Below are 57,671 nucleotides of genomic sequence, written 5' to 3' on the forward strand. Positions count from 1 at the left end.
CGTGTGCGCCGGCGCCGCGAACGGGCCCCCGGACCGCGGCGCGGGCGCACACGCCGGCGACGACCGCGACGAGATGACCAGCTCAGTAGACTAGCTGGCATGACGGTGTCGGTCGGCGTGCACGAGGCGAAGACGCACCTGTCCCGGCTGCTCGAGCGGGTCGCGGCCGGTGAGGAGGTCGAGATCACCAACCGCGGGCGCGTGGTCGCCCGCCTGGTGGCTCCGGCGCGCCGGACTCCCAACTTCGGCTTCGACCGGGGCAACGTGTGGATCGCCGACGACTTCGACGAGCTGCCGGAGGACCTGCAGCGGGCCTTCGAGGGGAACGAGTGAGGGTCCTGCTCGACACCCACGTCCTCGTCTGGGCCGCCACGACCCCTGAGCGTCTCGGTGCCGCCACGGATCTGGTCGCCGGGGCCGAGCGCCGGCTGATCTCGGCAGTCTGCGTCTGGGAGCTGGCGATCAAGCAGGGCCTCGGCAAGCTGACCCTCGGGTCCGACGTCCGCACCTGGACGCGCCGGGTGGCCGCGGAGCTGGCGCTGGACCACCTGCCGGTCACCGCCGAGCACGCCGCCGCCGTCGAGCACCTCCCCGACCTGCACCGCGACCCCTTCGACCGGCTGCTGGTCGCCCAGGCCGTCGCCGAGGGTGCGGTGCTGCTGACCGCGGACACCCGCCTGGCCGGGTACGGGGGCGCCGTCCGCCTGGTCGGCTGAGCGGGCCGGCTACCGGTCGAGCGCGTAGCGGGTGAACAGGACGCCGTCCTCCTCGAGCACCTGCACCAGCCGGGGGCGGACGACGTCGCGCAGCGCCCGGTCGAGCAGCCGGGCCGGCCCGCCGACGAGGGCGGGGGAGACGGTGAGGTCGAGCTCGTCGACGACGCCCGCGTCCAGCGCCGCCGACAGCAGCGACGGTCCGCCCTCGCACACCAGCTGCTCGAGCCCGCGGTCGGCGAGCCGGTCCAGCGCCAGGGGCAGGTCGACGTCGTCGTCGCCGCAGACGAGCACGTCCACGCCGGTGCCGGCCAGGGCGGCGCGGCGGCCGGGGTCGGCGGCCGCGCAGGTCACCAGCACCGTGGAGGGGACGGCCAGCCGGTCGCCCGGCGCGAGCGACGCCCGCCGGGAGACGACGACGACCGGTGCGGTCTCCGGCCGGCCGAGCCCGGCGCGCAGCCGCCCCACCGCGGAGTCGGCGGCCACCGGCCGGTAGCCCTCGGCCGCGGCGGTGCCGTGCCCGACCAGCACGGCGTCGGCGAGCGCCCGCAGCACCCGGAACACCCGCCGGTCACCCGGGGACCCCAGCCCCGCGCTGCGCCCGTCGACGGAGATCGCGCCGTCGAGGGAGACGACGAAGTCCACCCGCACCGACCGCCCCGGCGGCAGCCGGTAGGCCTCGGCGAGCGCGGCGTCGTCGTCGACCGGGGCGGCCCCGGGGAAGAGCCGGCGCATCAGGTCGTGAGCACGGCCGCGCTCTCGGCCGGCAGCCGCACCGTGTCGCCGTCCAGCGACGGCTCCTCGGCGGTGGCGAACAGCACGCCGGTGGCGGGCCGGTCGAGGTCGACCTCCCGCGGCTCGCCCGACAGGTTGGCCACCACCCGCAGCCGGCCGCGGTGCACCACCAGCAGCCGGTCCTCGTCGTCCCAGCCGACCTCCACCGCCGTGAGGTCGGGGTTGACCAGCTCCGGCTGCGCCCGCCGCAGTGCCAGCAGCGCCCGGGTGGTCGCCAGCAGCGTGGCGTGCGGCTCGCGCTCGACCTCCGACCAGTCCAGCTTCGAGCGGGTGAAGGTCTCGGGGTCCTGCGGGTCGGGCACCTCGTCGGCGTCCCAGCCGTGCTCGGCGAACTCGCCCTTGCGCCCCTCGGCGGTCGCCCGCCCGATGTCCGGGTCGGTGTGGCTGGTGAAGAACTGCCACGGCGTCGCGGCGCCCCACTCCTCGCCCATGAACAGCATCGGGGTGAACGGGCTGGTGAGGACCAGGGTCGCGCCGACGGCGAGCAGGCCGGGGGACAGCGACGCTGACACCCGGTCGCCGATGGCGCGGTTGCCGATCTGGTCGTGGTCCTGCAGGTAGCCGAGGAACTTCCAGCCGGGCAGCCGGGCGGCGTCGACCGGCCGGCCGTGGGACCGGCGGCGGAAGCTCGACCACGTGCCGTCGTGGAAGTACGCGCCGGTCAGCGTCTTGGCCAGCCCGGCGAGGCCGGCCTCGGCGAAGTCGGCGTAGTAGCCCTGGCCCTCGCCGGTGAGCACCGCGTGCAGCGCGTGGTGGAAGTCGTCGCTCCACTGCGCGTGGATGCCGGTGCCGTTGGCCGCGCGCGGGGTGACCAGGCGGGGGTCGTTGAGGTCGCTCTCGGCGATCAGCGTGAGCGGCCGGCCGAGTGCCACCGACAGCCGGTCGACCTCCTGGGCCATCTCCTCGAGCACGTGCGTGGCGCGCTCGTCGACCAGCGCGTGGACGGCGTCGAGCCGCAGCCCGTCGACGTGCATGTCGCGCAGCCACATCAGCGCGTTGTCCAGGACGTAGCGGCGCACCTCGTCGGAGTCCGGCCCGGACAGGTTGATCGAGGAGCCCCAGGGGTTGGGGCCGCCCTCGCTGAAGACCGGCATGAACAGCGGCAGGTAGTTGCCCGACGGGCCGAGGTGGTTGTAGACGACGTCCTGGATCACGCCGAGGCCGCGCCGGTGGCAGGCGTCGACGAAGCGCTGGTAGGCCGCCGGCCCGCCGTAGCTCTCCTGCACCGTGTACCAGAGGACGCCGTCGTAGCCCCAGTTGTGGGTGCCGTCGAAGCCGTTGACCGGCAGCAGCTCGACGAAGTCGACGCCGAGGTCGACCAGGTGGTCCAGGCGCTCGACCGCCGCGTCGAGGGTGCCCTCCGGCGTGAACGTGCCGACGTGCATCTCGTAGACGACGCCGCCGGCCAGCGGGCGCCCGGTCCAGGCGCCGTCGCCCCACGGGTACGCCGCGGGGTCGAAGCGGCGGGACGGGCCGTGGACGCCGTCGGGCTGCCGGCGCGAGCGCGGGTCCGGGTACACCTTCTCGTCGTCGCCGAGCAGGTAGCCGTAGTCGGCCTCCGGCGCGGCCTCGACCTCGGCGCGCCACCAGCCGCCGGCGTCGCGCCGCATGTCGTGCACGGCGCCGTCGACCTGCAGGCGCACCCGCTCCGGTACGGGCGCCCAGACGGCGAACTCGGCGGCGGGCATGCAGGGACCTCCTGGGGTGCTGGGGTGGGACCGGTGCTCAGTGCCCGGGCGGGCGCGGGCCAACCGTGGCCCCGGCGCGCCGCGCCGGGACCACGGCCGGCTCAGGCGCGGACGAGCAGCGCGACGGGCAGCCGGTCGAGCAGGCCGGCCAGCGGGACGCCGTCGGCGTCGGACACCACCCGGGCGCCGCTGAGGACGTCGCGCCAGGCCCCGGTGGGCAGGGTCAGCGTGGTGTCCCCCCACCCGGTCGCGGCCAGCGCCACGGGCAGCCGGGTCGCGACCGTCACGGCGCCGCCCCGGTCGAACGCGACGACGTGCGGCGCGGCGCTGCCGCGGGCGGGCACCGGCGTGTAGCCGCCGAACAGCTCCGGGGAGTCCCGCCGCAGCCGCAGCGCCCGCGAGGTGACCAGCAGCTTGGCCGCGCCCGCGTCGTCGACCCCGGGCACCCAGCCGTCGTCGAGGCGGGCCAGCAGCCGCCGCCGCTCGTCGTAGTCGACCGGGCGGCGGTTGTCCGGGTCGACCAGCGAGCGGTCCTCCAGCTCGGTGCCCTGGTAGACGTCGGGGACGCCGGGCATCGTCAGCTGCACGAGCTTCTGCGCCAGCGCGTTGGACCGCCCGGCCGGCCCGATCCGGGCCACGAACGCCTCGATCTCGGCGGTGGTCGCCGGGTCGTCGTAGGCGGCGTCGACCATCGCGTGCAGCTGCGCCTCGAAGGCCTCGTCGACGTCGGTCCACGTCGTCGACAGCCCGGCCTCGCGGGCGGCCTTCTCGGCGTAGGCGTGCGCCCGCTCGCGCGACAGCGGCCACGCGCCGACCAGGTTCTGCCACACCAGGTGCGCCAGCGGCCGGTCGGGCAGCGGGTGCCGCGACAGCCAGCCGCGCACCAGGTCGGCCCACTCGGTGGGCACCTCGGCGAGGACGGCCAGCCGGGCGCGGGTGTCCTCGCTGCGCTTGGTGTCGTGGGTGGTCAGCGTGGTCATCGACCGCGGCTTGACCGCCAGCCGCCGCGCCTGCGCCTCGTGGAACTCCTCGACGGTGACGCCGAAGCGGGCGGGGTCGCCGCCGACCTCGTTGAGCACCACGAAGCGGGCCCACCGGTAGTAGGCGCTGTCCTCCACGCCCTTGGCCATGACCGGGCCGCTGGTCTGCTCGAAGCGGGTGGCCGCCTCGGTGCCGGCCCGCGCCAGCACCGGGTGCAGCGCGTCGACCGCCGCCACCAGGTCGGGACGGCGGTCCCGGACGGCGGCCACCGCGGCGTCGAGGTGCTCGCGGCCGTCGGGCAGGTAGGTGCGGTAGACGGAGAAGGTGGCCAGCAGCTCGGCCAGCGCCTCCCGCTCGGTCGCCTCGTCGACGCCGGGCAGCTCGCCGATCACCCGCACCAGGCGGGCCACCTCCGAGCCGAGGCTGCCGTCGGTCACCTCGCGCTTGCAGTCGTGCACCAGCCGCGCGTAGTCGACCGGCCGGCCCGACAGCTCGGTGTCCAGCGCGGTCAGCGCCGCCTCGCCGGCCGTGTCGACCAGGACGTCGTCGACCTCGGCCAGCGCGTCGTAGCCGGTGGTGCCGTCGGTCCGCCAGCTCTCCGGCAGGTCCTCGCCGGGCTCGAGGATCTTCTCCACGACCGTCCACCGCCCGCCGGAGGCCTCGGCCAGCCGGTCGAGGTACCCCTTCGGGTCGGCGAGGCCGTCGGGGTGGTCGATCCGCAGCCCGTCGACGGCGCCCTGCTCGACCAGCCGCAGCACCAGCTCGTGGGTGGCGCGGAAGACCTCCGGGTCCTCCACCCGCAGCCCGGCGAGGGTGTTGATCGCGAAGAACCGCCGGTAGTTGAGGTCGGTGTCCGCCCGCCGCCAGTCGACCAGCTCGTAGTGCTGCCGGTCGTGCACCTCCTGCGGGCTGCCGCCCTCCGTCCCCGGCGCGATCGGGAAGCGGTTGTCGTAGTAGCGGAGCTCGCCGCCGACGACCTCGAGCTTCTCGACGTCGTCGGCCGACCCCAGCACCGGGATCCGGATGCGCCCGCCGCCGAAGTCCCAGTCGACGTCGAACGCCGACGCGTGGGCGCTCTCGCGGCCGTGCCGCAGCACGTCCCACCACCACGGGGCCTCGGCCGGGTCGGCCACGCCCATGTGGTTGGGCACCAGGTCGAGGACCAGGCCCAGCCCGTGCTCGTGCAGCGCGGCGACGAACCGGTCGAGGCCGGCCCGCCCGCCGCGCGCCTCGTCGACGTGCGCGTGGTCGACGGTGTCGTAGCCGTGCGTGCTGCCCGCCGCCGCGCGCAGCAGCGGCGAGGAGTAGGCGTGGCTGACCCCGAGGTCGGCGAGGTAGCCGGCCACCGCCGCGGCGTCGTCGAGGGTGGAGTCGGCGGTCACCTGCAGCCGGTAGGTCGCCGTCGGGACGTCCCGGCGCCGGTCGGCGCCGAGCGGCTCACCCGCGGTCACGACCGGCGGGGGGCGCTGAGCACGACCATCGAGCGGTCCTGCACGGTGATCGTCTCGCCCGGCTTGAGCTCGCGCGGCTCGACCTCGCCCATCTCGGCGGTGTCGAGGCGGACCGTCCACAGCCCGGCGTACTCCTCGGCCGGCACGGTGAACTCGATCGGCTCGTGCGAGCCGTTGAACGCCAGGTAGAAGTGGTCGTCGACGACGTCCTCACCGCGCTCGTCGGTGGACCGGATGCCGTGCCCGTTGAGGTACATCGCGATCGACTTCGCGAAGCCGGCGTCCCAGTCGTCCTCGGTCATGAGGTCACCGCCCGGCGTGAGCCAGGCGATGTCCTGCACCGGGGCGCCGGCCTGGCGGCGCACCGGCCGGCCGTGGAAGAAGCGACGACGGCGGAAGGTCGGGTGCTCGGCGCGCAGCCGGGTGACCAGCTTGGTGAACTCCAGCAGCCCCTCGTCGACCTCGTCCCAGTGGATCCAGGTCAGCGGGGAGTCCTGGCAGTAGCCGTTGTTGTTGCCGCGTTGGGTGCGGCCGAGCTCGTCGCCGTGCAGCAGCATCGGCACGCCCTGGCTGAGCATCAGCGTGGCCAGGAAGTTGCGCCGCTGCCGGGCGCGCAGGGTGAGCACCTTCTTGTCGACGGTGTCGCCCTCGACCCCGCAGTTCCAGCTGCGGTTGTGGCTCTCGCCGTCGTTGTTGCCCTCGCCGTTGGCCTCGTTGTGCTTCTCGTTGTAGGAGACCAGGTCGGTGAGGGTGAACCCGTCGTGCGCGGTGACGAAGTTGATGCTCGCCATCGGCCGGCGGCCGGAGTGCTGGTAGAGGTCGGAGGACCCGGTGATCCGGCTGGCGAACTCGCCGACCGTGGCGTCCTCGCCGCGCCAGAAGTCGCGGACGGTGTCGCGGTACTTGCCGTTCCACTCCGTCCAGAGCGCGGGGAAGTTGCCCACCTGGTAACCGCCCTCGCCGACGTCCCACGGCTCGGCGATCAGCTTCACCTGGCTGACCACCGGGTCCTGGTGCACCAGGTCGAAGAACGCCGAGAGCCGGTCGACGTCGTGCAGCTCGCGGGCCAGCGCCGAGGCCAGGTCGAAGCGGAACCCGTCGACGTGCATCTCGGTGACCCAGTACCGCAGCGAGTCCATGATCAGCTGCAGCGCCTGGGGGGTGCGGGCGTTGAGCGTGTTCCCGGTGCCGGTGTAGTCCATGTAGTACTGCGGGTCGTCCTCGACCAGCCGGTAGTACGCGCGGTTGTCGATGCCCTTGAACGACAGCGTGGGGCCCAGGTGGTTGCCCTCGGCGGTGTGGTTGTAGACCACGTCGAGGATCACCTCGATGCCCGCCTCGTGCAGGGTGCGGACCATCCCCTTGAACTCCTGCACCTGCATGCCGTTGTCGGTGTTGCTGGCGTACTCGTTGTGCGGCGCGAAGAAGCCGATCGTGTTGTAGCCCCAGTAGTTGCGCAGGCCCTTCTGCAGCAGCGTGTCGTCCTGGACGAACTGGTGCACCGGCATGAGCTCGATGGCGGTGACGCCGAGGCCCTGCAGGTGGGAGACGACGGCGGGGTGCGCGATGCCGGCGTAGGTGCCGCGCAGCTCCTCGGGCACGTCGGGGTGCGTCATCGTCAGGCCCTTGACGTGGGCCTCGTAGATGACGGTCTTGTGGTAGGGCGTCCTCGGGGGGCGGTCGACACCCCAGTCGAAGTAGGGGTTGACGACGACGGACTTCGGCATGTGCGCCGCGGAGTCCTCGTCGTTGCGCTCGCCGCTGTCGAAGTCGTAGCCGAACACCGACGGGTCCCACTCGATCTGGCCGTCGATGGCCTTGGCGTAGGGGTCCAGCAGCAGCTTGGTGGGGTTGCAGCGCTGTCCCTGCTGCGGGTCGTACGGGCCGTGGATGCGGTAGCCGTAGCGCTGCCCGGGCTGGATGCCGGGCAGGAAGGCGTGCCAGACGTAGCCGTCCATCTCGGGCAGCCGGATGCGGGTCTCGGTGCCGTCGTCGTCGAAGAGGCACAGCTCGACCTTCTCGGCGACCTCGCTGAAGATCGCGAAGTTGGTGCCCGTGCCGTCGAACGTGGCTCCGAGGGGATAGGCCGTGCCGGGCCACACCTGGTTCATGGACGTGTTTCCTCCTGCGTGGGCGCCCCTGCGGGGGTCACGGGGCGCGACGGCCCCCCGCCGCGGCCGTCGGCAGGGGGTCTGGGCACACGGTGCCCGCGGGTCCCTTGCCCGATCCGGACGGGTCCACACCTGACGCGGCGCACGTCACGCCCCGGCCGCTGCCGTCCGGGGACGACGACGCCCCCCGGGCCGGGGCCGCGGGGGGCGTCGTGCGCAGGTCCGGCGGTGCCGTCGGAGGCCCTGGCCGGGGGAGCGCTGCCCGGGTCCGACCTCGCCCGGTGTCCGGGTGGCACTGGTCCCTGGCGGGGCGCGCTCCTGCGGGGCGTCACGCTAGCGGGCCCGCCGCACCGGCACGAGCACCGAGGCCTCTCCCGGTCAACCCGGCACGTCCCGTCCGTCCCGCCCGTCGCAGCGGGCCGCCCGGACCACACCGGTTTCTGTCGCCGGTCGGTCGTACCGTCGTCCTCGTGCGCGCGACCACCGACATCCGGCCCACCCAGGGGCGCTTCCGCGTCGTCAGCGAGTTCCAGCCCTCGGGTGACCAGCCCGCCGCGATCGAGGCCCTCGCCCGGCGGGTGAAGGCCGGCGAGACGGACTCCGTGCTCCTCGGCGCCACCGGTACCGGCAAGTCGGCCACCACGGCCTGGCTCGTCGAGCAGGTGCAGCGCCCCACCCTGGTGATGGCGCCGAACAAGACCCTCGCCGCGCAGCTGGCCAACGAGTTCCGCGAGCTGCTGCCGGACAACGCCGTCGAGTACTTCGTCTCCTACTACGACTACTACCAGCCCGAGGCCTACGTCCCGCAGACCGACACCTACATCGAGAAGGACTCCTCGGTCAACGACGAGGTCGAGCGGCTGCGGCACTCGGCCACCCAGGCGCTGCTCACCCGGCGCGACGTCGTCGTGGTCGCCACGGTCTCCTGCATCTACGGCCTGGGCACCCCGCAGGAGTACGTCGACCGGGCGCTGCGGATCTCGGTGGGGGAGGAGCGCGAGCGCGACGAGCTGCTGCGCACGCTGGTCGAGGAGCAGTACACCCGCAACGACCTGTCCTTCACCCGCGGCACGTTCCGGGTGCGCGGCGACACGATCGAGGTCTTCCCGGTCTACGAGGAGCTCGCGGTCCGGATCGAGATGTTCGGCGACGAGGTGGAGCGGCTCTACTACCTCCACCCGCTCACCGGCGAGGTGGTCCGCGAGGTCGAGGAGCTGTTCGTCTTCCCGGCCACCCACTACGTCGCCGGTCCCCAGCGCATGGAGCGCGCCATCGCCTCCATCGAGGCCGAGCTCGAGCAGCGGCTGGCCGAGCTCGAGCGGCAGGGCAAGCTGCTGGAGGCCCAGCGGCTGCGCATGCGCACCACCTACGACATCGAGATGATGCGCCAGGTCGGCTTCTGCTCCGGCATCGAGAACTACTCGCGGCACATCGACGGCCGCGCGCCGGGCAGCGCCGGCGCGTGTCTCATCGACTACTTCCCCGACGACTTCCTGCTCGTCATCGACGAGTCGCACGTCACCGTCCCGCAGATCGGCGGCATGTACGAGGGCGACATGAGCCGCAAGCGGACGCTGGTCGAGCACGGCTTCCGGCTGCCCTCGGCGATGGACAACCGCCCGCTGAAGTGGGAGGAGTTCACCGACCGGATCGGGCAGACGGTGTACCTGTCGGCGACGCCGGGGCCCTACGAGCTCGGCCGGGTGCAGGGCGACGTCGTCGAGCAGGTCATCCGGCCGACCGGCCTGGTCGACCCGGAGGTCGTGGTCAAGCCCACCAAGGGCCAGATCGACGACCTGGTGCACGAGATCCGGGTGCGCACCGAGAAGGACGAGCGGGTCCTGGTCACCACGCTGACCAAGAAGATGGCCGAGGACCTCACCGACTACCTGCTCGAGCTCGGCATCAAGGTGCGCTACCTGCACTCCGAGGTCGACACCCTGCGCCGGGTGGAGCTGCTGCGCGAGCTGCGGCAGGGCGAGTACGACGTCCTGGTCGGCATCAACCTGCTGCGCGAGGGCCTCGACCTGCCCGAGGTGTCGCTGGTGGCGATCCTCGACGCCGACAAGGAGGGCTTCCTGCGCTCGGGCACCTCGCTGATCCAGACGATCGGCCGCGCGGCCCGCAACGTGTCGGGGCAGGTGCACATGTACGCCGACACCGTGACGCCGTCGATGGCCCTGGCGATCGAGGAGACCAACCGGCGCCGCGAGAAGCAGATCGCCTACAACCAGGAGCGCGGCATCGACCCGCAGCCCCTCCGGAAGAAGATCGTCGACATCCTCGACGGCATCTACCGCGAGGCCGAGGACGGCGGCGCGGAACTGGTCGGGGGCTCGGGCCGGCAGCAGTCCCGCGGCAAGGCGCCGGTGCCCGGCCTGTCGTCGAAGACCAAGGGGAAGGCCGGGGCGATCGACGTCGCGGGCCTGCCCCGGGCCGAGCTGGCCGACCTGATCACCCAGATGAACGAGCAGATGCTGGCCGCCGCCCGCGAGCTGCAGTTCGAGGTGGCCGCCCGGTTGCGCGACGAGCTGGCCGAGCTGAAGAAGGAGCTGCGCCAGCTCGACGCCGCCCACGCCTGAGCCGGCCCGAGCGGACGCGACCGTCCGCTCGGGCCGGGAACCCGGCACGGGGCACCGGCCGTTGGCAGTTGCGGACCCTCCCGTGCGGCGCTCCCGCGCGGGCCGGGGTCCCGCGTGGAGGGGAGTATCCCGACGCGGTGGTGTCGTCAGCACGGGCAGCAACGCCCCGGCGCCATCGGCCGGCCGGTAACGGTCGGCGGGAGAGACCTCCGGTGCTGACAGCTGCCAGTGGACCGGAGGTACCGCCTGATGGACGTCCCACTCTGGGTGTGGGGGATCACCGTCGCCGCGATCGTGGCGATGATCGCGTTCGACTTCGTCGGCCACGTGCGCACACCGCACGCCCCGACGCTGCGCGAGTCGGCGACCTGGTCGGCGATCTACGTCGCGCTGGCCGTCGTCTTCGGGATCCTGGTGTGGGTCTTCGCCGGCGGGACGTTCGGCGGTGAGTACTTCGCCGGCTACATCACCGAGAAGAGCCTCTCGGTGGACAACCTGTTCGTCTTCGTCCTGATCATGGCCAGCTTCGCGGTGCCGCGGGAGCTGCAGCAGAAGGTGCTGCTGTTCGGCATCGCCTTCGCCCTGGTGCTGCGGACGGTGTTCATCTTCCTCGGCGCGGCGGCCATCGAGAACTTCAGCTGGGTCTTCTACCTGTTCGGCGCGTTCCTGATCTACACCGCCGTCGCGCAGGCCCGGGCCAGCGGCCACGACGACGACGAGTTCAAGGAGAACGCGTTCCTGCGGCTCACCCGCAAGATCGTGCCGACGACGCAGGAGTACCACTCCGACCGGCTGACCACGAAGATCGACGGCCGGCGGTACATCACCCCGCTGGCCATCGCGCTGGTCGCCATCGGCAGCGCCGACATCCTCTTCGCCGTCGACTCGATCCCGGCCATCTTCGGCCTGACCACGGAGACCTACCTGGTCTTCGCCGCCAACGCCTTCAGCCTGCTGGGCCTGCGCCAGCTCTTCTTCCTCATCGACGGCCTGCTCGACCGGCTGGTCTTCCTGCACTACGGCCTGGCGGTCATCCTCGGCTTCATCGGGATCAAGCTGCTCATCCACGCGCTGCACGAGAACGAGCTGCCGTTCATCAACGGCGGCGAGCACGTCACCGCGATCCCCGAGGTGCCCACCTGGCTGTCGCTCACGGTCATCGTGGTGACCCTGTTCATCACCACGGTCGCGAGCCTCGCCCGCAGCCGCCGCGACGCCCGGGAGGCCGCCGCGCAGGGCACCGTCGGCCGGGGCGCGGCCGCGGTGGCCGGCGAGACCGGCGTCCCGACCGCCGAGCGCCAGGGCGAGGAGCAGCCGCGCCCCGCGCGGCCGGCGCCACCGGCCTGACCGGGCCGGGCAGGGGCCGCGCGGGCGGGAACCCGTCCGCGTCACGGCACCTGTTGCTCCCGGTGACCGTGCGGCAGTATCCGGAACACGTCCGCTCCGCTGGGTGCCCGACCGGCACCCGGCGCAGCGGGACCGGGGGACAGCGCCGGGCGCCCGCGCCTGCGCACCCGCCGGTGACGCCGGCTCGTCCGGCGTGCTCGCCAGCGGCGACCGCCGCTGCGCGACCCGACAGACATGGGAGTCCAACAGATGGGTGTCAGCCTCTCCAAGGGCGGGAACGTCTCGCTGACCAAGGAGGCGCCGGGCCTGACCGCGGTCAACGTGGGCCTCGGCTGGGACGTCAACACGTTCTCCGGGGGCGACTTCGACCTCGACGCGTCGGCGATCATGCTCGACGCCGGCGGCAGGGTCACCCCCGACGACTCGGGCTTCGTCTTCTTCAACAACCTCCGCAGCCCCGACGGCTCGGTCGTCCACGTCGGTGACAACCTCACCGGCCAGGGCGAGGGCGACGACGAGGTCATCCAGGTGAACCTCGCGGGCGTGCCGCCGACGGTCGACAAGATCGTCTTCCCGGTGTCGATCTACGACGCGGACAACCGCAAGCAGAACTTCGGCGCGGTGCGCAACGCGTTCATCCGCATCGTCAACCAGGCCAACAGCCAGGAGATCGCCCGCTACGACCTCACCGAGGACGCCTCGGTCGAGACCGCGATGGTCTTCGGTGAGCTCTACCGCAACGGCGCCGACTGGAAGTTCCGCGCCGTCGGCCAGGGCTACGCCTCGGGCCTGCGCGGCATCGCCCAGGACTTCGGCGTCAACGTCGGCTGACCCCCACCGGGCCCGGACGGCACCCGTCCGGGCCCGGTGCCGCCCCGCGCGCCGATCCCTCCCGTTCCGGGCCCACCCGACGTACTGTCCGCGCGCTCCCGCACCCGCCCGAGACCGGAGGTCCGATCCCGCCATGCCCGTCGACGTGCCCGCTGCCCACCCGCGCACCGCCCGCTCCTCCGGCTGAGCGGCAGCAGCGTGGTCCACGTCCTCACCCGCGGCGGCAACGTCGGCCTGGCCCAGGCCGGCCTGAGCGGTCCCGTCGTCGTCACCCTCACCTGGAACCCGGCGCCCGGCGTCGACGCCGACCTCTCGGCGTTCCTCACCACCGGTGCCGGCCGGGTCCGCAGCGACGACGACTTCGTCTTCTACAACCAGCCGTCCGGCGCCGGCGGCGCGGTGCGCCACCTCGGCAAGTCCACCCGCGGCGGCGGGACCGTCGACCAGGTCCGCATCGACCCCGCCGCGCTGCCCGCCGACGTGGAGAAGGTCGTCATCGGCGCCTCCCTCGACGGCGCGGGCACCTTCGGCGCGCTCACCGGCCTCGCCGTCGAGGTGGCCCCCGACGGCGGCGCCCCGGCCGCCGTGCGCTGCGAGCTGGGCGCCGGGCCGGAGACCGCCCTGGTCTTCGCCGAGGTCTACCGCCGCGGCGGCGAGTGGAAGGTGCGCGCCGTCGGGCAGGGCTACACCGGCGGTCTGGCGGCCATGGCCACCGACGTCGGCGTCAGCGTCGACGACGAGCCCGCCGCCGCGGCACCGCCGGCCTCCGCCGCCCCCGCCCCGTCCGCGGCGCCCCCGGTCAGCACGGAGAAGCGCCGGCTGGTCGACCTGGAGAAGAAGCTGTCGACGCAGGCGCCGCAGCTGCTCAGCCTGGTCAAGACCGCCGGCGTCAGCCTGGAGAAGCGCGGTCTGGGCGAGCACACCGCCCGCGTCGCGCTGGTCCTCGACATCTCCGGCTCGATGGCCGCGCTGTACCGCGCCGGCGCCGTGCAGCGGCTGGCCGAGCGGGTGCTCGCGCTGGGGCTGCGCTTCGACGACGACGGCGTCGTCGACGTGTTCCTCTTCGGCAAGGACGTGCACCGGCCCGAGCCGGGACTGCGGCTGGAGGGCCACCAGCAGTACATCGCCGAGCTCACCCACCGGTACCCGCTGGAGTACGACACCCGCTACGGCGCCGCGATGGCCGCCGTCCGGCAGGCCTACTTCGGCGACAGCCGCGAGCGCGCCGAGCCGCAGCCGGCGCAGGTGCCCGTCTACGTCATGTTCCTGACCGACGGGGCGCCGAGTGACAAGGCGGTGGCCACCCGGCAGATCCGCGCGGCGTCCTACGAGCCGGTGTTCTGGCAGTTCATGGGCATCGGCCCGGAGCGGCAGTTCTCCTACCTGCAGCGGCTCGACGACCTCGAGGGCCGGTTCACCGACAACGCCGACTTCTTCGCCGTCGACCAGGACGACCTGATGGGCCGCCGGCCGATCGGCGACGACGCGCTGTTCGACCGGCTGATGACCGAGTACCCCGGCTGGCTGCAGCGGGCGCGGGCCCAGGGCCTGCTGCGTCCCTGACCCCGCACCCGCCCGAGACCATCCCGGCCGCCCGGCCGCCGCCAGCCCACATCCAGCAGAGGGTGAGAGGGATCGACCCGTGCGCCACTTCGCCTACCTGACCGACGACGAGCGGGAGCGGCTCTTCGCCGTCCCGCCGGGGGAGATCGGCCCGGCCACGCCGCGCGCCATGCTCGCCCTCGCCCTCGGCGCGACGCTCTACAGCCCGGGCACCCGGCCGTCGCTGGACGCCGACGCCGCCCGGGCCGCCGCCGCCGGCGCCACCAGCACCGTGTGGTGCCTCGAGGACGCCATCCCGCACGCCGCGGTGGGGGAGGCCGAGGCCAACGTCGTCGCCGCGCTGCACCGGATCGACCGCCGGGTCACCGAGGGGGACCCGGCGCCGCTGCCGCTGGTGTTCGTGCGGGTGCGCACGCCCGAGCAGATCCGCTCGATCGCCGTCGGCGCGGGGCCGGCGCTGGCGCGGCTGGCCGGCTTCAGCCTGCCGAAGGCCACCGGCGCGACCCTCGGGCCGATGCTCGAGGCCATCGCCGAGGTGAGCGCGGCCACCGGGCACCCGCTGTACGGCATGCCCATCCTCGAGACGCCCGACCTCGCGTGGCGGGAGACCCGCGCGGAGGCGCTGGCCGCGCTCGCCGAGGTCCTCGACGCCCACCGCGAGCAGGTGCTGTGCCTGCGGGTGGGCGGCACCGACCTGTCCGGGCTGTTCGGCCTGCGCCGCGACCGCGACACCACGATCTGGGACGTCGCCGTCGTCCGGGACTGCCTGGCCGACGTGGTCAACCGGTTCACCCGCGGCGGCGAGCACGTGGTCACCGGGGCGGTGTGGGAGCACATCCCCGGCCCCCGGCTGTTCAAGCCGCAGCTGCGCCAGTCGCCGTTCACCGAGCAGCACGAGGGCCGGCTGCGGCAGCGGATGATCGCCGGCGACCTCGACGGCCTGGTGCGCGAGGTCGCCCTCGACAAGGCCAACGGGGTGCTCGGCAAGACCGTCATCCACCCGGCGCACGTCTCGGTGGTCAACGCGCTGCTCACCGTCTCGCGCACCGAGTACGACGACGCCCTGGAGATCCTCACCGCCCGCGGGCAGGGCGGCATCGCGGGATCCGGCAACGGCCGGATGAACGAGATCGGCCCGCACGCGCTGTGGGCGGAGCTGATCAGCCGCCGCGCCGCGGTCTACGGCGTGGTCGCCGACGAGGCGGCGCTGGTCGACCTGCTGTCGGCCGGCGAGCGCCGGGTCGCCGAGGTCTTCGCCGCGAACGAGGTCCGCCGCGGGTGACGGCCACGCTCACCCCGGCGGGTCTCGCCGGCACCGTCTCCGCGCTGCTCGACGTCGGGGTGTCCGACCCCGGCCGCTTCGCCGCGCTGTGCGGCCTGGCGCTGCGGGACAACCCGCGCCGGGCCCACCTCGTCGTCTCCCGCGTCCTCGGCAAGCACGTGCCGGTCGCCCCGGCCGAGGTCCTGGGTGCCGGGCACGCCGTCGGCGACGCCGTGGCCGCCGTCCTGGGCGGGGAGGTGCCCGGCCTGGTCGTCGGCTACTGCGAGACCGCCACCGGGCTCGGGCACGCCGCCGCCGCGCGGCTCGGTGCGGCCGCGCTGTCGACCACGCGGCGGGTGCACCCGGGCGTGCCGGTGGCGGCGGCGTTCGAGGAGGAGCACTCCCACGCCGTCGCCCACGCCCTGCAGCCGGCCGGCCCGGTGACCCTCGGCGCGCCGGGCCCGCTGGTGCTGGTCGACGACGAGCTGACCAGCGGGCGCACCGCGCTCAACACCGTCGCCGAGCTGCACGCCCGCTGGCCGCGCGAGCGCTACGTGATCGGCACGCTGCTCGACGCCCGCCCACCGGCCGCGCGGGCCGCGTTCGCCGAGCGGGCCGCCGCGCTCGGCGTGCGGGTCGACGTCGCCGCCGTCCTCACCACCGCGCTCACCCTCCCCGACGACGTCCTGGCGCGCGCCGCGGCCGCCCGCGCCGCGCTGCCCGGCCCGGCGCCGCTGCCGGCCGGCGCGCCCGGCGCGGTGCGGGTGCACGAGGGCCTGTGGCCGGCCGGCGCGCCGACCACCGCCCGCCACGGGCTGACCGCCGCCGGCACCGCCCGGCTGCACGCGGCCGCCGGCGCGGCGGCCGCCGCCCTCGCGCCGGCGCTGGCCGGCAGCCGCGGCGTCCTCGTGCTCGGCACCGAGGAGCTGATGTACGCGCCCACCGTGCTCGCCGCCGCCCTCGCCGGGCGACCGGCGGGCGTCCCCGTCACCACCCAGTCGACCACCCGGAGCCCCGTGCACGCCGCCGACGACCCCGGCTACGCCCTGCGCCGCAGCCTGTCCTTCCCCGCACCCGACGAGCCGTCCCGCACCTCGCGGGTGCACAACCTCGCCGACCCCGCCGCCGTCCCGGCGCACGGCCGCTGGTCGGACCTGCGCGCCGACGACGTCGTGGTCGTCGTCGACGCCCCGCCCGCCGACGCCGCGCCGCTGGCGCAGGCGCTGCGCCCCTTCGCCGCCCGCGCCGTGCACGTCGTCCCGGTCCCGCTGTCCTCGCCGCTGCCGGAGCCGGCCCCGTGACCGCGCTGCAGCCCCCGCCGGCCCCCGCCGTCCCGGGACGGTTCGGCTCCTACCCGGCCGAGGACGTCACCTGGCTGCTCACCGACCTGTCCGGCGTGGCGCTCGAGCGCGGCACCGAGGACCGCGAGGAGGCCATCCAGTCGGGCACCCACTACTCGGAGATGCTGCCGGTCGAGTACCAGCCCGACGACGCCTACCTCGCGCTGTTCACCACCGCGCTCGAGCAGTCCGCCGGCCGGCTCGCCGACGCCGTCGCCCGGGTCGGGGAACTGGTGTGGGACGCCGCGGCCGCGGCCGGGCACCGGCCGGTGCTGGTCTCGCTGGCCCGCGCCGGCACCCCGATCGGGGTGCTGCTGCGCCGCTGGTACCGCGTCTCGCGCGGCATCGACGTGCCGCACTACACCGTCTCGATCATCCGCGGCCGCGGCATCGACGAGGTGGCGATGGCGCACGTGCTCGCCCGCCACCCCGCCGGCGCGCTGCGCTTCGTCGACGGGTGGACCGGCAAGGGCGCCATCCAGCGGCAGCTGACCGAGGCGGTCGCCGGCTGGGTCGCGGCGCACCCGGAGGACGCCGCCCTCGACGACCGGCTCGCCGTGCTCGCCGACCCCGGCGTCTGCACCGAGCTGTACGGCACCCGCGACGACTTCCTCATCCCGAGCGCCTGCCTCAACAGCACGGTGTCCGGGCTGGTGTCCCGGACGGTGCTGCGCGCGGACCTCATCGGCCCCGGCATGTTCCACGGCGCGAAGTACTACGCCGAGCTCGCCGCCTCCGACGTCTCCGCGCTGTTCGTCGACACCGTCGCCGCCGCCTTCCCGTCCACCGCCCCGGCCGACGACGTCCCCGCCGCGCACCGCCGGCCGACCTGGGCCGGCTGGGCGGCGGTGGAGCGGATCGCCGCCGACCACGGCATCGCCGACGTCAACCTGGTCAAGCCCGGGGTGGGGGAGACCACCCGGGTGCTGCTGCGCCGCGTGCCCTGGCAGGTGCTGGTCCGGCCCGACCGCGCCGCCGACCTGCGGCACGTCGTCGCCCTCGCGCGGGCCCGCGGGGTGCCGCTGGTGGAGGTGCCCGACCTGCCCTACTCCTGCGTCGGGCTGATCCGGCCGGTGACCCGGTGACCGCCGTCCTCCCGGCCACCCTCGCCGCCGTCGACCTCGACCGCACGCTCATCTACTCCGCGTCCGCGGCAGGCGGCACCGACGGGCTGGCCGTGGTCGAGCACCTCGACGGCGCCCCGCTCAGCCACGCGACCCCGGCGTCGTGGGAGCTGCTGGCCGAGCTCGGCCGTCGCGCCCTCGTCGTGCCGGTGACCACCCGCACCGCCGCCCAGTACGAGCGGGTGCGGCTGCCGCTGGTGCCCCGCTACGCGCTGTGCGGCAACGGCGGCGTGCTCCTCGCCGACGGCGTCCGCGACCCCGACTGGGATGCCTGGGCGGCGGCCACCGCGGCGCAGGCGGCGCCGCTGGCGGAGCTGCTCGCCCCGCTGGAGGCGGTGGCCGGCCAGCCGTGGGTGCGCACCGTGCGCTCGGCCGAGGGCCTGTTCGGCTACCTCGTCGCGCACACCCGCGACGGCATCCCGGCGGACTGGCTGGCCGCCACCACCACCGCCGCCCGCGCCGCGGGCGCCACGCTGAGCATGCAGGGCCGCAAGGTCTACGTCGTCCCCGCCGGGCTGTCGAAGGCCGGCGGCCTGCTGCGGCTGCGCCGGCTGCTGGCGGGGGAGGGGCACGCGCCGCGCCTGCTGTGCGCCGGCGACAGCCTGCTCGACGCGCCGATGCTGCTCGCCGCCGACGCCGCCGTCCGGCCCGCGCACGGCGAGCTGCACGAGCAGGGCTGGACCGGCAGCCGGGTGGCGGTCACCGCGGCCACCGGCGCGGCGGCGGGGGAGGAGATCGTCCGCTGGCTGCTCGAGCGGGCCTGAGACCTCTGGCAGGGTGACCGGCGTGGGCCTCGACCGCGCGGTGCTCTTCCGGCTGGCGACGAGCGGGCGGTTCGAGCGCGCGGTGCGCGCCCTGCCGGGCGGGGAGGAGCTCAGCCGACGGGCGGCCGCCCGCTACGTGGCCGGCCGCGACAGCGGCGAGGCACTGGCCGTCGCCGGCCGGCTGCTCGCCGCGGGGCACGGGGTCAGCATCGACCTCTTCGGCGAGTGGGTGACCGACGTCGGCACGGCGGCCGACGTCGTCGAGCAGTACCGCTCCCTGGCCGCCGCGCTGCCGCCGCCCCCGGCCGACGCCTGGCTGTCGGTCGACCTGACCCACCTGGCGCTCGACGTCGACCCCGCCGGCACCGCCGACCGGCTCGCCGCCGTCGCGGCCGCCCTGCCGCCGGGCCGGCGGGTGCAGGTGGGCGCCGAGGACGCCGCCCGGACCGGCGCGGTGCGGGCCTGCGTCCTCGACGTCGCCGGCCGCGGGCTCGCCGACCGGCTGGGCGCCACCGTGCAGGCCAACCTGCTGCGCTCGCCCGGCGACGTCGACGCCCTCGTCGACGCCGGCGTCCACGTGCGGCTGGTCAAGGGCGCCTACGTCGAGCGGTCCGGGACGCACCCGTACGGCGAGCCCACCGACGTCGCCTACCTGCGGCTGGGCGCGCACCTCGCCGGCCGGCGGGCGGCGTGGTCGATGGCCACCCACGACGGGCGGCTGCGCGAGGCGCTGCTCCTGCTCGACGGGGCGGGGACCGTCGAGCAGCTGCTCGGCGTGCGGCCCGACGTCCTCGCCGACCTCCGGCGCCGCGGCGTCCCGACCCGGGTGTACGTGCCCTACGGCCGGGACTGGTTCCGCTACTGGATGCGGCGGGTGGCCGAGTCCCGCGGCGCGTGAGCCGCTACTCCGCCCGGGCGGTGCGCACCAGCCCGGCCAGGCCCTGCTCGATCGACTCCGCCTCGCGCAGCACCGCACCCCAGTCCGGCCGGTCGCCGCGGGCCGCCGCCTCCAGCGCGGGCAGCCGGCGGGCGAGGTCCTCGAAGGTCCGGCGGTAGCGGCGGGCCCGCTCCTCGGGCAGCCCGGCGAGGAACCGCCGCGCGTCGACGACGCCGCGCTGCACCCCGGCCAGCAGCGACCCCGGATCGGCCCGGACGGCGTCCAGCCGCGCCAGCCGCCCGGTCGCCGCGCGCACCTCGTCGTCGACCCGGCCGGCCGCCGCGCGGACCCGGGCCAGCTGCGCGGCCGCCTCCGGCACGTCGAGGACGGGCGCGGCCAGCGCCGCCTCCAGCGCGGCGAGCGCCGCGTCGGCCTCCGCGAGCGCCCCGGCCGCCCGCTGCGGGGCCCGCTCGACGTCGGCCCACGCCGACAGCGGGTAGCGCCGCCGCAGCTCGCTCATCACCGGCGCCAGCCGCTCGTGCCGCGTGCCCAGCGCCTCCCGGCGGGTGCGCACCGACGCGGCGCCCCGGCGCACCTCGGCGGCCCGCTCGGGCAGCCGGTGGAGCCGGTCGGCGGCGGCGTCGGCCCCCCGGCGGGCCCGCTCGGCCGCGGCGACGGCGTCGGCGGCCCGGCGCTGCGCCAGGGCGGTCTCGGCGCCGGCCAGCGCGGCGGCGGCGTCGTCGAGCAGGGCCGGCACCCCCGGGTCGGTGAGGTCGGCGGAGGAGGCGCCGGCCAGCGCCGCCCGGGCGGCGGCGATCGCGGCGGACGCGGCGGACACCGCCGTCCGGGCGCCGGCGCGCACGCGGGCGGCGGCGGCGAGCACCTCGCCGTACTGCTCCCGGAAGCGCCGCACCTGGTCGAGGACGCCGCGCAGCGCGGTCGCCGCGGCGCCCAGCTCCCGCGTCGCGGCGCGGGCGCGGCCGGGCTCGCCGACGTCGTCGTGCTCGGCGACGGCCTGCAGGTAGGAACCGATGACGGCGTCGGCGTGCGTCGACAGGTCGTGCCAGTCGCGGGCCAGCGACGCGGGGACGGCGGGGCCGCGCAGGCCCCGCCCGCCGGCACTCGCGCCGGCCTCCTCGGCCGCGGCGACCGCGTCGGGCAGGTCGGCCAGCGCCGCGTCCAGTTCGAGCATCGCCGCCGCGGCGGCCTCGCGCGCCGCCACCGCCTCGCGCTGCCCCGTCTCCCGGTCGCGCCGCCACCAGCGGGGAGCGGGGTTCCCACCGAGCCCGCCCACGACCGTCTCCCTCCGTGCCGCCGGCGCGCCCGCGCCCCGGCGTCGTGCCTACCACGTCGCGGCCCCGCCCTCCCGCGGGCGTGGCCGTGGTCACCCGCCCGGGAGGGCCGTGGCGGGAACGTCCGCCGGTGCGGGCACGTTGGACACCCTCGGACCCGTCTGCCGGTCGACCCGGCCCGGTGCTCTCCGTGCCGCACTCGTCGCCGCCCGCCGGTCAGGCGTCGGAAAGGAACCTGATGCTCCGCTACTTCGGCTTCTCCGTCTTCCTGACGGTGGCCGCGCTGGTGACCGCCGTGTTCTTCGGCGGACCGGCCGCACTCCTCGCCGTCGCCGTCCTCGGCGTGCTCGAGGTCTGCCTCTCCTTCGACAACGCCGTGGTCAACGCCAAGGTGCTGCGCCGGATGAGCCCGCTGTGGCGCAAGCTCTTCCTCTACGTCGGCATCTTCATCGCCGTGTTCGGGATGCGCCTGCTGCTGCCGATCGTGCTGGTGTCGGTCACCGCGGGCCTGTCGATCCCCGAGGTCTGGGACCTGGCGCTCACCGACCAGCAGGCCTACGGCGAGAACGTCGAGGCCGCGGCCGAGGCGATCTACACCTTCGGCGGGATCTTCCTGCTGATGATCTTCCTGAACTTCCTCTTCGACGAGGACCGGGAGATCCACTGGCTGTCGTGGCTGGAGCGACCGCTGGCCAAGGCCGGCAAGCTGCCCTACCTCGCTGTCGTCATCGCCCTGGCGGTCATCTACGTCGGGTCGCAGATCGCCGACGACGACAAGTACGCCACCGTGCTGGTCTCCGGCATCGCCGGCCTGTTCACCTACCTGCTCATCGGCGGCCTCAACGAGCTCATGGAGGCCCCGGAGGAGGACGACGACGACGACGTGACCGCGACCGGGGGGTCGACGGGCGGCGGCAGCGCGGCCGGCACGGCGACGAAGGCGGTGGCCGGCGCCGGTGCGGCGGCGTTCCTCTACCTCGAGGTGCTCGACGCGTCGTTCTCCTTCGACGGCGTGATCGGCGCGTTCGCCATCAGCAGCGACATCTTCATCATCGCGCTGGGCCTGGGCATCGGCGCCTTCTGGGTGCGGTCGCTGACCATCTACATGGTCGACAAGGGCACCCTCGACGAGTACCGCTACCTCGAGCACGGCGCCATGTGGGCCATCGGCTTCCTGGCCGCGATCATGATCCTCGAGCTGCGGTTCCACATCAGCGAGTACGTGACCGGGCTGACCGGTCTGCTGTTCATCGTCGCCGCGGTGATCAGCAGCGTCCTGGAGTCCCGGCGGGAGCGGGCCGCCGAGCCCGTCCCCGCCGCGGCGCAGCGGGACGAGGAGGTCACCGCCGGCCGGCGCTGACACCACCGGCACACCACCGGCACACCACCGGCACACCACCGGCACACCAGCGGCCCCGGGGCACCGCCCCGGGGCCGCCGGCGCGTCCGGGACGCGCCGGGGCGCAGCACCTACCGCGCGGGGAGGCCGACGGATACGGTCCCGCCGGTCCCGACCCCCGTCCCGAGAGGCATCCGTGGCACTGCTCACCGCCCACAAACGCGTCCTGCACGCCGACCTGCAGGGCGACCGCATCCGGGCCGCCAGCGGCTCGATGGTCGCCGTCGAGGGCAACGTCGACTTCAAGAGCTCCGGCATGGGCGGGGGCGGTGGCGTGCGGGCGGCGCTCAAGCGCGCCGTCGCCGGCGAGAGCCTCTCCCTCATGGACTGCGCCGGTCACGGCCGGGTGTACCTCGCGCTCGACGCGATGGACGTCCTCGTCGTCGACCTCGCCGGCGACACCCTCACCGTGGAGAGCCAGCACATCCTGGCCCACACCGAGCAGCTGCGCCTCGACGTCCAGTTCGCCGGGCTGCGGGGGATGACCAGCGGCCACGGCCTGGCGACGACGACGGTCACCGGGCACGGGCAGGTCGCGATCGTCTCCGAGGGCCCGGTCATGGCCCTGGAGGTCGCACCCGGCGCCGACCTCGTCGTCGACCCCGACGCCTACGTCGGCTCCCGCGGCCAGCTGTCGATGAACCTGGTCTCGGGCGTCTCGTGGAAGTCGCTCGTCGGCGAGGACGCCGGCGAGCCGTTCTCCCTCCGGTTCACCGGCTCCGGCCTGGTGCTCGTCCAGTCCGCGGAGCGCTGACCCATGCCCTTCGAGACCGTCAACAGCAAGGTCGTGCGCGCGCACGTCACGCCCGGCACCCCGGTGCTCGCCCGCCGCGGCTCGATGCTCGGCTACTCCGGGCAGGTCGCCTTCCGCCCCGTCCACGGGCAGGGCCGCGGCATCGGCGGCATGGTCGGCGCGGCGATGTCGGGTGAGTCCAACCCGATGATGGCCACCGAGGGCACCGGCCAGGTGCTCTACGGCCACAAGGGCCTGCACGTCACCGTCCTGGAGCTCGACGGCGGCGCGCCGCTGGTCTGCGAGGCCGACCGGCTGCTGGCGCACGACGCCACGCTGCAGACGAGCGTGCAGTTCCTCGGCTCGGGCGGCATCCGGCAGGCCATCAGCGGCGCGATGACCGGGCAGGGCCTGTTCACCACCAACGTCCACGGGCGCGGCGCGGTCGCGCTGCTCTCGCACGGCGGCGCCTTCCCGCTGCAGCTGCAGGGGCAGCAGATCGGCGTCGACCCGCAGGCCTACGTCGGCCACGTCGGGCAGCTCACCGTCGACCTCGCGGCCAAGGTCGGCTTCCGCGACGTCGTGGGCCGCGGGTCCGGCGAGGCGTTCCAGCTGCGGATCGGCGGTCACGGCACCGTGTACGTGCAGGCCAGCGAGAAGAAGTTCTGAGGGCGACGAGATGACCTACCCACCCGGCAACCCCTACGGCCAGCCCCAGGGCAACCCCTACGGCGGCCAGCCCCAGCCCTACGGCCAGCCGCCGCCCGGGTACGGCCAGCAGCCGCCGCCCGGCTACGGCCAGCCCCAGCCCGGCTACGGGCAGCCGCCGCCGCCCAGCTACGGCCAGCCCCCGCCGCCGTACCCCGGCCAGCCGGCGCCCGGCGGTCAGCCGAGCTGGCAGCCGAGCACGCTCAACCCGCACACGCTGCCCGACGACGACAACGTCAACCCCTACGTGTTCTGCGTCGCCCTCACCGGCGGCGAGTGGTTCATGAGCAAGGGCGCGATGCTGGCCTACTACGGCGACGTCCGGTTCGACGCCGTCACCGAGTACTCCTCGGTGCAGGCGTGGGTCGCCTCGCGGTTCTCCAGCCCCGTCTACATCTCCGACTGGGTGGTCGCGCAGGGCCACGGCAAGCTGCTCATCGGCGACCGCGGGTTCGACCTGAACTCCTACGACCTCGACGACGGCAACCTGACGATCAAGGCGAGCAACCTCTGCGCGTTCTCCAAGCAGCTGGAGCTCAAGCAGTCGATCGTCCCGGGGTTCGTCACGCTCCTCGGCACGGGCAAGTTCATCGCCTCGTCCAACGGGCCGGTGATCTTCGTCGAGCCGCCGTTCCGCGCCGACCCCGACGCGCTGCTCGGCTGGGCCGACTGCCCGTCGCCGTCGGTGCACCACGACGCGCAGTGGATGACCCAGAACCTGCGCGGGATGATCTCCGGCGCGCTCGGCCGGGCCTCCGGTGAGGAGCGGCAGTACGACTTCACCGGGCAGGGCACGATCCTGCTGCAGTCCTCCGAGGTCGGCCGCGAGGACCCGGCGGTGCTGCGGCTGGTCGAGTCGCAGACGCAGCTGCTCACCAACAGCCAGGCCGGCTCGCTCGGCCAGCGGCTGATCGCCCGGGCCCAGCAGCAGTAGGCCGGTCTCCCGGGGCCCGGGTCCCGCGTGGACCCGGGCCGCGGGTGACCGCTGCACTACGCTCGGTGCGCCATGCGGCCCGCCGACCTCGCCCTCGTGCGCACGCCGGGCACGCCCACCGTGTCCCCGGACGGGCGCATGGCGGTGGTCGCCGTGGACCGGCCCGACCCCCGCACCGGCGCCCTGCTCGGGCAGCTGTGGGCGGTGCCGACCGACGGCTCCGCACCGCCCCGCGCGCTGACCTCCGGCGCCGCCGACTCGGCGCCGGCCTTCTCACCCGACGGCCGCTGGCTGGCCTACCTGTCCGCCTCCCCGGGCGGCCCGCCGCAGGTGCACCTGCTGCCCACCGCCGGCGGCGCGCCCCGCCGGCTCACCGACGCACCGCTGGGCGCCGGCGCCCCGGTGTGGTCCCCGGACTCCCGGCGGCTGGCCTGGGTCGCCCCGGTACCGGCGGCCGACGACGGGCCGCGCCTGGTCACCCGGCTGGGGACCCGCGACGGCGCCCCGCGCACCTGCGTGGTCGTCCTCGACCTGCCCGAGGACCCGCTCGACGACGCCGCGCCGCCCGCGTCCCGGCAGCTCACCGACGGCACCGCCGCCGACGCCGACGTCGCCTGGTCACCCGACGGCGCCACCCTGGCCTTCGTCTCCGCCCGGCACCCCGGCGCCGACCGCGACCGCGTCCGCGACGTCTACCTCGTCCCGCTCACCGGCGGCCGCCCGCGGCGGGTCACCCGCAGCAGCGGCGAGTGCCGGCAGCCGGTGTTCGACGCCTCCGGCAGCACCCTCTGCGTCACCGCGCGTCCCGACCTGGGCCCCGACGGCCTCGACAGCGCCGCGTCGTCCCCGGCGCTGTGCCGGGTGCGGGTGTCCGGCGGCGAGCTCGAGCCGCTGCTCGACGGCGTCGTCCACGACGGCCCGCCGGCGCTCGCCCGCGACGGCGGGGCGGTGCTCGCCGGCGTCGCGCGGCGGGGCGCGGTGGAGCTCGTGCGGGTGCCGCTCGACGGCGGCCCGCCCGCCGCGCTGGTCGACGGCCCGTTCACCGTGCGTGGCTGCGTCGCCGCGGCCGGGGTGGTCGTGGCGACCGTCGCCCACGACCGCTCCGCGGGGGAGCTGGTGGCGATCACGCCCGGCCGGCGCCGGCTGCTGACCGGCTTCGGCTCCGCGCTGGGTGCCACGGGCCGGCTGCACCGCACCGGGCAGCGCGCCGTCGTCGCCCCGGACGGCACCGAGGCGCGGCTGTGGGTGACCGTGCCGCCGGGGCCGGGTCCCCACCCGGTGCTGGTGGCCGTGCCCGGTGGGCGGGCGCCCGGGTGGTCGCTCGCCGACGACGTGCAGGTGCTCGCCTCGGCCGGCTACGCGGTGCTGCGCTGCGACGGCGACGTGCTCGCCCTGCTCGACACCGCCCTCGCCGACCCGGCCCTCGACGCCGGCCGGGTCGGGCTCACCGGCGGGCCGGCCGCCGCGGCGCTGCTGACCCGCACCGACCGGTTCGCCGCCGCCGTCGTGGACTGGACGGACGCACCGCCCGGCGCGGACCCCGACGACGTCCTCCTCGACGCCGCCGCCGTGGTCACGCCGACGCTGGGGGTGCAGGACGAGCGCTGCCCGGCGGGGGAGGGCCGGCGGCTGTTCGCCGCGCTGCAGCGGCGCCGGGTGCCCAGCGCGCTGCTGCTCGTCCCCGGGAACGGCTCCCGGCACCGCCCGGCCCGGTTCGAGCACCTGCTCGACTGGTGGGACCGCTGGCTGCCCGTCGCGCCGCCGGGTGTCGGCGATCCCGAGGACGACGAGGCGGTCGACGGGGCGCAGCAGGTCGGCCTGGACCGCCGGGCGTGACCGCCCCCTAGGGTCAGGGGACGTACCCGCCGCTCAGCGAGCAGGCCCCGCGCACCGGGGACCTGCGGGAGGGCTCCCCTTGGTCGACTACACGAAGCGCCCGAAGTCCCCGCCGCCCCAGCAGCCGCCGGCCGAGCAGCCGCCGCCGGGGCAGCCGTACGGGGCACCCCCGGCCCAGCCACCGCACGGACAGCAGCAGTACGGGCAGCAGCAGTACGGGCAGCAGCCGCCGCCGGCCCCGCCGGGCGGCGTGAACATGAGCAAGGTGTCGCTGACCAAGTCGGCGCCGTCGGTCTCGCTCACCAAGACGGCCGGCACCACCGGGATCCTGAGGGTCAACCTCAACTGGAACTCCAGGCCTGGCGGCGGCGGTGGCGGTGGGGGGTTCCTCAAGCGGCTGGCCGGGGCGGCCGGCGGCGGCGCCATCGACCTCGACCTCGGGTGCCTGTACGAGTACGCCGACGGCTCCAGGGGCGTCATCCAGGCACTCGGCAACGCCTTCCGCGGGCAGCACAACCTCGGCGGCGGCCGGTCGATCGCGTGGCTGGACGGGGACGACCGCTCGGGGTCGGCCGCCGGCGGGGAGAACCTGCTCATCGACCTGCAGCACACGCAGCTGATCCGGCGGATCCTCGTGTTCGCGCTGATCTACGAGGGCGTGCCGAACTGGGGTCAGGCCGACGCCGTCGTCACGATGTACCCGGCGTCCGGGCCGCAGATCGAGGTGCGCCTGGACGAGCACGACCCGCGGGCCCGCATCTGCGCCATCGCGATGATCCAGAACCAGGGCGGGCAGCTCGTCGTCAACCGCGAGGTGCGCTACGTGCACGGCGGCCAGGACGTGCTCGACCGCACCTACGGCTGGGGCATGGACTGGACCCCGGGCCGCAAGTGAGCCGCTGACCGCCGGGCCGGCGGGGCACCTGCACGACGACGGAAGGGGATCCCCCGTGGTGGAGCGCAGGCTGCCCCGCTGGTCGGAGGTGGGCGAGCTGGTCCGGCCGCGCCGCCCGCCCGGCGACGCCACCGACCGCCGGCTCGCCCGCGCGGCGAGCATCGGCGACCTGCGCGAGCTCGCCCGCCGGCGGGCACCGCGCGCGGTCTTCGACTACACCGACGGCGCCGCCGGGGCGGAGATCGCCCTGCGGCGCGCCCGCGAGGCGTTCCGGCGGGTCGAGTTCCGGCCCAGCGTGCTGCGCGACGTCTCCGTCGTCGACCCCTCGACGGTGCTGCTCGGCCGGCCGTCGGCGCTGCCGCTGGCGTTCGCGCCGACCGGCTTCACCCGGCTCATGCACACCGAGGGCGAGACGGCGGTGGGCCGGGTGGCCGAGCGGGTCGGCATCCCGCACGCCCTGTCGACCATGGGGACCACGACGATCGAGGAGCTGGCGGCCGCCGCGCCCGCCGTGCGCCGCTGGTTCCAGCTCTACCTGTGGCGGGACCGCGCGGCCAGCGCCGCGCTGGTCGAGCGGGCCGCCGCGGCCGGGTACGAGGCGCTGGTCCTGACCGTCGACACCCCGGTGGCCGGGCCGCGGCTGCGCGACGTGCGCAACGGCCTGACCATCCCGCCCGCGCTGACCCTGCGGACCGTCGCCGACGCCGCCGTCCACCCCCGCTGGTGGATCGACCTGCTCACCACCGAGCCGCTCGAGTTCGCCTCGCTGCGGTCCTGGGGCGGCACGGTCGCCGAGCTCGCCGACCGCGTCTTCGAGCCCGCCGCGACGCCGGACGACGTCCGCGCGCTGCGGGAGACGTGGTCCGGGGCGCTGGTGGTGAAGGGCGTGCAGACGGCGGAGGACGCGCGGGTGGTCGTGGACGCCGGGGCCGACGCGGTCGTCGTCTCCAACCACGGCGGCCGCCAGCTGGACCGCGCCCCCACCCCGCTGGAGGAGCTGCCCGCGGTGGTGGCCGCGGTCGGCGACCGCGCCGAGGTGTACCTCGACGGCGGCATCCTCGACGGCGCCGACGTGGTGGCCGCCGTCGCCCTCGGGGCCCGCGGCTGCCTGGTGGGCCGGGCCTACCTGTACGGGCTCATGGCCGGCGGCGAGCGCGGGGTGCAGCGGGCCGCGGACATCCTGGCCGGGGACGTCACCCGCACGCTGCGGCTGCTCGGCGTGACCTCGGTCGCCGAGCTGACGCCGGACCGGGTGCGGCTGCGCGACTGATCGCCGCCGGTTGCCGTGCCCACCTGCGAGTTCCTAGGGTGCGGCGATGGACGTCGTCGAGGTCGTTCCCGGGTTCGAGCAGTACGCGTTCACCTTCGGCGGCGTCGCTCCCCTGATGCGGATCAGGCCCGGCACGGCGCTGCGGGTCTGGTCCGACGACGCGTTCTGCGGCGCGCTGCAGAAGCCGACCGACCTGTCCGCGGAGAAGGTCGACCTGCGGTTCGTGAACCCGCAGACCGGCCCCTTCCACGTCGAGGGCGCCGAGCCGGGGGACACCCTGGCGCTGCACTTCGTCGCGATGGAGCCGGCGCGCGACTGGGGCGCGTCCGCGGCGATCCCGTTCTTCGGCGGGCTGACCAGCACCGACCGGACGGCGACCCTGCAGGAGCCGCTGCCGGACACGACCTGGATCTACGAGCTCGACCGGGCGGCGAACACGGTCACCTTCGCGGCCCGGCACAGCGAGCTGCAGGTGGCGCTGCCGGTGGCGCCGATGCTGGGCACGGTGGGGGTCGCCCCGCCCGGCGGTGAGGTGCGCAGCTCGCTGGTGCCCGAGCGCTTCGGCGGCAACATGGACTCCCCGCAGATGCGGCCGGGCACCACCTGCTTCCTCGGCGTCAACGTCGAGGGGGCGCTGTTCTCGATCGGCGACGGCCACTACCGCCAGGGCGAGGGCGAGGCCTGCGGCACCGCCGTCGAGGGCGCGATGACCACCACGCTGGTCGTGGAGCTGGTGAAGGGCGGGGCACCCCTGTGGCCGCGCCTCGAGGACGACACGCACTGGATGACCGTCGGGTCGAGCCGGCCGCTGGAGGACGCGTGGCGGATCGGCCAGGTCGAGCTGGTGCGGTGGTTCGGCGAGCTGTACGGGCTGCACCCGATGGACGCCTACCAGCTGCTGTCCCAGATCACCGAGGTGCCGATCGCGAACGTGGTCGACGCGAACTACAGCACCGTGGTGAAGGCCCGCAAGTCGCTGCTGCCCCGGGCGGCCGCGTACGACGGGCTGCACGACGACCTCCGCCGCCGCGCGGCGTCCCTGCTCTGACCGGGAGGACCCCTTGGACCTGCAGCTGACCGGCTCCCGCGTGCTCGTCACCGGCGGCACCCGCGGCATCGGCCGCGCCATCGTCGAGGCCTTCGTCGACGAGGGCGCCGTCGTGGAGTTCTGCGCCCGCGACGCCGCGGAGATCGAGGCGACGGAGAAGGCGGTCGCCGAGCGCGGCGGCCGGGCGACCGGCGCGCGGCTCGACGTCCGGGACGGGCCGGCGCTGACCGGCTGGGTCGAGGCCGCGGCGGGCCGGCTCGGCGGGCTGGACGCCGTCGTCGCCAACGTCAGCGCCCTCGCCATCCCCGACACGGAGGAGAACTGGTACACGTCCTTCGAGGTCGACCTCATGCACACCGTCCGCCTGTCGCAGGCGGCGCTGCCGCACCTGGAGGCCAGCCCGAACGGGTCGATCGTCGCCGTCTCCAGCGTCTCCGGTCGCGAGGCCGACTTCGCCGCCGGCCCGTACGGGACCATGAAGACGGCGATCATCGGCTACGTCTCCGGGCTCGCCTTCCAGCTGGCCGGTCGCGGCGTGCGGGCCAACGTGGTCTCGCCCGGCAACACCTACTTCGAGGGCGGGGTCTGGCAGCAGATCGAGCAGGGGAACCCGGACCTCTTCTCCCTCGCCGTGGGGTTGAACCCGACCGGGCACATGGGCACGCCCGAGGAGTCGGCCCGGGCGGTGGTCTTCCTCTCCAGCCCGGTGTCCAGCCGCACCACCGGCACCCACCTGGTCGTCGACGGGGGGTTGACCCGCGGCATCCAGCTCTGACCTCGTCGGCCGACGGTGTGCGCCGAGGTGCAGTGCCCAGCCCGGGACCTGCACCTGAGCGCACACCGTCCGGGCGTCGGTGCGTCTCGGCAGCGCCGGGAGTGCCGGGTGCGGACGCGGTAGCGGTCACCAGCCCCGGGCGCGCCACTCCGGCAGTGACGGACGCTCGGTGCCCAGCGTCGTGTCCTTGCCGTGGCCCGGGTAGACCCAGGTCTCGTCGGGCAGGGCGCCGAACAGCCGCGCCTCGACGTCGTCGAGGAGGCTGGTGAAGTCCTCCGGCGACCAGGTCTTGCCGACCCCGCCCGGGAAGAGGCTGTCGCCGGTGAACGCGTGCGTGCCGGCGTCGCCCGGGCCCCGCCAGACCAGCGTGATGCTGCCGGGCGTGTGCCCGCGCAGGTGCACCACCTCGAGCACCTGCTCGCCGACCTCGACTGTGTCGCCGTGGGCCACCGTCCGGTCGACCGGCACCGGCAGGTCGCCGGCGTCGGCGGCGTGCGCCACCGTGCGCGCACCGGTGGCCGCGACGACGTCGGGCAGCGCGCGGTGGTGGTCCCAGTGCCCGTGCGTGGTGACGACGGTGCGCAGGTCGGCGTCGCCGATCAGCGCGCGCAGCGTCTCCGGCTCGGCCGCGGCGTCGACGAGCAGCGCCTGGCCGGTGGCGGTGCAGCGCAGCAGGTAGGCGTTGTTGGCCATCTCGCTGACCGCGACCTTGCTGATCACGAGGCCGGGCAGCCCCCGCACGTCGGCCGGGCCACCCACCTCGACGTCGCCGCTGTAGGTCATCGGGCCTCCGTTCGAGAACTGTCGGCGAGCGCGGTTACGGTCGCGTCCATGGACGCTAGCGGAGGTCCCGGCGGCGGCCGGGTCGTCGGTCTGCCCGCCACCGAGATCGCCGCGCGGGTCCGCTCCGGCGAGATCTCCGCCGTCGAGGTGGTCCGCGCGCACCTGGCCCACCTCGCCGACGTCGAGCCGCGGATCGGCGCGTTCCGGGTGGTCCGCGAGCAGGCGGCCCTGGCCGAGGCGGCGGCGGTCGACGCCCGGCCCGACCGAGCGTCCCTCCCGCTGGCCGGCGTCCCGGTGGCGGTGAAGGACAACCTGGCCGTCGCCGGCGAGACGGTGACGGACGGCTGCGCCGACCACCCCGGGGTTCACGCGCCGGGCGACCACGAGGTCGTCGCCCGGCTGCGCGCCGCGGGGGCCGTCGTCGTCGGCATCACCCGGGTGCCGGAGCTATGCCTCTACGCCGCCACCGACGGGCCGGGCACGGTCACCCGCAACCCCTGGGACACCGCGCTGTCACCGGCCGGGAGCTCCGGGGGCAGCGCCGCCGCGGTCGCCGCCGGCGTGGTGCCGCTGGCCCTGGGCAACGACGGCATGGGCTCGCTGCGGCTGCCGGCCGCCGCCTGCGGGCTGGTCACGCTCAAGCCCGGCCGCGGGCTGGTGCCCACCCTGCCGCTCGACTGGAGCGGCATGGTCGAGAACGGCGTGCTGGCCACCACCGTCGCCGACCTCGCGCTCGGCACCGCCGTCCTCGCCGGGCAGCCGCCGGCCGCCCCGCCCGACCCGGGCCGGTCGCTTCGGATCGCCGTCGCCCGCCGGTCGCCGGTCCCCGGCGCCCGTCCCGACGGCCCGGCCCGCGCCGCGGTGGAGCGGACGGCGCGGCTGCTGCGCGGCGCCGGTCACGTCGTGGACGAGCGCGACCCGGTGGTGCCGCTCGACGCGGCGGTCGGCGGCCTCGCCCGGTGGTTCGCCGGTGCGCACGACGACGCCGCCGCCCTCGGACTCGACCCCGCGGCGCTGCAGCCGCGCAGCCGCGGCCACGCCCGCCTCGGCCGGCTGGCCCGCCGCGCCGGCCTGGTCCGGCCGGCCACCGCCGAGCGGTTCCGGGCGCGGACGGCGGCGTTCTTCGCCGAGCACGACCTCGACGTGCTGCTCAGCCCCATCACCAACGGCCCGCCGCTGCCGGCGCGGCCCTGGCACGAGCGCGGCGTGTGGGCCAACGTCACGGCCGGCGCCCGCTGGGGCCCGTGGGCCTCGCCGTGGAACCTGGCCGGGTTCCCCGCCGCGGTCGTGCCGGTCGGCACCCGGCCCGAGGGGGTGCCGGTGGCCGTCCAGCTGGTCGGCCCCCCGGGCAGCGAGACGCGACTACTCTGGCTGGCCGGAGAGCTGGAGCGCCGGCAGCCCTGGCGGCGGCACGCGCCGGTCTTCGACCCCGCCGGCGGCGGAGCCGGAGCCCGTGCCGGAGCGCCGTCGCCGGCTCCCGTCTGAGCACACCCGCAGCAGACGGCAACGTCGCCGTCGTCACGGATTGCGCCCGGGCAGTGACGGCGTTGCCCGTATCGACATCTCGACATCCTGACCGCGGCCCGGCGAGACCGGCCGGCCCGGCTGACCGACAGGGATCACATTGGACCGTCTCGTCGTCCGCGGCGCCCGTGAGCACAACCTCAAGGACGTCCACCTCGACCTGCCCCGCGACGCCCTGATCGTCTTCACCGGGCTGTCCGGGTCGGGCAAGTCGAGCCTGGCCTTCGACACCATCTTCGCCGAGGGCCAGCGGCGCTACGTCGAGTCGCTGTCGGCCTACGCCCGCCAGTTCCTCGGCCAGATGGACAAGCCCGACGTCGACTTCATCGAGGGGTTGTCCCCGGCGGTGTCGATCGACCAGAAGTCGACCAACCGCAACCCGCGCTCGACCGTCGGCACGATCACCGAGGTCTACGACTACCTGCGGCTGCTCTACGCCCGCGCCGGCCAGCCGCACTGCCCCAACTGCGGCAAGCCGATCTCGCGCCAGACGCCGCAGCAGATCGTCGACCAGGTGCTGGCGATGGAGGAGGGCACCCGCTTCCAGGTGCTCGCGCCGGTCGTGCGGGCCCGCAAGGGCGAGTACGTCGACCTGTTCAGCTCGCTGCAGACGCAGGGCTTCTCCCGGGTCCGGGTCGACGGCGTGGTGCACCCGCTCACCGAGCCGCCGAAGCTGAAGAAGCAGGAGAAGCACACGATCGAGGTCATCGTCGACCGGCTGACGGTGAAGGCGAGCGCCAAGCGCCGCCTCACCGACTCGGTCGAGACGGCGCTCGGCCTGGCCGGCGGCCTGGTGGTCCTCGACTTCGTCGACCTGCCCGAGGGCGACCCGGAGCGGGAGCGCACCTTCTCCGAGCACCTGGCCTGTGTCGACGACGGCCTGTCGTTCGAGGCGCTCGAGCCGCGCAGCTTCTCCTTCAACTCGCCGTTCGGCGCCTGCCCCGAGTGCACCGGCATCGGCACCCGCAAGGAGGTGGACCCCGACCTCGTCATCCCCGACCCGGAGAAGAGCCTCGCCGAGGGCGCGGTCGCCCCCTGGGCCGGGTCGATGAGCAACGAGTACTTCCAGCGGCTGCTGTCCGGGCTCGCCGACCAGCTCGGTTTCTCCATGGACACCCCGTGGGAGAAGCTGCCGGCCAAGGTGCAGAAGGCGGTGCTGCACGGCTCGCCGGACCAGGTGCACGTCCGGTACAAGAACCGCTACGGCCGCGAGCGCAGCTACTACGCCGCGTTCGAGGGGGTGCTGCCCTTCCTCGAGCGGCGGCACGAGGACACCGACAGCGACTACATGCGGGACAAGTACGAGGGCTACATGCGCGACGTGCCCTGTCCCGTCTGCCACGGCACCCGGCTCAAGCCGGAGATCCTCGCCGTCAAGCTCAGCGGCCGCTCGATCGCCGAGGTCACCGGCCTGTCGATCGGCGAGGCCGCCGACTGGTTGCGCGCCCTGGAGCTGGGCGAGCGCGAGCGGGCGATCGCCGACCGCGTGCTCAAGGAGATCCAGGCGCGGCTGTCGTTCCTCGTCGACGTCGGCCTGGACTACCTGTCCCTCGACCGGCCGGCCGCGACGCTGGCCGGTGGCGAGGCGCAGCGGATCCGACTGGCCACCCAGATCGGCTCGGGGCTGGTGGGCGTCCTGTACGTCCTCGACGAGCCCTCGATCGGGCTGCACCAGCGCGACAACACCCGGCTGATCGAGACGCTGGTGCGGCTGCGCGACATGGGCAACACGCTCATCGTCGTCGAGCACGACGAGGACACCATCAAGACCGCGGACTGGGTGGTCGACATCGGCCCGGGCGCCGGTGAGCACGGCGGCGAGGTGATCGTCAGCGGCACCGTCGAGGAGCTGCTGGCGAGCGAGCGGTCGATGACCGGGCAGTACCTGTCCGGGCGGCGGGAGATCACCGTGCCGAAGGTGCGGCGGCAGCCGCAGCCCGGCCGCGAGCTCGTCGTGAAGGGCGCCCGCGAGCACAACCTCAAGGGCGTCGACGTCACGTTCCCGCTCGGCCTGCTGGTGGGCGTCACCGGGGTGTCCGGGTCGGGCAAGTCGAGCCTGGTCAACGACATCCTCTACACGGTGCTGGCCAACCAGCTCAACCGGGCGCGGATGGTGCCCGGGCGGCACCGCACGGTCACCGGCCTGGAGCACCTGGACAAGGTCGTGCACGTCGACCAGTCACCGATCGGCCGCACGCCGCGGTCCAACCCGGCCACCTACACCGGCGTCTGGGACCAGGTCCGCAAGCTGTTCGCGCAGACGTCGGAGGCGAAGATCCGCGGCTACCAGCCGGGGCGCTTCTCCTTCAACGTCAAGGGCGGGCGCTGCGAGGCGTGCTCCGGCGACGGCACGATCAAGATCGAGATGAACTTCCTGCCGGACGTCTACGTCCCGTGCGAGGTGTGCAAGGGCGCCCGGTTCAACCGGGAGACCCTCGAGGTGCACTACAAGGGCAAGACGGTCGCCGAGGTCCTCGACATGCCGATCGAGGAGGCCGCGGACTTCTTCGCCGCGATCCCGTCGATCTCCCGGTACCTGCGCACCCTCACCGACGTCGGGCTGGGCTACGTACGGTTGGGCCAGCCGGCCACGACGCTGTCCGGCGGCGAGGCGCAGCGGGTGAAGCTGGCCAGCGAGCTGCAGAAGCGGTCCAACGGCCGCAGCGTGTACGTCCTCGACGAGCCGACCACCGGCCTGCACTTCGAGGACATCCGCAAGCTGCTGCTGGTGCTGCAGGGCCTGGTCGACAAGGGCAACTCGGTGATCGTCATCGAGCACAACCTCGACGTGATCAAGAGCGCCGACTGGCTGATCGACATGGGTCCCGAGGGCGGGTTCCGGGGCGGCACGGTGGTGGCCGAGGGGCCGCCGGAGTTCGTGGCGTCGGTGCCCGAGTCGCACACCGGCCGCTACCTGGTGCCGATGCTCGACCCCGCGGCGGTCGAGGCCGCCGCGGCCGGCCCGAAGAAGCGGGCCACCCGCAAGCGCGCGAGCTGACGCCTCCCGCACGACGGCGCCGGTCCCGGGACGTCCCCGGGGCCGGCGCCGTCGTCGTTCCGGGCGGAGGGCGCTACCCGGGCGCTCAGCGGCGGCGGAGCCGGAGGACGGCGAGCGCGCTGACGGCGAGCAGGGCCACCGCGGCGGCGGGGAGCACCCAGCCGGGGAGGCCTCCATCGTCGGACGACGCGGACGCCGTGTCGGTCCCGGTGTCGGTGGTCGGGGCTGCCTCGTCGGGCGTCGGTGCCGGCGTGGTGCTGGTCGGCGTGCTGGTGGTCGGTGCGGCGGTGGTCGGGATCGGTGTGGCCGGGGCGAAGTCGAACGCGAACGTGCCGTCGAGGGCGTGACCGTCGTCGGCGACCGCTGACCAGGTGACGGTGTGCCGGCCCGCTGCCGTCAGCGCGACCGGTGCGGTGAGGACGGCGCCGTCGTGCGCCACGGGCCCGGACCCCACGGGCGCGCCGTCGGGCCCGGTCACCGTGACCTCACCGCCCAGCACGGAGGCGCTGAAGGTGAGCGTCACCGCCTGCGGGGCGGCGGTGACGCTCGTGTCGGCCGCCGGCTCGGTGGTCCGCAGGCCGGTGTGCGCCGACGCGGTGCCGGGCGCGGCCAGCAGGAGGCCGAGGACGAGCACCACCGTCGCGAGGAGGCGCGCTGGTACGGCGGGTGAGCGAGTGACGGCCGGCGACACGGGACCTCCAGGAGCACGGGTGTTCACGTGCATGGTCGTCGCCGGGCGCCGTGCGGTTCCCGTTGGTCCGTCCTCGGGTCCGGCGCCTCGCTCAGTAGGGCGGTGGTTCGGTGGTGGCGGTGAGGCCGGATGGGGTGGTGACGGTGAGGGTGCCGTCGGGTGCCAGCCGGTGTCGCCAGCCGGGTGCCTGAGGAAGGACCCCGTCCTCCCCGCCCTTCGCAAGCTCAGGGCGGGACCCTGGACGGGGCCGTCGAGCGGTGGTGGCCGGTGCAGTAACCGGCCAGGTTGCCCGCGGCGGTGGGCCCGGCCGGCCAGGGGGTGTGGTGGTCGAGTTCGCCGTGACGGGGGACGGGGCGGCGGCAGCCGGGGAAGCGGCAGTGCCGGTCGCGGGTGCGCAGGAACCGGTCCAGGGCGGCGGCGGGCCGGTAGCCGGGGCTCTCAGCCGGAGCGCCCAGCCCGCGGGCGGCGCGGCGCAGGCCGGGCAGGTCGGTGAGGGCGAGCAGGGTGTCGGTGAGGGCGAGGCGGGGCCGGTCGGCCGACGCCGGCCGCGTCTCCGCGAACGCCGCGATCGCCCGCGCCCGCAACGCCGTCTGCCGGGAGATCTCCCGGTCGGCGGCCTGCACCGCACCCAGCGGCCCCGACGCCCGGCCCGCCACGGGCTCATCGACCGCCAGCACCTCCGTCACGTGTTCGATCACACGTTCGAGCAGGTTGGCGAGCAAGCCGCATGGGGAAGAAACTGCCGCTCAGGGGCTCGGCGAGGACGTCGTCCAGGAGTCTGAGCCGCCCGGTGATCCACCCCTTGAGCGGAACCGGCCCCGCCCGTATCGTCGCTGTGACCGACGTCACGCCGTCGATCGGGCGTAGCGAGGTCCTGCGATGGAGGAGACGCCGATGAGCGCGCTCACGCCCGACTGCGATCCCGACCTGTCGCACTGCGGCAAGCCCGACCGCAGGTCCGGGGGCGTGCGCTCCACCCTCGTCCTCCTCGCACTGGTCACCGTCGCCGCGCTGGCGATCACGGGCGACGCCGTCCCGGGGATCGTCGCCGTCCCGGCCGGCGGGGTGGGACTGGTCGCGGCGCTCGTGCTCGGTTCCCGCGTCGTGCGGTTCACCCAGCGGGCCGCCGCAACGGTGCACCCGCCCGCGCTGAGCCGGTCCCGCGCCACCGGCTGACCTGGGTGGGGCAGGCTGACCCCCGACGACGACGTCCGAGGAGGCCCGCCCGTGACCGAACCCACCTTCGTCCCCGCCGCCGACGGCGCCCAGCTGGCCGAGCGCCGCTGGACGCCCGACGGCGAGGTCCGCGCGACCGTCCAGGTGGTGCACGGGCTCTCCGAGCACGCCGGCCGCTACGGCCGGCTGGCATCGGCGCTCACCGCCCGGGGGTTCGCCGTCGCCGCGCTCGACCAGCGCGGGCACGGGCTCACCGCGCGGTCCACCGGGCCCGGCCGCTTCGGTGACCCGAGGGCCGGGCACGCGGCCAGCAGCGACGCCGTCCTCGACGACGTCCGCGACCTCGGCGAGCGGCTGGCCGCCGACCACCCCGACGTCCCGCGGTTCCTGATCGGCCACTCCCTGGGCTCGGTCGTGGCGCTGGCCTCGGCCGAGCGCGACGGCACCGACCTCGACGGGCTGGTGCTCTCCGGCCCCATCGGCGTCGCCCCCCACTTCGCCGCCGCGGCCGAGCAGCTGGCGGCCGCGGTCGCGGCCGGCATGGGGGAGCAGCCGCTGGACGTCCTCAGCGGGTTCAACGCGGCCTTCGAGCCGGCCCGCACCCAGCACGACTGGCTCAGCCGCGACCCGGCCGAGGTCGACGCCTACCTCGCCGACCCGCTCTGCGGCGACGACTTCCCTCCCACCCACGGCTACGGCGCCGCGATGTTCGCCCTCGCCGCCCGGGTGGCGAGCCCCGAGGCCGTGACCGGCCTGCCCGCCGGGCTGCCCGTGCTGGTCCTGTCGGGGCAGCGGGACCCGGTCGGCGGGGAGGACGCCTCCCAGGTCACCGCGCTGGCCGGGCTGCTGCGCGAGCGCGGCCTGCCGGTCGAGCAGCACGTCTACCCCGACGCGCGGCACGAGGTCTTCAACGAGACCAACCGCGACGAGGTGACCGCCGACCTGCTCTCCTGGCTCGAGGACCACCTGCCCTGACGGCGCCGGGCTCCAGGAGGACGACACCGTGAGCCGGGCCGGCGAGGACTCCAACCGGCGGATGCTACGCGCCCGGGACGCCATGGACCGCAGCTACGGCGAGCCGCTCGACGTCGCCGCGCTGGCCCGGGTCGCGCACGTCTCGCCGGCGCACTTCAGCCGCACCTTCCGGGCCACCTTCGGGGAGACCCCCAACAGCTACCTGCGGCGACGGCGGGTGGAGCGGGCGATGTTCCTGCTGCGCAGCACCGACCGCTCGGTCACCGACGTCTGCCTGGCGGTCGGCTTCTCCAGCCTCGGCACGTTCAGCCGGGTGTTCGCCGAGATCGTCGGCGAGCCGCCGAGCGCGTACCGGCGGCGCGGGCCGCTGGCGCCGGTGCCCTCGTGCTTCGGGATGCGCTGGCTGCGGCCGAGCGAGAAGACAGCAGTTCCGGAGAAGCCCGCCGACGACGGCGGCCCCTAGCGTCACCTGCATGTTGACCTCGATCTCGATCACCTCCCTCTACGTGCTGGACCAGGACCAGGCGCTGGACTTCTACGTCGGCAAGCTGGGCTTCGAGGTCCAGACCGACCAGCAGTTCGGGCCGATGCGCTTCCTCACCGTCGCCCTCCCGAACGACCCCGGGCACGCCGTGCTGCTCGAGCGGCCCGCCCCGCCGTCGGTGAGCGCGGAGATCGCCGACACGGTGCGCGACCTCGTCACCAAGGGCGCCGGCGGCGGGCACCTGTTCCTCACCACCGACGACGCGCACAAGACCCACGCCGAGCTGAGGGACAAGGGCGTCGAGCTGCCCGAGGAGCCGGTCGTGCAGCCCTACGGCATCGACTTCGGGCTGCGCGACCCGTTCGGCAACTCGGTGCGCATCGCCCAGATGACCCCGGCCGGCTGACCCGGGGCGGCTCGCGAGGTGGCGGTTGAGCGGCCGGGGGCGCGGGTCTAGCGTCCGGTGTGATCGCCGTCACCCCCGAGGGGAGGCCGCCGGTGGCGCTCACCCGGAGGTCGTTCCTCGCCGGGGCGCTGGCCGCCCCGGCGCTGGCCTCCGCCGCCGGGGCGCTGGCCGGGTGCGCGGGCACCGTGGTGCAGCCCGGCGACCTCTCCCGGCTGCGGGTGATGGCGCCGGCCAGCCCGGGCGGCGGCTGGGACACCACCGCCCGCGTCTTCCAGCGCGTCGTGCAGACCAGCGGCCTGGCCCGCAACGTGCAGGTGTTCAACGTCGAGGGCGCCGGCGGCACCATCGGCCTGGGCCAGCTCGCCCGCGAGACCGACGACGCGCTGCTCATGATGATGGGCCTGGTCATGGTGGGCGCCGTCGACACCAACGACTCCGCCACCCGGCTCACCGACGTCACCCCGATCGCCCGGCTCATCGGCGAGACGGAGCTCATCGTCGCCCCGGCCGACGCGCCGTACTCCGACATCGGCGGCTTCGTGGAGGCCTGGGCGGCCGACCCCGCCGGTACCCCGATCGCCGGCGGGTCGGCGGGCGGCACCGACCAGATCCTGGCCGGACTGCTCGCCCGGGCCGCCGGCATCGACCCCGCGCAGGTCAACTACATCGCCTACTCCGGCGGTGGGGAGTCCCTCGCCGCGCTGCTCGGCAACCAGGTCGCCGCCGGGATCTCCGGCACCGCCGACTACGGCGAGCAGGTCCGCACCGGGGACCTGGTCGGCCTGGCGGTGTCGACGGCGGAGCGCTCCGGGCAGGTGCCCGACGTCCCGACGCTCGTGGAGTCCGGCTTCGACGTCGAGGTGGACAACTGGCGCGGGCTCATGGCCCGGCCCGACATGTCCGACCAGGCCCGCGAGGACCTCACCGCGCTCGTCGTCGACGTGCACGACAGCGACGAGTGGGCCGAGGCGCTGGAGACCAACGGCTGGACCGACCTGCTGCTGCCCGGCGAGGAGTACGGGCGGTTCCTGGCCGAGGAGGAGCAGCGGGTGCTGGCGATCCTGCGCGAGATCGGGCTGGTGCAGTGAGCACCGCGGCCCGCGACCCCGGCGCCCCCGCGCCCGCCCCGCCCCGGGCCGGCGTCAGCCGCGGCGAGCTGGCCATGGTCGTGCTGCTCGGCGTGCTGGGCCTCTACCTGATCCTCGACGCGGCCAACATCGCCGTCCCGGGCTCGGCGAACACCATCGGCCCGCGGTTCTTCCCCTACCTCATCGGCGGCGTCGTGCTCGCCACCGCGCTGGCGCTCGGGTTCCGCGTGCTCCGCGGCGACCGCGGGCCCTCCGACGAGAGCGAGGACGTCGACCCCGACGCCCCGACGTCGTGGCGCGCGGTGGGGATCATCGCCGTCGCCTTCCTCGGCCACGCGCTGCTCATCAACGTCGTCGGCTGGCCGCTGGCGGTGACGCTGATGTTCGGCGTGGTGGCCTGGGCGCTCGGCGCCCGCGGGGTGGTGCGGCCGCTGCTGGCCGGCGGCGTCCTGTCGGTCGTGGTGTGGATCGTGTTCGTCAAGGGCCTCGGCGTCGCCCTGCCCGGCGGCACCCTGCTCGAGCTGGCGACGGGCTGGTGGTGATGGGCGCCCTCTCCGACCTGGCCGGCGGCTTCGCCGACGCGCTCACCCCGGTCAACCTGCTCTTCGCGCTGCTCGGCGTGCTGCTCGGCACCGCCGTCGGGGTGCTGCCCGGCATCGGCCCGGCGATGACCGTCGCGCTGCTGCTGCCGGTCACCTACGCGCTGGAGCCGACGACGGCGTTCATCATGTTCGCCGGCATCTACTACGGCGGCATGTACGGCGGGTCGACCACGTCGATCCTGCTCAACACCCCCGGCGAGTCCAGCTCGATCATGACCGCGCTCGAGGGCAACCGGATGGCCAAGGCCGGCCGCGGCGCCGCCGCGCTGGCCACGGCGGCGATCGGCTCCTTCGTCGCCGGCACCATCGCCACCCTGCTGCTCGCGCTGGTCGCGCCCACCGTCGTCGACCTGGCCATCGGCATCACGCCGGCCGACTACTTCGCCCTCGCCGTGCTGGCCTTCGTCGCGGTGGCCACCGTGCTCGGCGCCTCGCCGCTGCGCGGGCTGGCCTCCCTCGGCGTCGGCCTCTACCTCGGGCTGGTCGGCACCGACGTGCTCACCGGCCAGGAGCGGTTCACCCTCGGCATCCCGCAGCTGTCCGACGGCATCGACGTCGTCGTGGTGGCCGTGGCGCTGTTCGCCGTGGGGGAGGCGCTGTACGTGGCCTCCCGGCTGCGGCGCGGACCGGTCCAGGTGATGGCGGCGTCCGGGCCGTGGTTCACCCGGCGGGACCTGCGCCGCTCGGTCGGCCCGTGGCTGCGGGGGACGGCGCTGGGGTTCCCGCTGGGAGCGCTGCCGGCCGGCGGCGCGGAGATCCCGACGTTCCTGTCCTACGCCGCGGAGCGGAAGCTCACCAGGCACCCCGAGGAGTTCGGCCGGGGCGCCATCGAGGGCGTCGCCGGCCCGGAGGCGGCCAACAACGCCGCGGCCGCCGGCGTGCTCGTCCCGCTGCTGACCCTGGGTCTGCCCACCTCCGCGACGGCGGCGATCATCCTGGCCGCGTTCCAGGGCTACGGCATCCAGCCCGGCCCGACGCTGCTGTCCACCGAGTCCTCGCTGGTCTGGACCCTCATCGCCTCGCTGCTCATCGGCAACCTCATGCTGCTGGTGCTGAACCTGCCGCTCGCGCGGGTGTGGGTGCAGCTGTTGCGGGTGCCGCGGCCCTACCTCTACGCCGGGATCCTGCTGTTCGCCTCCCTCGGCTGCTACGCGGTCAACGCCGACCCGCTGGACCTGGTCCTCCTGCTGGTCCTCGGCCTGCTCGGATTCGCGATGCGCCGCTACGGCTGGCCGGTGGCACCGGCGGTGATCGGGCTGATCCTCGGGCCGGTCGCCGAGACCAACCTGCGGCGGGCGCTGGCGATCAGCAGCGGCGACCTCGGCGTCCTGGTCGAGACCTGGTTCAGCCGCGTCGTGCTGGCCCTCGCGCTGGTCGCGCTGGTGGCGCCGATCGTGCTGCGGGCGGTCCGGGGGCGGCGGTCCACGCCGGAGGAGCTGCAGGCGGGCGAGGGCCTGCGGCACCCCGACGGCGGCCCGCGCGCGTCCGTCGGGGCCCGGGACGGCGACGAGGAGGAGCGGTGAGCCGGTCGCAGCCGGTGGTCGTCGTCGGGCACGTGCCCACCCCGCGCGGGCGGGCCGCGCTCGACCACGCCCTCGCCGAGGCCGAGCGGCGCGGCGCCCGGCTGGTGGTGGTCAACAGCACCCGCGGCGACGCGCTGGTCGACGAGGAGTACCTGCAGGGCGATCCGCTGCGCCGGCTGCGCGACGAGCTCACCGTCTCCGGCGTCCCGTTCGAGCTGCGCCAGCCGATCGGCCGCGACGTCGCCGAGGAGCTCGCCGACGCCGTCACCGAGACCGGCGCCGAGCTGGTCGTCATCGGGCTGCGCCGGCGCAGCGCCGTGGGCAAGCTGCTCATGGGCAGTGCCGCCCAGCGGATCCTGCTGACCGTGGAGTGCCCGGTGCTGGCGGTGAAGGGACCACCCGGGGCCGACCGCCGGTGACGGCCCCGCCGGTGGGCGCTACCCCACGGGACGGGCGTCGGGCGCGGCCGCGGTGCGGGGCGGCGGTGCCCCCGCCGGGGCGTCCACCTCGCGCCAGAACGCGTCGACGCGGGCGTTCCACCGGTCGGGAACCTCCTGGAACGGCTGGTGGCACTCGGTCGGCCACAGCTCGAAGCGGGCCCCCGGGACCGCGTCGGCGACGGCGCGGCCGAGGTCGCGGGCGGTGGAGTCGACCCCGCCGGCGAGCACCAGCGTCGGCGCGGTGATCCGCGCGGGGCGGTCGGGGACGTCGTCGTCGTGGAAGGCGGCCAGGTAGGCCTGCAGGTCCCGCGGCGCCTGCTTGTGCGGGAAGGCCAGCACCTCCTCGACGAAGGCGGCGACGGTGCCGTCCCCGTGCGCCCGCGGGGTGTAGATGTCGAGGAAGAACCCCTCGAGGAAGTCCCGCTCGCTGGGGGCCGCCGCGACCAGCCACTGCACGAACCGCAGCCACGCCCGCAGGTAGGCGTCCGGCAGCGCCCAGGTGCTCTGCAGCACCAGGCTGGCGACCAGGTCGGGCCGCTGCACCGCCAGCTCCTGGGCCACGATGCTGCCGCCCGAGAACCCCGCCACGTGCGCCGACCGGACCCCGAGGCCGTCGAGCACGCCGGCGGCGTCCCCGGCCATGGTGGCCACCGTCAGCGGCCCGGGAGGCATCGCGGTGCGCCCGGCCCCGCGGGTGTCGAAGGCGGTCAGCCGGTAGCGGTCGGCGAGCCCGTCGAGCTGGAACTGCCACGACTCGACGGTGTCGGCGGCGCCCCCGAGCAGCAGCACGTCGGGGCCGGCGCCCACCTGCTCGGTCCAGACGTCGAGGCCGCCGCTGCGGACGTGGGTGCCCATGGCCGTGCTCCTCCCGGCTGGCCGCCCCTGCCCGGCCGAGGGTGCTGCCCGGACCCCGCGGGAGGACAGGGCCGGAGGTCCCCGGCGGTCCTCGGAGGTGCTCGGCGGCCCGTGGGGGTCCCCGGAATGCCACCGGTGTGGTTCCCGGGACGGGAGACGGGCGGACCGTCGTCCTCCCCACCTAGTGTGGGTGTGTGCCCGACCCGTCCACGTACCGACCGGCGGTCGGCTCCATCCCCGAGTCGCCGGGGGTCTACAAGTTCCGGGACCCCAACGGCCGCGTCGTCTACGTCGGCAAGGCCAAGAGCCTCCGGCAGCGGCTGAACAGCTACTTCGCCGACGTCGCCGGCCTGCACCCGCGCACCCGCCAGATGGTGACGACGGCGGCGAGCGTCGAGTGGACCGTCGTCGGCACCGAGGTCGAGGCCCTCCAGCTCGAGTACAACTGGATCAAGGAGTTCGACCCGCGGTTCAACGTCCGCTACCGCGACGACAAGAGCTACCCGTCGCTGGCCGTGACGCTCAACGAGGAGTACCCGCGGCTGCAGGTCATGCGCGGGCCCAAGAAGAAGGGGGTCCGCTACTTCGGCCCCTACGCCCACGCCTGGGCCATCCGCGAGACGCTCGACACCCTCACCCGGGTCTTCCCCGCCCGCACCTGCTCCAACGGCGTCTTCAAGCGCGCCGGGCAGATCGGCCGGCCCTGCCTGCTCGGCTACATCGGCAAGTGCGCCGCCCCGTGCGTGGGCCGGGTCAGCGCCGAGGAGCACCGGCAGATCGTCGACGACTTCTGCGACTTCATGGCCGGCCGCACCGACCTCATGGTCCGGCGCCTCGAGCGCGAGATGGCCGAGGCGAGCGAGGCGCTGGAGTTCGAGCGGGCCGCGCGGCTGCGCGACGACCTCGGCGCGCTCAGGCGCGCGATGGAGAAGCAGGCCGTCGTCCTCGGCGACGGCACCGACGCCGACGTCGTCGCCTTCGCCCAGGACGAGCTCGAGGCCGCCGTCCAGGTCTTCCACGTCCGCGGCGGGCGGGTCCGCGGCCAGCGCGGCTGGATCATCGACAAGGTCGAGGAGGTCACCACCGGCGAGCTGGTCGAGCAGTTCCTGCTGCAGGTTTACGGCGGCGTCGACGAGGCCACCGGCGTCACCGAGGGCGGCGAGGCGGTGCCCAAGGAGGTGCTCGTCCCCGAGCTCCCCGACGACGCCGACGTCTACGAGGAGCTGCTCGGCGAGCTGCGCGGCTCCCGGGTGTCGCTGCGGGTGCCGCAGCGCGGCGACAAGCGCAGCCTCATGGAGACCGTCGAGCGCAACGCCAAGGAGGCCTTCGCCCGCCACCGGGTCAAGCGCTCCAGCGACCTCACCGCCCGCTCGCTCGCCCTGTCGGAGCTGCAGGAGGCCCTCGAGCTGCCCGAGGCGCCCCTGCGCATCGAGTGCATCGACGTCTCGCACGTGCAGCAGACCAACGTCGTCGCCTCGATGGTGGTCTTCGAGGACGGCCTGCCCAAGAAGTCCGACTACCGGCGCTTCTCCGTCCAGCACGGCACCGACGACACCGCGGCCATGGCCGAGGTGGTCCGCCGCCGCTTCGCCCGCCACCTCAAGGAGGAGGCCGACCGTCGCGACGAGCAGGGGGTCGCCGCGGAGGAGGGCCGGCCGCGCCGGTTCGCCTACCCGCCGAACCTGCTGGTCGTCGACGGCGGCGCCCCGCAGGTGGCCGCCGCGGCGCGCTCCCTCGACGAGCTCGGCGTCGTCGACGTCGCCGTCTGCGGGCTGGCCAAGCGCATGGAGGAGGTGTGGCTGCCCGGCGAGTCCGACCCGGTGGTCCTGCCGCGCACCTCCGAGGCGCTCTACCTGCTGCAGCGGGTGCGCGACGAGGCCCACCGGTTCGCGATCACCTACCACCGGCAGAAGCGGTCGGTGAGCATGCTGGTCTCTCTCCTGGACGACGTCCCCGGCCTCGGGGAGACGCGGCGGAAGGCGCTGATGAAGCAGTTCGGGTCGCTCAAGCGGCTGCGCGCGGCCACGGTCGAGGAGCTCACGGCGGTGCCCGGCATCGGCCGGCGCACGGCCGAGGCGGTGCTGGCCGCCGTCGCCGAGCCCGCGGAGGACGCCACCGGGGCGGCGGGGGAGGAGCCGGCCGAGGAGGTCGTGGAGAGCACGACGGCGCCGGCCGGCCCGGCGCAGCGGGGCACGCCCACCCCCGGCGCCGGCGCCACCGCCGAGGTCGGCCGGGTCGCCTCGTGAGCGGCGACCGGATGACCGGCACGGGCCCCGACGCCCCGACCGGCGGGTCGGCCGCGCGCGAGGGGCAGGCCGGCCCGCAGGCCGACGTCCCCGCCGGGCTCGACGGCACGAGCACCGAGACGCCGCCGGTCGAGGTGGTCGTCGTCACCGGCCTGTCGGGGGCGGGCAAGAACAGCGCCGGGCGGGTCATGGAGGACCTCGGCTGGTACGTCGTGGAGAACCTGCCGCCGGCGCTGCTGCTGCCGATGGTCGAGCTCGGCGCCCGCGGCGACGTGCGGCGCTTCGCCGCCGTCGTCGACGTCCGCAGCCGGGCCTTCTCCAGCGACCTGCAGGAGGCCATCCGGGTGCTCGCGGAGGCCGGGCACCGCCCGCGGGTGGTGTACGTGCACGCCCGCGACGAGGTGCTGGTGCGCCGCTACGAGTCCAACCGGCGCGAGCACCCGCTGCAGGGCTCCGGGCGGCTCATCGACGGCATCACCGCCGAGCGGGCGCTGCTCACCGGCATCGCCGGCGAGGCCGACCTGTGGGTGGACACCAGCGACCTCAACGTCCACCAGCTGCGCGCCACCCTGGAGAACGCCTTCGCCCGCGAGGGCCGCACCCCGCCGCTGACGGCGACCGTGCTCAGCTTCGGCTTCAAGTACGGCCTGCCGCTGGACGCCGACCTCGTCGTCGACGCCCGCTTCCTGCCCAACCCGCACTGGCTGCCCGAGCTGCGGCACCACACCGGGCAGGACGCCGACGTGCGCGACTACGTCCTCGGCCAGCACGACGCCGGGCCGTTCCTCGACCGCTACACCGAGGTGCTGCGGCTACTCATCCCCGGCTACCGGCGCGAGGGCAAGCGCTACCTGACGCTCGCGGTCGGCTGCACCGGCGGCAAGCACCGCAGCGTCGCCATCGCCGAGGAGTTCGCCCGCCGGCTGGCCGCCGACGGCATCGACGCGGTCGCGCGCCACCGCGACCTGGGCCGCGAGTAGTGGGCGGCCCGAGGGTCGTCGCGTTCGGCGGGGGCCACGGCCTGGCCGCCGCGCTGGCCGCCTGGCGCCGGATCACCCCCGACCTCACCGCCGTGGTCACCGTGGCCGACGACGGCGGCTCCTCCGGCCGCATCCGCCGGGAGATGCCGGTGCTGCCGCCCGGCGACCTGCGCATGGCGCTGGCCGCCCTCGCCGACGACGAGGGCGGTCGCCAGGAGATGGCCCGGCTGCTGCAGCACCGGCTCGGCGGCTCCGGCGCGCTCGCCGGCCACCCGGTGGGCAACCTCGTCCTCACCGGGCTGGTCGAGCTGCACGGCGGGGACACCGTGCGCGCGCTCGACGCCGTCTGCGCGCTGCTGCGCACCCGCGGCCGGGTGCTGCCGATGGCCGACGTCCCGCTCGACCTCGTCGCCCGCGTGGAGACCGTCGACCCCGACGACCCCGCGCGCACCCGCACCATCCGCGGGCAGGTGGCCATCGCCTCCACCCCGGGCCGGGTGCGGGAGATCCTGGTGTCGCCGCCGGACCCCCCGGTGCACCCCGACGTGCTCGACGCCATCGCCACCGCCGACGTCGTCTCGCTCGGTCCCGGCTCGTGGTACACCTCGGTGCTGCCCCACCTGCTGGTGCCGCGCCTGCGGGAGGCGCTGGCCGCCAGCCGGGCCCGCGTGGTCGTCGTGCTCAACCTGGAGCCCCAGCCCGGGGAGACCGACGGGTTCTCCCCGGAGGAGCACCTGCGGGTGCTGCAGGCCCATCTGGGCGGAGTGGCGCTGCACACCGTGATCGCGGATGTGGACTCGGTGGTTGACCGCTGTGGTCTCCTGTCAGCGGTGCGCGAGTGCGGCGCCGAGCTCGTGCTCGCTCCGGTGGCCGAGTCCGGCGGGTCCCCGCGGCACGACCCCGGCCGGCTGGCCGCGGCGCTGGCCCCGGTGGCCGGGGCGCCGACGGCGGGCCGGCCGGAGGTCGGGCAGGGGGAGGGCACACAGGTCGCAACCGGTGCACCAGGACCGGTGGTGCCCGGACGGTTCGAGGGGGAGAGGTGACGCCGATGAGGGCGCCGCAGCGGAAGGAGTGGTCGTCGTGGCGATGACGGCCATGGTCAAGGACGAGCTGTCCCGGGTGGAGTGCACGCGGACCTCCGAGCGCAAGGCCGAGGTCACCGCGCTGCTCCGCTTCTCCGGGGGGCTGCACATCGTGGGCGGTCGCGTGGTGATCGAGGCCGAGCTGGACACCGGCTCGGTCGCCCGCCGGCTGCGGCGGGACATCAGCGAGGTCTACGGCTACACCAGCGGGGTCAGCGTGCTGGCCGGCGGCAACATCCGCCGCGGCGTGCGCTACCTCGTCCGGATCGCCAAGCACGGCGAGGGCCTGGCCCGCCAGACCGGCCTGGTCGACCAGCGCGGCCGCCCCGTGCGCGGCCTGCCGCCGTCGGTCGTGTCCGGCAGCATCAACGACGCCGAGGCCGCCTGGCGGGGCGCGTTCCTCGCGCACGGGTCGCTCACCGAGCCGGGCCGCTCGTCCTCGCTCGAGGTGACCTGCCCCGGGCCCGAGGCGGCCATGGCGCTGGTCGGCGCGGCCCGCCGGCTGGGCATCGCGGCCAAGGCCCGCGAGGTCCGCGGCGCCGACCGGGTCGTCGTCCGCGACGGCGACGCGATCAGCGCGCTGCTCACCCGGATGGGCGCCCACGACGCGGTGCTGGCCTGGGAGGAGCGGCGGATGCGCCGCGAGGTCCGCGCCACCGCCAACCGGCTGGCCAACTTCGACGACGCCAACCTGCGGCGCTCGGCGCGCGCGGCCGTGGCCGCCTCGGCCCGGGTCGAGCGGGCGCTGGAGATCCTCGCCGGCGACGCCCCCGAGCACCTGCTGGTGGCCGGGCGGCTGCGCCTGGAGCACGGGCAGGCCTCGCTCGAGGAGCTCGGCCAGCGCGCCGACCCGCCGATGACCAAGGACGCCGTCGCCGGCCGGATAAGGCGACTGCTGGCCATGGCCGACAAGCGGGCCAAGGACCTCGGCATCCCCGACACCGAGTCGGTGGTCACCGAGGACATGCTCGCCCAGTAGGAGAAGGACCCCTCTGCCCCCCACCGCTCGCAGGCTCGCGGCGGGACCCTGCAGAGGGGCCGTTCCACCCGCTCACCAGGGGCGCCCTCCGCCGTCGCGGAGGGCGCCCCGGTGCGTTCACCCGGCCGGGTGAGGGCGGCTCCAGAGGGGCGTGGCGTCCGTCGATGCACGCACCAGTGGCGCGCAGCCGGTCGCGCCCTCGCAGCGAGGGGCCCGGGATGAGCGCGGCGCAGTGGGCGCTGGTGTTCGCGTGCGCGACGCTGGTCGCCACGGGTACGGCGGTGCTGGCCTGGCGCCGGCGCTCTCGCACCCCCGCCGCGACCGCGCTGGCGGTCACCATGTCCGGTGTCGCCGTCTGGTCGGCCGCCGACGCGCTGCTGCACGGCGTCGGGTCCGACGGGCTGGTCGCGGCCTACCCGCCGCTGCTGCTGGCCTCGGTCGGGCTGGTGGTGGTGGGCACCTACGTCCTCGCCCGCACCGTGTCCGACCCCTCCTGGCGACTCGACCGCCGGCCGGCCCTGCTGCTGGCGGTCGAGCCGGTCCTGCTCGTGGTCGCGGCCACGCTCCCGCCGACGCGTGACCTGGTGATGTCCGGACTGACCCCGGCCGACGGCGCGGGCGAGGGCCAGGTGACCTTCGGGCCGCTGTTCCTGGCCCACACCGCCTACTCCTACGCGCTCGTCGCCGTCGCCTACACCCACCTGGTCCGCCGGTACCGGCACGCGGCGGGCGTGTTCCGCCGGCAGATCGCGGTCCTGCTCTCCTCGGCGCTGGTGTCCAGCCTCGGCAACGTCGTGGCGGTCGGCAGCCAGCTCGACGGCAGCGGCATCGACGTCACCCCGCTGTTCTTCCTCGTCACCGGGCTGGTCGACTGCTGGGCGATCTTCCGCGTGGGCCTGCTCCGGCTGGTCCCGGTCGCCCGCGAGCAGGTGGTCGAGACCGTCCCCGACGCGGTGCTCGTCGTCGACCCCGGCGGGGTCCTCATCGACTGCAACCCGGCCGCGACCCGGATGCTGCGGCGGCTGCGCCCCGAGCTCGGCGAGGACCTCGTGGGCCGTCCCCTGACCGACGTCGCCGGCCCGCGGGCGGTCGCCGTCCTCGACGGCACCGAGCGCCGCGACGGGCACCGCGTCGCGCAGGTGCGGCCGGACCTGTGGCTCGACGTGCGCGACTCGGCGGTCAGCGACCCGCGGGGCCGGCCGCTGGGGCGCATCCTCGTGGTCCGCGACGTCTCCGAGCAGCAGGAGCGGCAGGCCGCCATCGAGGCGCTCAACGCGCGGCTCGCCGAGCAGGTCGAGGTCATCGAGCGGCTGCGCGCCGAGCTCGCCGAGGAGGCCGTGCGCGACCCGCTGACCGGCCTGCACAACCGGCGCCACCTCGACCGCGCGCTCGGCGCCGACCTGGCCTCGCGGCCGCGGACCGGCCGGCTGTCGGTGCTGCTCGTCGACGTCGACCACTTCAAGTCCGTCAACGACCGCCTCGGCCACGCCGCGGGCGACCGGGTCCTGACCGCGGTCGCGCGGACCCTCGCCGGCGCCGTCCGCGAGGGCGACACCGCCGCGCGCCTGGGCGGGGAGGAGTTCGTGCTGGTGCTGCCGGGCGCGGGCCGCGAGCAGGCCCTCGAGCGGGCCGAGCAGGTCCGCCGCGCGATCGCCGGGCAGCGGCAGGCCCTCGACGGCGAGGACGTCGGCGTCACCGTCAGCATCGGCGTGGCCGTCTGCCCGGCCGACGGCGCGTCCGCCGCGGCGCTGCTCGAGGCCGCCGACCGCGCGCTCTACACCGCCAAGGCCACCGGCCGCGACCGCGTCGTCACCGCCGACCCCGCCGTTCCCGGCGCCCCCGTGCCGGCCGCCGACGTCCCCGCCCCGGCCCCCGCGGCCGACGACGTCGCCGCGCTGGTCCCCGGCGGCTGAGGGCTCGCCCGGACGGCTGCCGCCGGGGCCGATAGGGTCGTCGCCGAGCACGCCGCGCGGCCCGCGCGGCCGACGCACGCGACGGCGCCGGACGGCGCCCCGGATCCGTGGAGGTCAGCAGTGACGGTGCGGGTGGGGATCAACGGGTTCGGCCGGATCGGCCGCAACTTCTGGCGGGCGGCCGCGGCCAGCGGCAAGGACATCGAGATCGTGGCGGTCAACGACCTGACCAGCCCCGAGGTCCTCGCCCACCTGCTGAAGTACGACAGCATCCTGGGCGTCCTGTCCGAGGACGTCGCCGCCGACGGCGAGGGCATCAAGATCGCCGGCAGCACGATGAAGGTGCTCTCCGAGCGGGACCCGGCCGCGCTGCCCTGGGGCGACCTGGGCGTCGACGTCGTCGTCGAGTCCACCGGCTTCTTCACCAAGGCCGCCGACGCCCGCAAGCACGTCGACGCCGGCGGGGCCAAGAAGGTGATCATCTCGGCGCCGGCCACCGGCGACGACCTGACCATCGTCATGGGCGTCAACCACGAGAAGTACGACGGCTCGCAGACCATCATCAGCAACGCGTCGTGCACCACCAACTGCCTCGCGCCGCTGGCCAAGGTGCTCAACGACGCCTTCGGCATCGAGCGCGGGCTGATGACCACCATCCACGCCTACACCGCCGACCAGAACCTGCAGGACGGCCCGCACAAGGACCTCCGCCGCGCCCGCGCGGCCGCGCTCAACATGGTCCCCACCAGCACCGGCGCGGCCAAGGCGATCGGCCTGGTCCTGCCCGAGCTGCAGGGCAAGCTCGACGGCTACGCCGTCCGCGTCCCGGTGCCCACCGGCTCGGCCACCGACCTCACCGTCCAGCTCACCCGCGAGGTGCCGGCCGACGAGATCGACGCGGCCTACCGCGAGGCCGCCGCGGGCCCGCTCGCCGGCATCCTCAAGTACACCGACGCCCCGATCGTGTCCTCCGACATCGTCACCGACCCGGCGTCGTGCATCTACGACAGCAAGCTGACCAAGACCTTCGGCCCGATGGCCAAGGTGCTCGGCTGGTACGACAACGAGTGGGGCTACTCCAACCGGCTCGTCGACTCCGTCGAGCTCGTCGGCCGCTCCCTCTGATGGCCCGCTCCCTCGACGACCTGCTCGCCGAGGGGGTGACCGGCCGGCGCGTGCTCCTGCGCGCCGACCTGAACGTCCCCCTCGACGGGCAGACCATCACCGACGACGGGCGGATCCGGGCCAGCCTCCCCACGCTGCAGGCGCTGCGGGAGGCCGGCGCCCGGGTCCTCGTCGCGGCGCACCTGGGCCGGCCCAAGGGCGCGCCCGACCCGCGGTACTCCCTGGCGCCGGTGGCAGCCCGGCTCGGCGAGCTGCTCGGCACGGAGGTGCCGCTGGCCGCCGACGTCGCCGGTGACGACGCCCGCGCGCGGGCCGCGGCCCTCGGCGACGGCGACGTCCTGCTGCTGGAGAACGTCCGCTTCGAGGCCGCCGAGACCAGCAAGGACGACGCCGAGCGCGGCGGGCTCGCCGACCGGCTGGCCGCGCTGGCCGACGTCTACGTCGACGACGCGTTCGGCGCGGTGCACCGCAGGCACGCCTCGGTGTACGACGTCGCCCAGCGGCTGCCGCACGCGGCCGGCCGGCTCGTCGCCGCCGAGCGCGACGTGCTCACCCGGCTCACCACCGACCCCGCGCGGCCCTACGTCGTCGTGCTGGGCGGCTCGAAGGTCAGCGACAAGCTCGGCGTCATCGAGGCGCTGCTGCCGAGGGTCGACCGGCTGCTGGTCGGCGGCGGCATGTGCTTCACCTTCCTCGCCGCCCAGGGGCACGGGGTGGGCACGTCGCTGCTGGAGGCCGACCAGGTCGACACCTGCCGGCGGCTGCTCGCCGAGGCCGGCGACCGCATCGTGCTGCCGGTCGACGTCGTCGTCGCGCCGGAGTTCAGCGCCGACGCCCCGACCACCACGGTGGGCGTGGACGCGATCCCCGGCGACCAGATGGGCCTGGACGTCGGGCCGCGCACGGTCGAGCTCTTCGGCCGGGAGCTCGGCGGCGCGCGCACGGTGTTCTGGAACGGGCCGATGGGCGTGTTCGAGCTGGCGCCCTTCCAGGCCGGCACGCGCGGCGTGGCCGAGGCCGTGGCCGCCGTCGACGGGCTGTCGGTGGTCGGCGGCGGCGACTCCGCGGCCGCGGTCCGGCAGCTCGGGCTCGACGAGGCCGCCTACGGCCACATCAGCACCGGCGGCGGCGCGTCGCTGGAGTTCCTCGAGGGCCGGGAGCTGCCGGGCCTCGCGGTGCTCGAGGACTGAGGGGGCGCGGTGGCACGCAGGCAGCCGGCCCCCGCCCGCCGGGAGGGCCGCCGCCCGCTGATCGCGGGCAACTGGAAGATGCACCTGACGCACCTGGAGGCCATCGGCCTGGTGCAGAAGCTGGTCTTCAGCCTCAGCGAGAAGGAGCTCGACGACGTCGAGGTCGTCGTCCTGCCGCCGTTCACCGCGCTGCGCAGCGTCCAGACGCTGGTGAACGGTGACCAGCTCGCGGTCGGCTACGGCGCCCAGGACCTCTCCGCGCACGACTCCGGCGCCTACACCGGCGAGGTCAGCGGCGCGATGCTGGCGGCGCTGGCGTGCGGCTTCGTCGTCGTCGGGCACTCCGAGCGGCGCGAGCTGCACGCCGAGGACGACGCGGTGGTGGCCGCCAAGACCCGCGCCGCGCTGCGGCACGGCCTCACCCCCATCGTGTGCGTGGGGGAGGGGCTGGAGGTCCGGCAGGCCAACGGGCAGGTGGTCCACTGCACCGACCAGCTCGACGCCTCCCTCGCCGGCCTCGACGCCGAGCAGGCCGCCCACGTCGTGCTCGCCTACGAGCCGGTCTGGGCCATCGGTACCGGCGAGGTGGCCACCCCCGAGGACGCGCAGGAGGTGTGCGGCGCACTCCGGTCGCGGCTCGCCGAGCGTTTCGGCCGGGAGACCGCCGCGGTCGTCCGTATCCTCTACGGCGGGTCGGTCAAGGCCGGCAACACGGCCGGGATCCTGGCCGGGCCGGACGTCGACGGTGCACTCGTCGGGGGCGCGAGCCTCGACGGCGACGAGTTCGCGCGGATCTGTCGGATCGCCGCCGGGGGCAGCTGAGCACGCTCCCCCGGCAGCCGAGCGGGGGGTGGGTGGGTGAGCAGCGCGCTGCAGCGACCTCCCCGCCCCCGCTCCTCCCGGGCGGCCGGGCTGCTCCGCGGCACGGCCGCCCGCGTGCTCGGCCTGGCCGTCGTCGTCGTCCTGGTGGTCGCGGTCGTGGTCAGCTGCCGCGGCGGGGGCGACGGCGGAAGCGGCGTGCCGGTCCTCGGCGACGGCCCCGACGCCGGCGTCGAGGGCGTGCGCGCCCCCTCCGACGAGGCCGGCGGCACGCTGCGGGTGGTCACCGGCGAGGTCGACAGCCTCGACCCCCAGCGCTCCTACCAGCCCGGCGTGTGGAACCTCATGCGGCTCTACACCCGCACGCTGGTCACCTACTCCGCCGAGCCGGGGACCACCGGCGACCTCGTCGCCGACCTCGCCACCGACCTCGGCACCACCCCCGACGGCGGCCTGAGCTGGACGTTCACCCTGCGGGAGGGCGCGCGGTTCGAGACCGGCCGGCCGATCACCTCGCGCGACGTCAAGTACGGCATCGAGCGGTCCTTCGCCTCCGACGTCATCGTGGGCGGTCCCACCCACGTGGTGGAGCTGCTCGACGACCCCGAGAACCCGTACGCCGGGCCCTACCAGGACGAGGACCCGGCCAAGCTGGGGCTCGCCGCCATCGAGACCCCCGACGACGCCACCGTCGTCTTCCGGCTCCGGTCGGCGCAGCCGGACTTCCCCTACGTCCTGGCGCTGCCCTCCAGCAGCCCGGTGCCGGTGGAGAGCGACACCGGCGCCGACTACGGCGCCGACCCGGTCTCCTCCGGCCCCTACGCGATCACCTCCGTCGACCCGGTGACCGGCATCGTCCTCGACCGCAACCCCGCCTGGGACGCGGCCGCCGACGGGGTGCGCACCGCGCTGCCCGACCAGGTGGTCGTCCGCACCGGGCTGTCCAACCTCGAGCGCGACCAGGCGCTGCTCGCCGGCTCCGCCGACGTCGACGTCTCCGGCACCGGCGTGCACCCGGCCACCGGCGCCCGGCTGACGGAGGACACCGGGGGAGAGGTGCCCCTGCCCGACCGGGTCGACGACGTCACCACCGGCGCGGTGCGGCTGCTGGCGCTGCCCACCGACGTCGCCCCGATGGACCAGCCCGACTGCCGCGCCGCGGTGGCCGCCGCGATCGACCGCCGCGCCGTCCAGGAGGTGCTGGGCGGTGACCGGGCCGTGCGCACCGCGCGGCTGTGGCCGGCCGTGCTCCCGGGCGGTCCCGACGAGGCCGATCGCGGACCCGACCGAGACGCCGCCCGCGCGGCGCTGACCGCGTGCGGCCGGCCCGAGGGCTTCAGCACGGTGATGGCCGTGCCCGACGCGCAGGCCAGCCTCGACGTCGCCGACGCCGTCGCCGCCCAGCTCGCCGAGGTCGGCATCACCGCCGAGGTCCGGCCCCTGCCGGCGGCCAGCTTCTACGCCACCGACGTCGGCAGCCCCGACAACGTCACCCGCAGCGGCTTCGGCATCGTCCTGGCCACCCGGACGGCGGACTTCCCGACGCCCGGCTCCTTCCTCGTGCCGCTGGTCGACGGCCGCTCGGTCAGCCCGGTCGCCAACACCAACTTCGCGCGGTTGACCGACCCGGCGCTGTCCGCGGCGGTCGACACCGCCCGCGCCGCGCCCGACCCCGGCGCCGCGAGCACGGCCTGGGGGGAGGTGGCCGCCGCCGCCCTCGACACCGGCGCCTACGTGCCACTGGCGGAGACCCGGGTGCAGCTGCTGGCCGGTCAGCGGCTGCACAACGCCGTGGTGCTGCGGCCCTACGCCGGCTACGACCTGGCCACCGCGGGCGTGCGCTGACCGGAGCGGCTCCGGGTACCGGTTACCCTGGTGCCCATGGTCGAGCTCGTCCTCAACGTGCTGCTGGTCCTCGCCAGCGTCCTGCTGGTGGTGCTGATCCTGCTGCACCGGGGCAAGGGTGGCGGCCTGTCCTCGATGTTCGGCGGTGCGGTCTCCTCGCAGCTGTCCGGGTCCTCCGTGGTGGAGAAGAACCTCAACCGGCTCACGGTCTTCACCGGCTTCGTCTGGGTGATCTGCATCGTGACGCTGGGCATCCTGCTCAAGGTCTAGCTCCCCGCGCCGGTCGGGCGGGCGCTGCTGCGCCCGCGGCGAAAACGTGATCGAGAGAACGTCCCCGAGGCCCTAGACTGCGGAAACGGCGTGGTCCGCGCCGGGCAGGTCGGTCTGAGGGGGCGCTCGTGGCTGGTGGCAACGCGATCCGGGGGACCCGGGTCGGAGCGGGTCCGATGGGAGAGGCGGAGCGCGGCGAGGCCGCACCGCGGCACAGGATCGGCTACTGGTGCAGCCAGGGCCACGAGACCCGGGTGGCGTTCGCCACCGACGCCGAGGTGCCCGAGTTCTGGGACTGCCCCCGCTGCGGCCTGCCGGCCGGCCAGGACGCGCAGGCGCCGCCCCCGGCGCCGCGCACCGAGCCCTACAAGACCCACCTCGCCTACGTCCGCGAGCGGCGCAGCGACGCCGACGGCGACGCCCTGCTCGAGGAGGCCCTCGCCAAGCTGCGCGCCCGCCGCGGCGCTTGATCCGCCGCGCGGTCTAGGGCCGCGAGGTCTGGGCCCCGGCCGGGCACGGCACCCAGCCGGCCCGGGTGGGGTCCCACCACCGCTGCGGGCCGCGGGGCCGCCACGGCACGCGGGCCAGGTGGTCGGTGCCCAGGAACGCCCGCCGCAGCTGGGGGCTGAGCCCGTCGAACGGTGAGGTCTGCGAGCGGTGCTCGGCGATCGCCGCCTCCCGCCGGTCGAGGACGGCGCCCACGTCGAGGACGTCGGTGACCTCGGCGTCGGGCCGGCCCAGGTCGGCGGGGTCGAGGGCGTGGTAGGCGGTGTCCGGCCGCAGGGCGCGCACCTCCTCCAGCCAGCGGCCCATCAGCGACCTCGGCAGGCAGTGCTCGACGAGCACGGTGGCCGGGCCGGCGGCGGCCCGCACCGCGGCGGCCGTGGCGGTCCGGACCCGCTGGTGGTCGCGGTGCCCGTCGCTGCCGTCGAGGACGAGCACGACGTCCGGCCGCACCTCGGTGACCAGCCGCGCCAGCACCCCGGCGACGTCGTCCGGCGCGGCCGCGCACAGCGACCCGCGGGGCGGTTCCCCGCCGAAGCCCGAGTCGCGGTACCCCAGCAGCTCCACCGCGGCGATGCCGAGGGCGGCGGCCGACCGGTAGAGCTCGGCCTCCCGCACCGCGCCCAGGTCGGCGCAGTCGGCCAGCCCGGGCGCCGCCTCGCCCGCCTCCCCGCGGGTGGCGCAGGCCAGGGTCACCCGGGCGCCGGCCGCCGCGGCGCGGGCGATGGTCGAGCCGCAGCCGAAGGCCTCGTCGTCGGGGTGGGCGACCACGACCAGCCAGCGGTCGCCGGGCCGGACGTCGGTGACGCGGTCGCGCGGGGGAGCGGACGGGGTCGGGACAGCGAGATCGGTCGT

General features: G+C 75.3%; 52 protein-coding genes (2 of these 52 only partly in view). 41 read left to right on the forward strand and 11 right to left on the reverse strand.

From position 1 onward, the window contains the following. The first annotated feature begins 99 nt into the window (after positions 1 to 99). Both ACI780_RS02850 and ACI780_RS02855 read left to right on the forward strand, forming a co-directional pair. Positions 100 to 333, forward strand: coding sequence for a type II toxin-antitoxin system Phd/YefM family antitoxin (locus tag ACI780_RS02850; protein ID WP_456870727.1), 234 nt, complete (start codon positions 100 to 102; stop codon positions 331 to 333). After that, complete coding sequence (locus tag ACI780_RS02855) at positions 330 to 716, forward strand: type II toxin-antitoxin system VapC family toxin (RefSeq protein ID WP_456870726.1); 387 nt, start codon at positions 330 to 332, stop codon at positions 714 to 716. The genes ACI780_RS02850 and ACI780_RS02855 overlap by 4 nt, the downstream gene beginning before the upstream one ends. 9 nt (positions 717 to 725) lie before the next feature. Here ACI780_RS02855 and ACI780_RS02860 read toward each other — a convergent pair whose 3' ends face one another. From ACI780_RS02860 to glgX, 4 genes are all read right to left on the reverse strand, one after another. Next, positions 726 to 1,448, reverse strand: coding sequence for a dihydrofolate reductase family protein (locus tag ACI780_RS02860; protein ID WP_457000666.1), 723 nt, complete (start codon positions 1,446 to 1,448; stop codon positions 726 to 728). Then, the gene (gene treZ, locus ACI780_RS02865) at positions 1,448 to 3,196 is read right to left on the reverse strand and encodes a malto-oligosyltrehalose trehalohydrolase (protein ID WP_457000667.1); all 1,749 of its coding nucleotides are present in this window, start codon (positions 3,194 to 3,196) and stop codon (positions 1,448 to 1,450) included. Before treZ ends, ACI780_RS02860 begins: the two co-directional genes overlap by 1 nt. Positions 3,197 to 3,297: 101 nt before the next feature. Next, positions 3,298 to 5,628 (reverse strand): malto-oligosyltrehalose synthase, encoded by a 2,331-nt coding sequence (gene treY / locus ACI780_RS02870; RefSeq protein WP_457000668.1) that lies wholly within the window; start codon positions 5,626 to 5,628, stop codon positions 3,298 to 3,300. Continuing rightward, positions 5,625 to 7,739 (reverse strand): glycogen debranching protein GlgX, encoded by a 2,115-nt coding sequence (gene glgX, locus ACI780_RS02875; RefSeq protein WP_457000669.1) that lies wholly within the window; start codon positions 7,737 to 7,739, stop codon positions 5,625 to 5,627. The genes treY and glgX overlap by 4 nt, the downstream gene beginning before the upstream one ends. A 470-nt stretch (positions 7,740 to 8,209) precedes the next feature. On the opposite strand from glgX, the gene uvrB reads away from it, so the two are divergent. The 9 genes from uvrB (at position 8,210) to ACI780_RS02920 (ending at position 19,449) form a co-directional block, all read left to right on the forward strand. Next, on the forward strand, positions 8,210 to 10,321 hold the full coding sequence (gene uvrB / locus ACI780_RS02880) for an excinuclease ABC subunit UvrB (protein ID WP_457000670.1): 2,112 nt from the start codon (positions 8,210 to 8,212) through the stop codon (positions 10,319 to 10,321). Positions 10,322 to 10,570: 249 nt separating this feature from the next. Next, positions 10,571 to 11,668, forward strand: a complete 1,098-nt coding sequence (locus tag ACI780_RS02885) for a TerC family protein (protein WP_457000671.1) — start codon at positions 10,571 to 10,573, stop codon at positions 11,666 to 11,668. A 249-nt stretch (positions 11,669 to 11,917) separates the two neighbouring features. Continuing rightward, positions 11,918 to 12,499: a TerD family protein gene (locus tag ACI780_RS02890; RefSeq protein WP_457000672.1), complete on the forward strand. Its 582-nt coding sequence runs from the start codon at positions 11,918 to 11,920 to the stop codon at positions 12,497 to 12,499. A gap of 198 nt (positions 12,500 to 12,697) precedes the next feature. Continuing rightward, positions 12,698 to 14,062, forward strand: coding sequence for a VWA domain-containing protein (locus ACI780_RS02895; protein WP_457000673.1), 1,365 nt, complete (start codon positions 12,698 to 12,700; stop codon positions 14,060 to 14,062). A gap of 79 nt (positions 14,063 to 14,141) precedes the next feature. After that, positions 14,142 to 15,344 carry an HpcH/HpaI aldolase/citrate lyase family protein gene (locus ACI780_RS02900; RefSeq protein ID WP_457000674.1) on the forward strand — a complete coding sequence of 401 codons (1,203 nt, stop codon included), beginning with the start codon at positions 14,142 to 14,144 and terminating at the stop codon, positions 15,342 to 15,344. After that, positions 15,341 to 16,624 (forward strand): phosphoribosyltransferase domain-containing protein, encoded by a 1,284-nt coding sequence (locus tag ACI780_RS02905; protein ID WP_457000675.1) that lies wholly within the window; start codon positions 15,341 to 15,343, stop codon positions 16,622 to 16,624. Before ACI780_RS02900 ends, ACI780_RS02905 begins: the two co-directional genes overlap by 4 nt. Next, positions 16,621 to 17,748, forward strand: a complete 1,128-nt coding sequence (locus tag ACI780_RS02910) for a cysteine protease StiP family protein (protein ID WP_457000676.1) — start codon at positions 16,621 to 16,623, stop codon at positions 17,746 to 17,748. Before ACI780_RS02905 ends, ACI780_RS02910 begins: the two co-directional genes overlap by 4 nt. Further along, positions 17,745 to 18,551, forward strand: a complete 807-nt coding sequence (locus ACI780_RS02915) for a hypothetical protein (protein WP_457000677.1) — start codon at positions 17,745 to 17,747, stop codon at positions 18,549 to 18,551. Before ACI780_RS02910 ends, ACI780_RS02915 begins: the two co-directional genes overlap by 4 nt. Before the next feature lie 22 nt (positions 18,552 to 18,573). After that, entirely contained in the window at positions 18,574 to 19,449 is an 876-nt protein-coding gene (locus ACI780_RS02920; RefSeq protein ID WP_456870713.1) for a proline dehydrogenase family protein, read from the forward strand. Positions 19,450 to 19,453: 4 nt separating this feature from the next. Here ACI780_RS02920 and ACI780_RS02925 read toward each other — a convergent pair whose 3' ends face one another. Then, on the reverse strand, positions 19,454 to 20,722 hold the full coding sequence (locus tag ACI780_RS02925; RefSeq protein WP_456870712.1) for a hypothetical protein: 1,269 nt from the start codon (positions 20,720 to 20,722) through the stop codon (positions 19,454 to 19,456). Between the two features lie 236 nt (positions 20,723 to 20,958). Here ACI780_RS02925 and ACI780_RS02930 point away from each other — a divergent pair, with 236 nt between their 5' ends. The 9 genes from ACI780_RS02930 (at position 20,959) to ACI780_RS02970 (ending at position 30,318) form a co-directional block, all read left to right on the forward strand. Next, entirely contained in the window at positions 20,959 to 22,080 is a 1,122-nt protein-coding gene (locus ACI780_RS02930) for a DUF475 domain-containing protein (protein ID WP_456870711.1), read from the forward strand. Positions 22,081 to 22,255: 175 nt separating this feature from the next. Then, positions 22,256 to 22,873 carry an AIM24 family protein gene (locus ACI780_RS02935; RefSeq protein WP_456870710.1) on the forward strand — a complete coding sequence of 206 codons (618 nt, stop codon included), beginning with the start codon at positions 22,256 to 22,258 and terminating at the stop codon, positions 22,871 to 22,873. Positions 22,874 to 22,876: 3 nt separating this feature from the next. After that, a complete protein-coding gene (locus tag ACI780_RS02940) occupies positions 22,877 to 23,521 on the forward strand; it encodes an AIM24 family protein (RefSeq protein WP_456870709.1) in 645 nt (214 codons plus the stop codon). A gap of 10 nt (positions 23,522 to 23,531) precedes the next feature. Beyond that, positions 23,532 to 24,494, forward strand: a complete 963-nt coding sequence (locus ACI780_RS02945; RefSeq protein WP_457000678.1) for an AIM24 family protein — start codon at positions 23,532 to 23,534, stop codon at positions 24,492 to 24,494. Between the two features lie 72 nt (positions 24,495 to 24,566). Further along, complete coding sequence (locus ACI780_RS02950) at positions 24,567 to 26,330, forward strand: S9 family peptidase (RefSeq protein ID WP_457000679.1); 1,764 nt, start codon at positions 24,567 to 24,569, stop codon at positions 26,328 to 26,330. A gap of 79 nt (positions 26,331 to 26,409) precedes the next feature. After that, complete coding sequence (locus ACI780_RS02955) at positions 26,410 to 27,225, forward strand: TerD family protein (RefSeq protein WP_457000680.1); 816 nt, start codon at positions 26,410 to 26,412, stop codon at positions 27,223 to 27,225. 55 nt (positions 27,226 to 27,280) lie between these two features. Next, a complete protein-coding gene (locus ACI780_RS02960; RefSeq protein WP_456870705.1) occupies positions 27,281 to 28,495 on the forward strand; it encodes an alpha-hydroxy acid oxidase in 1,215 nt (404 codons plus the stop codon). A gap of 46 nt (positions 28,496 to 28,541) precedes the next feature. Then, positions 28,542 to 29,543 (forward strand): acetamidase/formamidase family protein, encoded by a 1,002-nt coding sequence (locus ACI780_RS02965; protein WP_456870704.1) that lies wholly within the window; start codon positions 28,542 to 28,544, stop codon positions 29,541 to 29,543. 13 nt (positions 29,544 to 29,556) lie between these two features. After that, the gene (locus ACI780_RS02970; protein ID WP_457000681.1) at positions 29,557 to 30,318 is read left to right on the forward strand and encodes an SDR family NAD(P)-dependent oxidoreductase; all 762 of its coding nucleotides are present in this window, start codon (positions 29,557 to 29,559) and stop codon (positions 30,316 to 30,318) included. A 126-nt stretch (positions 30,319 to 30,444) separates the two neighbouring features. Here the strand turns inward: ACI780_RS02970 and ACI780_RS02975 are convergent, their stop codons facing one another. Then, positions 30,445 to 31,101 (reverse strand): MBL fold metallo-hydrolase, encoded by a 657-nt coding sequence (locus tag ACI780_RS02975; protein ID WP_457000682.1) that lies wholly within the window; start codon positions 31,099 to 31,101, stop codon positions 30,445 to 30,447. 48 nt (positions 31,102 to 31,149) lie between these two features. On the opposite strand from ACI780_RS02975, the gene ACI780_RS02980 reads away from it, so the two are divergent. Together ACI780_RS02980 and uvrA are read left to right on the forward strand one after the other, a co-directional pair. Next, complete coding sequence (locus ACI780_RS02980; protein WP_457000683.1) at positions 31,150 to 32,586, forward strand: amidase; 1,437 nt, start codon at positions 31,150 to 31,152, stop codon at positions 32,584 to 32,586. Between the two features lie 139 nt (positions 32,587 to 32,725). Beyond that, on the forward strand, positions 32,726 to 35,623 hold the full coding sequence (gene uvrA, locus ACI780_RS02985) for an excinuclease ABC subunit UvrA (RefSeq protein WP_457000684.1): 2,898 nt from the start codon (positions 32,726 to 32,728) through the stop codon (positions 35,621 to 35,623). An 85-nt stretch (positions 35,624 to 35,708) separates the two neighbouring features. Here the strand turns inward: uvrA and ACI780_RS02990 are convergent, their stop codons facing one another. Both ACI780_RS02990 and ACI780_RS02995 read right to left on the reverse strand, forming a co-directional pair. Continuing rightward, positions 35,709 to 36,260, reverse strand: coding sequence for a copper resistance CopC family protein (locus ACI780_RS02990; RefSeq protein WP_457000685.1), 552 nt, complete (start codon positions 36,258 to 36,260; stop codon positions 35,709 to 35,711). 278 nt (positions 36,261 to 36,538) lie between these two features. Continuing rightward, a complete protein-coding gene (locus tag ACI780_RS02995) occupies positions 36,539 to 37,000 on the reverse strand; it encodes a hypothetical protein (protein ID WP_457000686.1) in 462 nt (153 codons plus the stop codon). A gap of 208 nt (positions 37,001 to 37,208) precedes the next feature. Between ACI780_RS02995 and ACI780_RS03000 the strand changes: the two genes are divergently transcribed. The 8 genes from ACI780_RS03000 to ACI780_RS03035 are packed head-to-tail and all read left to right on the forward strand — an operon-like array spanning position 37,209 to position 42,987. Further along, a complete protein-coding gene (locus ACI780_RS03000; protein ID WP_457000687.1) occupies positions 37,209 to 37,490 on the forward strand; it encodes a hypothetical protein in 282 nt (93 codons plus the stop codon). Between the two features lie 51 nt (positions 37,491 to 37,541). After that, a complete protein-coding gene (locus tag ACI780_RS03005) occupies positions 37,542 to 38,465 on the forward strand; it encodes an alpha/beta fold hydrolase (protein WP_457000688.1) in 924 nt (307 codons plus the stop codon). A gap of 28 nt (positions 38,466 to 38,493) precedes the next feature. Next, on the forward strand, positions 38,494 to 38,928 hold the full coding sequence (locus ACI780_RS03010; RefSeq protein ID WP_456870695.1) for a helix-turn-helix domain-containing protein: 435 nt from the start codon (positions 38,494 to 38,496) through the stop codon (positions 38,926 to 38,928). A gap of 10 nt (positions 38,929 to 38,938) precedes the next feature. Continuing rightward, positions 38,939 to 39,355 carry a VOC family protein gene (locus tag ACI780_RS03015; protein WP_457000689.1) on the forward strand — a complete coding sequence of 139 codons (417 nt, stop codon included), beginning with the start codon at positions 38,939 to 38,941 and terminating at the stop codon, positions 39,353 to 39,355. 59 nt (positions 39,356 to 39,414) lie between these two features. After that, the gene (locus ACI780_RS03020) at positions 39,415 to 40,443 is read left to right on the forward strand and encodes a Bug family tripartite tricarboxylate transporter substrate binding protein (RefSeq protein ID WP_457000690.1); all 1,029 of its coding nucleotides are present in this window, start codon (positions 39,415 to 39,417) and stop codon (positions 40,441 to 40,443) included. Beyond that, the gene (locus ACI780_RS03025; RefSeq protein WP_457000691.1) at positions 40,440 to 40,985 is read left to right on the forward strand and encodes a tripartite tricarboxylate transporter TctB family protein; all 546 of its coding nucleotides are present in this window, start codon (positions 40,440 to 40,442) and stop codon (positions 40,983 to 40,985) included. The genes ACI780_RS03020 and ACI780_RS03025 overlap by 4 nt, the downstream gene beginning before the upstream one ends. Continuing rightward, positions 40,985 to 42,568 (forward strand): tripartite tricarboxylate transporter permease, encoded by a 1,584-nt coding sequence (locus ACI780_RS03030; protein WP_456870691.1) that lies wholly within the window; start codon positions 40,985 to 40,987, stop codon positions 42,566 to 42,568. The genes ACI780_RS03025 and ACI780_RS03030 overlap by 1 nt, the downstream gene beginning before the upstream one ends. Continuing rightward, the gene (locus ACI780_RS03035) at positions 42,565 to 42,987 is read left to right on the forward strand and encodes a universal stress protein (RefSeq protein WP_457000692.1); all 423 of its coding nucleotides are present in this window, start codon (positions 42,565 to 42,567) and stop codon (positions 42,985 to 42,987) included. Before ACI780_RS03030 ends, ACI780_RS03035 begins: the two co-directional genes overlap by 4 nt. Before the next feature lie 18 nt (positions 42,988 to 43,005). Here ACI780_RS03035 and ACI780_RS03040 read toward each other — a convergent pair whose 3' ends face one another. Next, positions 43,006 to 43,863, reverse strand: coding sequence for an alpha/beta fold hydrolase (locus ACI780_RS03040; RefSeq protein ID WP_457000693.1), 858 nt, complete (start codon positions 43,861 to 43,863; stop codon positions 43,006 to 43,008). 194 nt (positions 43,864 to 44,057) lie between these two features. Here ACI780_RS03040 and uvrC point away from each other — a divergent pair, with 194 nt between their 5' ends. The 11 genes from uvrC (at position 44,058) to ACI780_RS03095 (ending at position 56,782) form a co-directional block, all read left to right on the forward strand. Next, on the forward strand, positions 44,058 to 46,109 hold the full coding sequence (gene uvrC, locus ACI780_RS03045; protein WP_457000694.1) for an excinuclease ABC subunit UvrC: 2,052 nt from the start codon (positions 44,058 to 44,060) through the stop codon (positions 46,107 to 46,109). Further along, positions 46,106 to 47,089 carry an RNase adapter RapZ gene (gene rapZ / locus ACI780_RS03050; protein ID WP_456870687.1) on the forward strand — a complete coding sequence of 328 codons (984 nt, stop codon included), beginning with the start codon at positions 46,106 to 46,108 and terminating at the stop codon, positions 47,087 to 47,089. The genes uvrC and rapZ overlap by 4 nt, the downstream gene beginning before the upstream one ends. Further along, positions 47,089 to 48,132, forward strand: a complete 1,044-nt coding sequence (locus ACI780_RS03055) for a gluconeogenesis factor YvcK family protein (RefSeq protein WP_457000695.1) — start codon at positions 47,089 to 47,091, stop codon at positions 48,130 to 48,132. Before rapZ ends, ACI780_RS03055 begins: the two co-directional genes overlap by 1 nt. A 43-nt stretch (positions 48,133 to 48,175) precedes the next feature. Next, positions 48,176 to 49,150 (forward strand): DNA-binding protein WhiA, encoded by a 975-nt coding sequence (gene whiA / locus ACI780_RS03060; protein WP_425454189.1) that lies wholly within the window; start codon positions 48,176 to 48,178, stop codon positions 49,148 to 49,150. A gap of 218 nt (positions 49,151 to 49,368) precedes the next feature. Continuing rightward, positions 49,369 to 51,063: a diguanylate cyclase gene (locus ACI780_RS03065; protein WP_457000696.1), complete on the forward strand. Its 1,695-nt coding sequence runs from the start codon at positions 49,369 to 49,371 to the stop codon at positions 51,061 to 51,063. Between the two features lie 120 nt (positions 51,064 to 51,183). Next, positions 51,184 to 52,188: a type I glyceraldehyde-3-phosphate dehydrogenase gene (gene gap / locus ACI780_RS03070; RefSeq protein ID WP_089405668.1), complete on the forward strand. Its 1,005-nt coding sequence runs from the start codon at positions 51,184 to 51,186 to the stop codon at positions 52,186 to 52,188. Further along, positions 52,188 to 53,378, forward strand: coding sequence for a phosphoglycerate kinase (locus ACI780_RS03075; RefSeq protein ID WP_456870683.1), 1,191 nt, complete (start codon positions 52,188 to 52,190; stop codon positions 53,376 to 53,378). Before gap ends, ACI780_RS03075 begins: the two co-directional genes overlap by 1 nt. A 9-nt stretch (positions 53,379 to 53,387) precedes the next feature. Beyond that, a complete protein-coding gene (tpiA, locus tag ACI780_RS03080) occupies positions 53,388 to 54,200 on the forward strand; it encodes a triose-phosphate isomerase (RefSeq protein ID WP_457000697.1) in 813 nt (270 codons plus the stop codon). Between the two features lie 36 nt (positions 54,201 to 54,236). Beyond that, positions 54,237 to 56,042: an ABC transporter substrate-binding protein gene (locus ACI780_RS03085; protein WP_457000698.1), complete on the forward strand. Its 1,806-nt coding sequence runs from the start codon at positions 54,237 to 54,239 to the stop codon at positions 56,040 to 56,042. Between the two features lie 36 nt (positions 56,043 to 56,078). After that, positions 56,079 to 56,312, forward strand: a complete 234-nt coding sequence (gene secG / locus ACI780_RS03090) for a preprotein translocase subunit SecG (protein ID WP_456870680.1) — start codon at positions 56,079 to 56,081, stop codon at positions 56,310 to 56,312. Positions 56,313 to 56,440: 128 nt separating this feature from the next. Next, positions 56,441 to 56,782 (forward strand): RNA polymerase-binding protein RbpA, encoded by a 342-nt coding sequence (locus ACI780_RS03095; protein ID WP_456870679.1) that lies wholly within the window; start codon positions 56,441 to 56,443, stop codon positions 56,780 to 56,782. Between the two features lie 13 nt (positions 56,783 to 56,795). Here ACI780_RS03095 and ACI780_RS03100 read toward each other — a convergent pair whose 3' ends face one another. Then, positions 56,796 to 57,671, reverse strand: the 3' portion of a protein-coding gene (locus ACI780_RS03100; RefSeq protein WP_457000699.1) for a PIG-L deacetylase family protein. The gene runs 3 nt beyond the window's last position; only the last 876 of its 879 coding nucleotides appear in the window; its start codon lies off the right edge, out of view; the stop codon is at positions 56,796 to 56,798. Then, position 57,671: a 1-nt sliver of a BTAD domain-containing putative transcriptional regulator gene (locus tag ACI780_RS03105; RefSeq protein ID WP_457000700.1), read on the reverse strand. Its footprint extends 3,146 nt past the window's final position; just 1 of its 3,147 coding nucleotides falls inside the window; its start codon lies off the right edge, out of view; its stop codon straddles the right edge of the window (only 1 of its three bases is visible, at position 57,671). Before ACI780_RS03105 ends, ACI780_RS03100 begins: the two co-directional genes overlap by 4 nt.

The sequence above is a fragment of the Geodermatophilus sp. SYSU D00814 genome (assembly GCF_054050055.1).

Coding starts and splice junctions, on each gene's coding strand:
- ACI780_RS02850 (WP_456870727.1), top strand. CDS start 100: ATGACGGTGTCGGTCGGCGTGCACGAGGCGAAGACGCACCTGTCCCGG.
- ACI780_RS02860 (WP_457000666.1), bottom strand. CDS start 1,448: ATGCGCCGGCTCTTCCCCGGGGCCGCCCCGGTCGACGACGACGCCGCG.
- treZ (WP_457000667.1), bottom strand. CDS start 3,196: ATGCCCGCCGCCGAGTTCGCCGTCTGGGCGCCCGTACCGGAGCGGGTG.
- glgX (WP_457000669.1), bottom strand. CDS start 7,739: ATGAACCAGGTGTGGCCCGGCACGGCCTATCCCCTCGGAGCCACGTTC.
- ACI780_RS02885 (WP_457000671.1), top strand. CDS start 10,571: ATGGACGTCCCACTCTGGGTGTGGGGGATCACCGTCGCCGCGATCGTG.
- ACI780_RS02890 (WP_457000672.1), top strand. CDS start 11,918: ATGGGTGTCAGCCTCTCCAAGGGCGGGAACGTCTCGCTGACCAAGGAG.
- ACI780_RS02930 (WP_456870711.1), top strand. CDS start 20,959: ATGCTCCGCTACTTCGGCTTCTCCGTCTTCCTGACGGTGGCCGCGCTG.
- ACI780_RS02940 (WP_456870709.1), top strand. CDS start 22,877: ATGCCCTTCGAGACCGTCAACAGCAAGGTCGTGCGCGCGCACGTCACG.
- ACI780_RS02945 (WP_457000678.1), top strand. CDS start 23,532: ATGACCTACCCACCCGGCAACCCCTACGGCCAGCCCCAGGGCAACCCC.
- ACI780_RS02950 (WP_457000679.1), top strand. CDS start 24,567: ATGCGGCCCGCCGACCTCGCCCTCGTGCGCACGCCGGGCACGCCCACC.
- ACI780_RS02965 (WP_456870704.1), top strand. CDS start 28,542: ATGGACGTCGTCGAGGTCGTTCCCGGGTTCGAGCAGTACGCGTTCACC.
- ACI780_RS02975 (WP_457000682.1), bottom strand. CDS start 31,101: ATGACCTACAGCGGCGACGTCGAGGTGGGTGGCCCGGCCGACGTGCGG.
- ACI780_RS02980 (WP_457000683.1), top strand. CDS start 31,150: ATGGACGCTAGCGGAGGTCCCGGCGGCGGCCGGGTCGTCGGTCTGCCC.
- ACI780_RS03000 (WP_457000687.1), top strand. CDS start 37,209: ATGAGCGCGCTCACGCCCGACTGCGATCCCGACCTGTCGCACTGCGGC.
- ACI780_RS03015 (WP_457000689.1), top strand. CDS start 38,939: ATGTTGACCTCGATCTCGATCACCTCCCTCTACGTGCTGGACCAGGAC.
- ACI780_RS03030 (WP_456870691.1), top strand. CDS start 40,985: ATGGGCGCCCTCTCCGACCTGGCCGGCGGCTTCGCCGACGCGCTCACC.
- ACI780_RS03040 (WP_457000693.1), bottom strand. CDS start 43,863: ATGGGCACCCACGTCCGCAGCGGCGGCCTCGACGTCTGGACCGAGCAG.
- whiA (WP_425454189.1), top strand. CDS start 48,176: ATGACGGCCATGGTCAAGGACGAGCTGTCCCGGGTGGAGTGCACGCGG.
- ACI780_RS03065 (WP_457000696.1), top strand. CDS start 49,369: ATGAGCGCGGCGCAGTGGGCGCTGGTGTTCGCGTGCGCGACGCTGGTC.
- ACI780_RS03075 (WP_456870683.1), top strand. CDS start 52,188: ATGGCCCGCTCCCTCGACGACCTGCTCGCCGAGGGGGTGACCGGCCGG.
- secG (WP_456870680.1), top strand. CDS start 56,079: ATGGTCGAGCTCGTCCTCAACGTGCTGCTGGTCCTCGCCAGCGTCCTG.